Origin of the sequence: Aeribacillus sp. FSL K6-3256 (assembly GCF_037965805.1) — a bacterium.
GTDB lineage: Bacteria > Bacillota > Bacilli > Bacillales > Aeribacillaceae > Aeribacillus > Aeribacillus composti.
Genome location: NZ_CP150188.1, coordinates 3,387,405 through 3,445,075 on the forward strand (window position 1 = coordinate 3,387,405; position 57,671 = coordinate 3,445,075).

The following is a 57,671-nucleotide window of genomic DNA, read 5'->3' on the forward strand; positions in this document are numbered from 1 at the left end:
AGACTCGTCGACAAGATCGGAGACGGAAATTTCTTTTCGGTGCAGCATTTGTTTTAATTCAGATATTTTATGATCAAACAGAGCCATGTTCGCTTCGTCCTCCTTACTCAAGAATGGCTGGTACGCGGAATTGTCCGTCTTTTTGGTCAGGAGCATTTTTCAACGCAACTTCCCGTGGAAGACCCGGCTCAGGTTGATCTTCGCGCATGACATTTTTCATATCCAAAACGTGGGAAGTTGGTTGAACGTTCTCCGTATCCAATTCATTTAACTGCTCAGCAAACGTTATAATCGCGTCAAGCTGATTGGTAAACATCTCTGCTTCCTCTTCCGTAATTGCCAAGCGGGCAAGATGCGCAACATGTTTTACTTGTTCTTTCGAAATGCGTGACATTCCAATTCACCTCCACTTTTTCGAACACACTGCAATACTCTGATAATATCAAATTTTAGCCAGATAAAGCAACACCCCCGAAATGTTGAAACAATATTGCACGAAGGCAGGCTGAAAAAAGCCCCTCTTACAGATGATTTTCTTTTCATATGTAATTTTCAAAACGTCGAAGGACTTCAACCAAAAATTCAAATATAGGTACATTCGTCCAAACGTTTTATTCATTCGTGAATATAAAAATATTGTACGGTACATTATTCGGAGGTGAAAAACATGAGTTTTGGATTCGGTTCTTGTCAAGGCTACGGTTACGGAGGATATGACGGCGGATTCGGGTACGGTGGTGGATTCGGACACGGCGGCGGATTTGCCCTTATAGTAGTATTGTTCATTTTGTTGATCATTGTCGGTACTGCTTTTGTAAAGTGGTAAACACCGTTTAACCAAATGCCCGCCAAAAAACGATCAATATAAAGGTGATTTCAAAATCCCCCCTTTTTGAAATCACCTGTTTTTTTATTGAAAAACATGAACTGTCGGTTTGTCCTGCCCTGGCTCTCTAACGATGAGCGCTTCCGGACCTCTTGAAGAGTTGATGGTCACTTCCAGAGAAATATAGTTTTTGTAATATTCCACAACTTTTCCAGTTAAAAATTGCGTAAAGGCTATGACCTCTGTTTTTCCGTAAAACTGAACCGGTATTTCTATTTTCATTTGCTTCATTTCACCGTCTTGATAAAAAGCCTTCCCAATGACGCCTGTGTAGTTAGGGAAAAAGTCTTCAATATCTCCTTTTAAACGTTTAAATGTGTTGGCATCATCCGGTTTTTTCTTTGTTCCCTCTTCAGATGGGAAAAAGTAATACTCTTCGTTAATATTTTCCCACTTTCCGATATTTTCGCTTCCGCCATCAACGATTGTTCTTGCAAAAAAGTGCCCTGGAACAATCGAAGATTTAGGCGCTTGTTCGTAAAGGGAAACGACAATCGGCACTTTTTCTAATCCTTCTATATCTCGAAGCCTCTTCACAACCACTTGTGCGATTTCCTTCCCTTTCTTTTCAATGGTGGCCTTGTCTATTTTATTTTCTTTTTGGATGCCGTCTTCCGTGCGGTAATAATAAACAGAATTCAAGGCCAAACCGATCGACACTCCGCCAAGCTCAAGTGTTTTTTCATCTTTTTTTACAAGGTAATTATGTTCAAGTATATGCGTTACATAAATGGGGCTTTTTTCGGAGCTTTCTGGCGGATTTAAACCTTCATTTTTGAAAGATTTATCCTTTTTTTTCGCTTCTTCCAAATCTTTTCCTTCCAGCTTGCGGCTAAGCCAGTTTTGGACAGTTTTTTTGTCTAAATATTGTCCTTCTTGAAACACATATTTATCCGTTGGAAACTTGTCGCTGGCCATCCGCATAAGACCAGTTTCAAATTCATCAACATCAAATCTTGTATTGAGATTGCTTGCCACAAGCCCTCGCGCTTCACTCGTTTTAAAAGGCACGAGCATCTTATAATAATCTTCCGAAATTCTGTATTTCGGAATAATTGCTTTTTCTTCCGTTGATTCTTCCGTCTCTTGTACAATTTGCTCCGGTTCTCCAATGTCCTGCGAGCATGCACTGAGCACAGCCATGCACGCTGCCGCTATGATCAAAAGTTTTTTCAAGGTACCTTCCCTCTCCTATTTCCTTAGTTCTTCAAGTAAACGAGACTCATCCCAAACCTCTATGTTTAATTCGCGAGCTTTTGCAAGCTTGCTGCCGGCATCTTCACCAGCGATTACAAGATCTGTTTTTTTGCTCACACTGCCAGTAACTTTTCCGCCTCTTGCTTCAATTTGTTCTTTTGCTTCATTGCGGGACATTTCAGCAAGCTTCCCTGTTAAAACGATTGTCTTACCGGCAAAATACGAATCCCCTTCATCTGAATTTGTCCGTTTCGGACCTTTATACGTCATATTGACGCCGAACGACTTTAATTCTTCAATCAATTCTTTTACTTCAGGCTGTTCAAAAAAAGTAGCGATGGAATCAGCCATTTTTTCTCCGATTTCCGGTATGTTGATTAATTGTTCTCTTGTCGCGCTTTGCAGCCGCTCCATTGTTTCAAAATGCTCTGCTAAAATCTTGGCGGCTTTTTCGCCGACATAGCGAATGCCTAAACCGAATAAAAGGCGCTCCAGCGAATTTTCCTTCGACCGTTCAATCGCGTGCAACAAATTATCCGTTGATTTTTCACCCATCCGTTCAAGCTGAAGCAATTGGGGTTTTGTTAATTTGTATAAATCCGCTACATCTTGAATCAAGCCTTCTTTAAACAATTGGGTGATGACGCGCTCCCCTAGTCCTTCAATATTCATCGCATTTCGGGAAACAAAATGGATGAGACCTTCGCGAATTTGCGCCGGACATTTTGGATTAATGCATCTAAGCGCAACTTCTCCTTCCAACCGGACCAGCTCGCTATTGCATTCTGGACAGTGCGAAGGCATCCGAAAATCCTGTTCATTGCCTGTTCTTCTGTCAACAAGAACATTTACAATTTCAGGAATGATGTCCCCGGCTTTTTTCACGACGACGAAGTCCCCAAGCTTAATATCTTTTTCCCGAATCAAATCTTCATTATGAAGGGAAGCTCGTTTGACGGTTGTCCCGGCAACCTTTACAGGCTCTAAGATCGCTGTTGGGGTAATGACGCCGGTGCGTCCGACAGCGAGTTCAATATCCAGCAGCTTCGTCACCACCTCTTCTGCCGGAAACTTATAGGCAATCGCCCATCTCGGGCTTTTCGCAGTTGCCCCAAGCGCTTCCTGCTGACGCAAACTATCAACCTTAATTACAACTCCGTCAATATCATACGGAAGCTGAGAGCGCTTTTCCAACAATTGATCAAGCAGCTCGATCACTTCGTCGATGTTTTTGCATTTTCTGCGTTCACGATTTGTTTTAAAGCCGAGTTCATCAAGCAAGTCCAATGCTTCACTATGAGAAGACACTCCGGTATCGCCAAGCTCTGCTATGTTATAGACGAAAATATCTAAATTTCGTTTCGCGGCAATTTTTGGGTCTAGCTGGCGCAAGGAACCAGCGGCAGCGTTTCTCGGATTGGCAAACGGAACTTCCCCTTTTGCAATGCGCTCCTCATTTAATTTCTCAAATGATGCTTTCGGCATAAATGCTTCTCCGCGCACTTCCATCGATAAATTTTTCTTTAGTCTCAAAGGGATCGAGCGGATCGTTTTTAAATTTTCCGTGATATCTTCCCCCGTCGTGCCGTCTCCTCGTGTTGATCCTTGTACAAACAGGCCGTTTTCATATCGAAGGGAAACCGCAAGCCCGTCAATTTTCAGCTCCACTACATATTCGACATCCCCAACTGCTTGGCGGACTCGCCTGTCAAAGTCACGCAAGTCCTGCTCATTAAAAGCATTTGCCAAACTTAGCATCGGCACGCGGTGCGCCACTTTTCGGAAAGCATCTAAAACAGCGCCCCCCACCCGCTGGGAGGGAGAATCAGGGGTTTTCAGCTCTGGATATTTTTCTTCAAGTTCTATTAGTTCTCTCATGAGGCGGTCATACTCTGCGTCAGGAACAGACGGATTGTCAAGAACGTGATATTCATAATTATATTGATTCAAAAGCTTGTGCAATTCTTTTACACGGTTTTCTGCCGTACGTTTGTCCATATGTGTCAATTCCTTCCTTCAAATAGTTACTGTACTTTTTCAATTGGTGCAAATTTAGCAAGCAACCGTTTTATGCCGACAGGACTTGGAAATGCCACGTCAAGTTCTTGATCCTCCCCATCGCCTTTCACTCGGACGACAACACCGACACCCCATTTTCCGTGCACGGCTTTATCACCTACTGACCAAGCCTTTACATCTCCTCCCGTTGATTTCGCTCCGATTGTTCTATTTGGTTTCGGCTTTGGAGATTTCTTTTCATTTAAGTCTTCTAAAACCTCTTTCGGCATCTCTTCAATAAAACGAGATTCCGGGTTCATGTTTGTTCTTCCAAAAAGGGTCCTCATTTTCGCATTTGTTACATACAATTCTTCCTCTGCCCGCGTTATCCCCACGTATGCCAGCCGGCGCTCTTCCTCCATTTCCGCCTCTTCCATCAAAGCTCGGCTGTGAGGAAATACACCTTCTTCCATCCCGATCATAAATACAACCGGAAACTCTAAACCTTTTGCCGAATGGATCGTCATCAATAACACGGAATCTTTCTGCTCCGATTGCTCTTCATCAATGCGGTCAATGTCCGCAATCAAGGCCAAATCCGTTAAAAAGGCGACAAGGCTTTTGTCCTCATTTTGTTTTTCAAAGTTTTGAGTTACAGATAAAAATTCATCAATGTTCTCTAAACGACCTTGGGCTTCCAATGTTTTTTCCTGCTTAAGCATCTCCCTGTAGCTGGTTCTGTCAAGAATCTCTTCCACAAGCTCAGTAACGGACACATAGTCTTGCATTTGTGACAGCTGCTGGATCAATTCACGGAATTCCGTCAACACTTTCATAGCACGAGTGCTGACCCCGATATGTTCCATTTCTTCTAAAGCAGCAAACATCGAGATGCCTTGCTGGGCTGCATAATTCATTATTTTTTCAACGGTTGATGCCCCGATGCCCCGTTTCGGAACATTGATGATTCGCACCAAACTAATATCATCATTCTGGTTTGCCACTAGACGCATGTATGCAAGAATATCCTTGATTTCTTTCCGGTCATAGAACTTTATGCCGCCGACAATTTTATAATCAATATTCGATTTTAACAGCACTTCCTCTATGACACGGGACTGTGCATTTGTACGGTACAATACAGCAATATCGGAAAGTTTTCTTTTGCCCGATTGGACGAGCTCTTGAATTTGCTTGGCGACAAACTGGGCCTCCCCAATTTCGTGATCAGCCCGGTAGTAAATAATTTTTTTCCCCTCAGGGTTTTCCGTCCATAAATTTTTCGGCTTTCTGTTCATATTATTTTTAATGACTTCATTGGCCGCATGCAAAATACGCTTGGTAGAACGATAATTTTGTTCAAGCAAAATCACTTTAGCGTTCGGATAATCTTTTTCAAACGATAAAATGTTTCCGATGTCCGCCCCTCGCCAGCGATAAATCGATTGATCCGAATCGCCGACAACACAAATATTTTGAAAACGGGATGCCAGCATCTTTACAAGCGTGTATTGTGCGCGGTTTGTATCTTGATATTCATCAACATGAATGTATTGAAATTTCCGCTGATAATATTCGAGTACTTCTGGAACACGTTGAAAAAGCAGTATCGTTGACATAATGAGGTCATCAAAATCAAGAGCTTGGTTTTTCAACAATTTTTTTTGGTAGTCGATATAGATATCGCTGACAATTTGCTCCCACACATCTCCTGCTTGACGAGCAAATTCCTCCGGGGAAATGAGATCGTTTTTCGCGCTGCTGATAGTGCCGAGAATAGCTCGAGGATCATATTTTTTAGGATCAATGTTTCGTTCTTTTAAAATCCCTTTGATGACAGACAATTGGTCTGATGTATCCAATATCGTAAAATTGCGATTGACGCCGATCCGGTCAATATCTCGGCGAAGGATTCGCACGCACATCGAGTGAAAAGTGGAAATCCATATTTCCTCAGCACCAGGGCCAAGCAGTTGTTCAATCCGGTCTTTCATTTCCCTCGCTGCTTTATTTGTGAAGGTAATAGCAAGAATATTCCAAGGTGCTACTCCTTTTTCTGCCATTAAATAAGCGATCCGGTGGGTGAGAACCCTTGTCTTGCCGCTGCCTGCACCCGCCATGATTAAAAGAGGACCTTCCGTATGCTTCGTCGCTTTTTGCTGCTGTTCATTCAAACCTGAGAGGAGCTGCTCAGTCAAAAAATGCATTCAACACTCACCTCATTTTCACTTTCTTTACCCTTTGACAGCGCGGACGGTTTCAAGCGCTGATTGTAAATTTTCATAAATGGCATTCCCGACAACGATGATGTCAGCGTGCTCGGCCATTTCTTTTGCTTGCGCAGCATTTTGAATGCCGCCCCCATAAATAAGCCTAGTATTCGTTAAAACCGATTTCGCTGCTTTTACTGCTTCAACATTGCCGTACGTTCCGCTATATTCTAAATAAAAGAGCGGAAGATGAAACATGTTCTCCGCCATTCTCGCATACGCTTTAATATCATCCAAATTAAGCTCCGTCTTTGCTTCGGTCAATTTTGCCGCTTTGCACTCTCCATTTAAAATGCAATAACCTTCCATTAAAATATCATTCCAGTTCATAATGTCACCAAACTCTTTCATTGCTTGGTGATGCAGCTCCGTAATCCATGTAGTATTTCGGCTGTTTAAAACCGTCGGAATAAAATACAAATCAAATCCTGGAACAATCGATTCTAAATTCGATACTTCCAGCACGCATGGAACGAGAAAACGCCGCACCCGCGAAAGCAAAGAAAGAACATTATCTTCCGTTACATTGTCGCTTCCTCCAATGATAACAGCGTCCGTTTTTGATTCACAAATTTTTTCAAGCTGTTCATCGGAAATGGCTTTATCCGGATCGAGCTTAAACACATGTCTCCACTCGTTCACATCATACATACATAATCCTCCATTTCATATACCATTTCATTATTATATCAAATTATAATAGGACAAAAAAATGGGGAATCAATGAAAGTCTGTAGATGTTTAGAAAGAGTTTTTTTAATATGAGAGGGGGTTTTTTTAAGCTATGTTGAAGAAGCCTTTCAGAGTTTTAAAAGTTCTAAACTAAAAAAGAGCTGCTGATTTCACCCAGCAGCCCAAATTTATGACGAAGCGTTGTCATCTTTAATTCTTTCAAGCGCCATTGCATAAGCATCATTTCCGTAATTCAAGCACCGCTTTACCCGGGAGATTGTCGCTGTCGATGCACCTGTTTCTGTTTCAATTTTATGATACGTATAGCCTTCCTGAAGCATTCTTGCAACTTCAAACCGTTGGGCAAGCGATTGGATTTCATTGACAGTGCAAAGGTCATCAAAAAAACGGTAGCATTCCTCCAAATCTCTTAAAGAAAGGATAGCCCGGAACAATTGGTCTAACTCTCTCCCCCGCAGCTTGTCAATTTGCATGCATCATTCTCCTTTCTCAGCTGAATTTTGAAAAGCCTTATCCAAATCTGGCACGATATTGATCCAAGTATGGCCGGGAACTAATTTTACTTGTTCTTCATTTTCATAAGGAAGGATGCGTCCGTTCACATTTTTCCAATCGACCCTTTTCATCATACCTTTTTGCAAAAGAATTCCCTCGCCCCCAGAGTTTAAATCAATCGTTCTGCGACCGTAATCATCAAGAAAACGATGATCCGTTTGGACAATAAAAATATTGTCTAAAAGAACAGGTTCTTCCGTTTCGCGATCGACTGTCAGTTCGTCCCCGGAATACCGCTTATACCGGCCTAGCTGCTGATCGAATACATATTTAATGCGCCATTCCGGTTTAGAACCATAGGAAACAACAGCTTCTAACATTTCTTCTCCAGAAATGCCGCTTATTTCTTCATCTGAAAGAAAAGGCAACGGGGCAACTTCCTTTGTCATTGAATACCCGTTTTCTTTTGCTCCTTTTACGACATTTTCAAAAGAAATATACGAGTTATGAGGAGCTTTCCGGGTTGAATCCCGCCAAAACAGCGTACCATCATAAAACAGACCGTTTAAATAGTCTAGGTGCTCTGACTCCAGCATTTCTTTAGCAGTGGGACTCCAGCCGTGACTGATATAAATTGCTTCATACCCTTTACTCAAATCGACAAAATATTCCCGCGCACTTCTGACTGGACCGATAATTTTTGGTTTCTCGCTTTGATAAATGGCTAAAAAGCGCGTGATCGTGCCTTCAGCTAAAGCCTCGTAAACAATATCCGCTTTATTTAATCCTGATTGAGGCCTCGCTTTCGGATGGTTGTTAATCGTGACAGCAATTGGGCGGCTGTCAATGCTTCCGGTCGCAGCATTTCCTGTCAAAGGGCTTACGGCTGTTTCTTTTTCAACTGGCTGATTTTCAGATGATGACGGTTCGTCATTTGTTTTCTCTTTTTCTTTTTCATTTGTGCAAGCTGTTATAAAGACAAAGAAAAGCATCGTAAATAAAATCAATGTTCTTTTCATTCATTCACAACCTTAACTAATTTATCCCTTTTATATTTTAACGTATTATTGTCGGAAAGAGTATTGTTTTTTTCATAACATCATAAATTCCTTCCTGTGTAACCCGGATATATGGTAAATGTGTGCAGGATAAAAAGAGCAGGCTGTGAATCGGGTCTAAAAATTTATAGCCCTTTTCTCGCATAATTTGGACTAAACCATTTTCCTCCTTAATGAGATCTTTAAATTTTTTCGATGACGCAGCGCCGTTAATGTTAAGAGGCATTTCATAAATCACTTGGCCATTTTCCGTTATTACTATTCCCCCGCCGATTTCTTTCAATCTGGAAAATGCATGCATCATATCTTGTTTGTTTTTCCCTATCAACACCACATCTCCAGTCGTTGAATAAGTGCTTGCAAAGCCTTTTATCCCCTTTGCGAAGCCTTTTAACATTGTATTGATCCGCCATTTCCCTTTTTTATCGATGACAGCTAGGAAGCTTTCGTCATGATCTAGCGGAAGTTCATCAACGAAGTTGTCAATAGTGATGGAATACGGCTCAATAATAACCGTGTTTCTCATTTTTAATCCCATCGGCATAGAAAATTGAAGATCATCCATTGTCAAATCCCAATCAAGTTCAAGCGGTGCAACTTCATATTTGTTCCAGTCTGCTTGAGGGAAATGATCAAACACCTGACCGTCCTTATGAATCCATTTCCCTTTCGCCAAAACAGCCACTGGGTTCGGGTTATTTTTCGCTTCCAGAAAATTTATGGAGGCTAACCTACCAGGACCGATTACTCCCAATTTTGAATCAAGCATATAATATCTAGCAACATTGTACGTTGCCATTTTATAAGCCTCAAACTCTGGAATTCCGGCCTCCAGCGCTATTTGAATGGTCTGATTAATCATTCCATTTTCATAAAAAGCAGGCGTTGAACCATCCGTTGTAAAAAACATTTCGTCAAAACGATTAACTCCAAATGCAAGCAGCTCTTCCAACAATTTCGGCAAATCCGGCCGTATTGAAGAATAGCGGAGCGGCACGCTGTATCCGCATAACAATCGATTATATACTTCTTCTCCGCTAATAGATTCGTGATCGGAATCGACACCAAATAATTTCATTTTTGTCAATGTTTTTCGAGAAGCCCCTGGAAAATGGCCTTCTACACGCTTCCCGACCTTTTTTGTCTCATGAATCCAGTGTAAAAACAAGTCATCCCCTAAAAGAAGCTTTGGCCAGCCTGTCAATTCTCCTCCTTGAATAACGGCTGGATGCTCGATCCATTGTTTCACGACATCTGGCGGAATAAGTTGATCTTCTTCTCTGCATTCCGTTTGCAAGTCATAGCGGGCCCACCAAAAAAACTGAACTGGAGAAGATTGCATATCTTCAACAAAAGAAAACGCTTTCTTTTTTGGGAATTGTAATAGCAAAAATAGGTTATCGCATATTAGTGTTGTAGTTCCCGTTTGCGATACATGTTGTGCAAGCGAATGAGGATTATATAATTGAAACGGATGGGCGTGCGGTTCAATATAGCCAGGAACTAAATAAAGTCCTTTGCAATCAAATATTTCCGTATTTGCTGTTTTTTCTGGCTCCTCATTGCCGACATAAATAATGCGGTCTTTATAAATCCAAATATTTGACTTCACCCACTGGTTTAAATATGGATGTAAAAATACTGCATTTTTCAACCACAAGGTTGGTGCTAATCTATTTGAAACGACATCTATATGTTCACGAATTTCATGGGCTTTCCAAAAAGCACCAGATCGCATGATCTGCTCAGTCCTCCTCAATTAAAAGTAATTACTCAAAATAGTGACTCTGTTACTTTATATATTAACATATGAAAAATATTAAAGCACTAAAGTTTCTTACAAAATTTTGAACTTGGGATAACGGTGCAGAGGCTTTCTTGATTGATCGTTTCCTAATAGAAGAAACGCTGGTTTATTTTTAATAATGAGCGGTCAAAATAGGAAGTTGTTTAAGAAGAAGCTATGTCAAAAATGCCGATTACATTCCTTTATAAAATGAAAAGGACAGGAACAACCTCCTGTCCCATTGGAAAGGTTTATAAAATATGTGGTAGATATGTCTTTTATTTATTAGTATTCATCGGTTCGGAATATTGAAAGCCAAATTCGTTATAGTGCGCGATAGCCGATGTCTTTACGATAAAACAAACCTTCCGTCTCAAGCTCTTTTAATTGCTTGTACACTTTTTCTTGCGCATTTTTTAAATTATCTCCAAATGACGCCACAAGGTATACACGACCCCCGTCTGTTACAAATTGGCCGCCTTCCTCTTTTGTTCCGGCATGGAATAAAAGGGCATCCGCACCAACCTTTAACAAACCGATCGGTGTTCCTTTCTTATAGCTGCCCGGATAGCCTTCCGCCACCACAACGACTCCCAACACCGCTTGATCTGTCCATTCAAGTTCAACCGGTTCTCCTTTTAACACTTTCAACATCACATCGATAAGGTCTGATTTTAGCCGAGGAAGAACTACTTGTGTTTCTGGATCTCCAAAACGCGCATTGAATTCAATCACCTTCGGGCCGTCTTTTGTCAGCATGAGACCGGCATAAAGAATACCGGTAAATGCCGCTCCTTCATTTTTCAAAGCTTTCGCTACCGGCTTTAAAATTTTCTCTACAGACTCATGAACAACATCATCAGAAATTTGCGGGACAGGAGAATAAGCCCCCATTCCACCTGTATTCGGTCCTTTGTCTCCGTCAAAGGCCCGCTTATGATCCTGCGCAATCACCATCGGGTAAATGTTTTCCCCGTTTACGAAAGCCATAAGGGAAAACTCTTCACCTGTCAAAAATTCTTCAATTACAACGGATTTTCCTGCTTCTCCCAGCTTATTTTCCTTTAAATAGCCGGACAGCGTGTCAATTGCTTCTTCATTTGTCATCGCAACAACGACACCTTTTCCCGCCGCAAGCCCATCCGCTTTAATCACAATCGGGGCGCCTTTTTCTTCTACATATTGCTTCGCTTTGGCAAAATCAGAGAACGTTTCATAATTGGCAGTCGGAATGTTATATTTTTTCATTAAATTTTTTGCAAATGATTTGCTTCCTTCAATAATTGCCGCTTCTTTCCTCGGTCCGAATACAGTTAATCCAGCGTCTTCAAATTCGTTGACAATACCGTTCATTAAAGGAATTTCAGGACCGACAATGGTTAAATCAATGTTGTTTGTTTTGGCAAATTGGATCAATTCGTCTGTTTGTTCTTCTGAAATCGGAACTCTTATTGCAACGTCTTTCATACCATCATTGCCAGGCGCGACATACACTTTTTCAACGAGAGGGCTTTTGGCCGCCTTCCAAGCGATCGCATGCTCACGGCCCCCTTTTCCAATAACAAGTACTTTCATCATCAGTCATCCCCTTTCTTAATGTTTGAAATGACGGACTCCAGTAAAGACCATTGCAATTCCGTATTCATCCGCTTTTTTTATCGAATCTTCATCGCGAATGGATCCGCCTGGTTGTATGATTGCTGTAACCCCTGCTTTCGCTGCTTCTTCAACGGTGTCAGGCATTGGGAAGAACGCATCTGATGCAAGTGCACTGCCTTTCGCTTTTTCGCCAGCCTGTGCAATCGCAATTTTTGCAGCACCAACCCGGTTCATTTGGCCTGCACCAACACCAACGGTCATTTCATCTTTTGCCAAAACAATCGCATTTGACTTGACGTGCTTCACGACTTTCCAGCCAAGCTTTAAGTCCTTCCATTCTTGTTCAGTCGGCTGTCTTTTTGTTGGGATTGAAATGTTCGCGTCATCGAGCGTATAAATATCTTGATCTTGAACAAGAAGGCCGCCGTAAACAGATGTCAGCTGCTTCTCCGGTTGGAATTTTTTCGAAAAGTCGATCGTTAACAATCGAATATTTTTCTTTTTCGTTAATATTTCAAGAGCTTCTTGGCTAAACGAAGGGGCAATGATAATTTCCAAAAAAATTTCGCTCATTTTTTCAGCCGTTTTCTGATCAACTTCACGATTCAGTGCAACAATGCCGCCGAAAATTGAAGTCGGGTCCGCCTCATATGCCCGATTATAAGCTTCAAAAATGGTTTCACCTGCGCCGACGCCGCACGGATTCATATGCTTAACAGCGACCGCTGCCGGTCCATCAAATTCTTTGACAATGCTAAGTGCCGCATCCGCATCTTTAATGTTGTTATACGACAATTCCTTTCCATGGAGCTGGATGGCTTCGGCAATAGATGATGGAGGCGTGATCGGCTTTTTATAGAACGTTGCCTGTTGGTGAGGATTTTCCCCATAACGAAGGGATTGCTTCCTTTCAAATGTCACAGTAATCGATTCAGGCTCTTCTTCTCCTGCCTGCTCTGTTAAATATTCCGCAATCAGTGCATCGTATGCAGCAGTATGCCGGAATACTTTGGCAGCCAGCTTCCGTTTTGTTTCTATGCTTACTTCTCCGTTCTCTTTCAGTTCGGCTAAAATGACGGGATAATCTTCAGGATCAACGACAACTACTACATCTTGGTGATTTTTTGCAGCAGCCCGAAGCATCGTCGGCCCGCCGATGTCAATGTTCTCGATCGCTTCCTCAAAAGTCACGCCATCTTTGGCAATTGTCTCTTTAAACGGATATAAATTCACAACGACTAAGTCAATCGGTTGAATACCGTTTTCCTCCATCTGCTTCATATGGTTATCATTGCTGCGAACCGCAAGCAGCCCCCCGTGAATAGCAGGATGCAGCGTTTTAACTCTTCCGTCCATAATTTCCGGAAAACCGGTTACTTCCTGAATTCCAATGACATCTATTCCATTTTCCTCAAGAAGCTTTTTCGTTCCGCCAGTGGAGATTACTTCAATCCCAAGATTGACAAGCTCTTGCACAAACGGAATGATGTTTGCTTTATTAGATACACTGACAATTGCCCGTCTGATTGTCATGCTTTCACCTCTAATTTTTCTAAAATTTTTCCTATTGTTTCAGGATAAAATGAATGCTCGATTTTATGGATTTTCTCTGCAAGTGTATTAGCATCATCATCTTCGCTGATTTCAACCGCACGCTGAGCGATGATCGGGCCTGTATCCATTCCTTCATCAACATAATGGATGGTGACACCCGTAATTTTTACGCCGGCACGGAGCGCTTGTTCAATTGCATGTTTTCCCGGAAATGCAGGAAGCAAGGAAGGATGTATATTCACAATTCTCCCCGCAAAAGCGTCAAGAAGAGTGTGGCCGATTAAACGCATGTAGCCGGCCAGCACGATAAAGTCCACTTGATAGTGCCTCAATTGCTGTAAAATATCTTCTTCAAACTGTTCCTTCGACTCATATTGCTTCGGATCAAAAACAAAAGCAGGAATCTGCTCTTTTTCTGCCCGCTCCACTACTTTAGCACCGGGTTTATCACAGACTAAAAGCATCACATTTGCTTTTAGCTTCCCGCTCTTTACATGGTCTACAATCGCTTGGAAATTAGAGCCGCTCCCGGATGCAAACACCGCGATCCGCTTCATGAAAAAGGCCCTCCTTTCAGCCGAATTCCGCTTCCTTCTTTTACCCGGCCGATGAGAAAAGCCTTTTCTCCCAGCTTTTCAAGCTCATTGAGGCACTGCTGAACAACATCTTCTTCGACCGCCAGAACAAAGCCGATTCCCATATTGAACACTTCAAACATTTCAGACAAATCGATATTTCCTTGCTGTTGAATAAAGGAAAAAATTGGATGAATCGACCATGAACCGAAATCGATTTCTGCTCCAAGCCCTTCCGGAAGCATTCTCGGGATGTTTTCAATAAACCCTCCTCCGGTAATATGGGCCATGCCGTCAACTTTATATGCTTTCACAAGCGGCAGGACGGAAGAAACATAAATTTTTGTCGGCTTTAGCAATTCTTCTCCGAGCGTTTCGGTTAGAGGTTCGTATATTTCATGTAAATCAAGCTTATTTTCTTCCAAAAGCACTTTGCGAACGAGTGAATAACCGTTTGAATGGATGCCGTTTGATGAAAGGCCGATGAGAAAGTGCCCAGGCTTGATCCGTTCGCCTGTGACAATGTTTTCTTTCTCGACAACACCGACAGCAAAGCCGGCAATGTCGTATTCATCTTCATCATATACGCCGGGCATTTCCGCTGTTTCTCCACCGATGAGCGCACAACCCGCCTGCAGGCAGCCATCGGCAACACCTTTAACAATTTTTTCAATTTTTTCAGGGTCTGCTTTCCCGAGCCCCAAATAGTCCAGGAAAAAAAGCGGCTCCGCACCTTGTGCCAAAATGTCGTTTACACACATAGCCACAGCGTCTATTCCAATCGTATCGTGTTTATCCGCCATAAAGGCAAGCTTCAGCTTCGTTCCCACTCCGTCTGTTCCAGAAACAAGCACCGGCTCTTTATATCCTAAGCTTGCCAGATCAAACATTCCGCCAAAACTGCCGATCCCTCCTAAAACACCGGGACGCTTCGTTTTTTCCACATGCTTTTTCATGCGGCGAACTGCTTCATAGCCCGCATGAATGTCCACACCTGCTTCTCTATACGCTTTGGACATGAATTATCCTCCTTCGGTCTGTCATATTAGCCTTTCTCATGAGGAAGAATCGTATCTTCATAAATGTCTGTCGGATATTTTCCTGTAAAACATGCCATACATTGCCCGCGAAATTCACCTTCATATTTCCTTCCGATCGCATCCAGCATCCCTTCTGTGCTTAAGAAAGCAAGACTATCGGCGCCAATGATGCTGCGAATTTCTTCTACAGTATGAGAAGAAGCGATCAGCTCCTCATGAGTGGAGGTGTCAATACCGTAATAGCAAGGGTTGGCAATCGGCGGTGAACTGATGCGGACATGCACTTCCGTTGCCCCTGCTTCCCGCAGCATCTTGACAATACGCTTCGATGTCGTTCCTCTTACGATTGAGTCATCCACCATGACAACCCGTTTGCCTTCCACTACCCCACGGACAGGGGAAAGCTTCATTTTCACTCCTTGCTCCCGCAATGATTGGGACGGCTGAATAAACGTACGGCCGACATATCGGTTTTTAATTAAACCGAGCTCGTACGGTATACCGGATGCCTCGGCATAGCCGATCGCCGCAGATATGCTGGAATCCGGAACTCCAGTCACTACGTCCGCCTCTACAGGCGCTTCTATCGCAAGCCGTTTGCCGAGATTTTTTCTTGCAGTATGAACATTTATTCCTTCCACATTGCTGTCAGGGCGTGAAAAATAAACGTATTCCATCGTACAAATCGCACGGTTAATCGTTTTGGAAAAACGTTCGCTTTTCAGTCCTTCACCATTGATGATGATAAGCTCGCCAGGCTCAACGTCCCTTTCGAGCTGAGCTCCAACAGCATCAAAAGCGCAGGTTTCCGAAGCGACAACATATGCATCACCGAGACGTCCGATAGATAAAGGACGGAGTCCGTTCGGATCAAGGGCAATCATCAGCTCTGTTTCCGTCATGATTAAAAAGGCGTATGCCCCTTTAATCATCGTAAGCGCGTTTTTCACTTTATCTTTTAGCTCTAAATAGCCGCTTCTTTTAATTAAATGAGCAAGAACTTCTGTATCTGACGTTGTTTGAAAGATGCTTCCTTGATTTTCAAGCTGATGCTTCAATCCGGAAGCATTCACTAAATTTCCGTTGTGAGCTAATGCGAGACCGCCTTGCTCCGATCGAAAAAGGAACGGCTGGACGTTTTCATAACCGCCTCCTCCAGCCGTCGCATAGCGAACATGGCCAATAGCTCCTGTTCCTTTTAAATTGTCTACCCCATTGGCAAACACTTCTGTGACAAGTCCTTCCCCTTTAAACCCTGTCAGTTTCTCGCCGTCTGTTACGACAATCCCTGCCCCCTCTTGTCCGCGATGCTGAAGGCTGTGCAGACCGTAATAAGTGATTTGAGCAGCGTCCTTATGACCCCATATGCCGAATACACCGCATTCTTCATTTAGCCCCTTTATTTCAGCAAGCATGGGATAGCTCCTTTCCAAGCTTGTTCTAACTCTTCCACTGATGCTTGAATCAATGTTTCTCCATTGCCGTTGACAATTTTAAGAATTCCGCTGTTTGTGACCGTTCCGATAGCTTCAGCTTGAACAATCTTTTCAAACGCCTCTTTGTTTTCCGGTTTTACGGAAACGACGATGCGGGACTGGGATTCGCTGAACAGCCCTGCCAATGCATCACCGTTGATCGTAATTTCCGCTCCAAGACCCGTTCCGATTAAGCATTCACTTAGCGCAACGGCCAGGCCTCCTTCGGCAACGTCATGAGCCGACTGGACAAGCCCTTCGCGAATTGCAGCTAACAGCTGATCTAAACGTTGCTTCTCTTCTTCCAGATCAATTTCCGGCGCTTTGCCAAAGATCTTGCCTTCAAGCATTTTTTGCAATTCACTTCCGGAAAATTCTAGTTTTGTCTCACCAAGCAAATAAACGATGCTGCCCGCCTCTTTAAATGATTGCGTTGTAATATGATCTGTATCTTCAATAAGTCCGACCATCCCGACAACCGGAGTTGGATAAATAGCTGTTCCGTTCGTTTCATTGTACAAGGAAACATTTCCGCCAATGACAGGTGTATTTAAAGCTAAGCACGCTTCGCTCATGCCGTCCACCGCTTTTTCAAGCTGCCAAAAAATCTCCGGTTTTTCCGGACTGCCGAAGTTTAAACAGTCTGTAATAGCGAGCGGCACCGCTCCTGAACATACGATGTTTCTTGCTGCTTCACTAACTGCAATTTTTCCGCCGACTTCTGGATCTAAATATAAATAGCGTGAGTTGCAATCGGTTGTCATCGCCAAAGCTTTTTTCGTCCCTCTGATTCTTAGGACAGCCGCATCAGAACCGGGCGCCACGACAGTGTTCGTCCGCACCATATAATCGTATTGGTCATATACCCACTCCTTGCTGGCTATCGTTGGCTGTTTCAGCAATGCAAGAAGCGTTTCTTTGTAATCGTCAACTTTTGGAACATAGGGCGGCATGCTTTGAAACTGGCGATAATATTCTGGTTCTTTAGACGGTTTATAGTAAACAGGCGCATCTTCCGCAAGCGCATCAACAGGAATTTCCGCAACGATTTCTCCTTTATGAATAAGGCGCAGCATCTTGTCATCTGTAACTTTACCAATCGGTGCAGCCTCCAGATCATATTTTTTAAACAGATCAATGATTTCCTGCTCCCGCCCTTTTTTAATTACGAGAAGCATTCTTTCCTGTGATTCGGATAACATCATCTCATAAGGAGTCATTCCTGCTTCCCGCTGAGGAACAAGATCCAAGTTCATTTCAATTCCTGATCCCGCCTTGCTCGCCATTTCTGCCGATGAGCTTGTAAGCCCCGCTGCTCCCATATCTTGAATGCCGACAAGTGCATCAGATTTGATTACTTCAAGGCAAGCTTCCAAAAGCAGTTTTTCCATGAAAGGATCTCCAACTTGAACAGCCGGACGCTTTTCTTCGGAAGCTTCCGACAATTCTTCGGAAGCAAATGTAGCTCCGTGAATGCCGTCTCTTCCGGTTTTGGCTCCGACGTACATCACTGTATTGCCGACACCAGTTGCTTGCCCTTTTTTGATATCTTCATGGTTTATGAGTCCGACACACATCGCATTGACCAGCGGATTTCCTTCATAGGAAGCGTCAAACTGTACTTCTCCTCCAACGGTTGGAATTCCGATACAGTTACCGTATCCGGCAATGCCAGCGACAACTTCTTCAAACAAATATTTGACACGCGGGCTTGTAAGTTCCCCAAAGCGAAGAGAGTTAAGGAGAGCGATTGGTCTGGCTCCCATCGAGAAAACATCGCGAATAATGCCTCCGACTCCTGTTGCTGCACCTTGATACGGTTCAATTGCAGAAGGGTGGTTATGGCTTTCTATTTTAAAGACGACGGCTTGATTGTCGCCGATATCAACAATCCCTGCTCCTTCACCAGGTCCTTGCAGCACACGTTCTCCTTTTGTTGGAAACTTTTTTAATACTGGTTTTGAATTTTTGTAGCTGCAATGCTCTGACCACATAACAGAAAAAATTCCAATTTCCGTGTAATTCGGCAATCGTCCTAATATTTTTTCAATGAGGGCAAACTCCTCATCACTAACTCCCATTTGCTTATAAATTTTGTCGTTTTTTATCATTTCTGGACTTGGTTCAAGAATTTGTGACATGAGCTTCCCTCCAACTTCTTACAATCGATTGAAACAATTTCAACCCGTCTGTGTTTCCTAAAAGTTCGCTGACTGCCCGTTCCGGATGCGGCATCATTCCAAGGACATTGCCGCGTTTATTTACGATGCCTGCAATGTTATTTAAGCTTCCGTTCGGATTATCTTGATACGTAAAAACAATTTGCTTGTTTGCGATTAACTCTTCAAGAGTTTTTTCATCACAATAATAATTTCCTTCCCCATGTGCGATCGGAATGGTGATAATTTCGCCCTTATCATATTTGTTCGAAAACATCGTTTCGTTGTTTTCCACCTTTAATTTCACAGGGCGGCAAATAAATTTCAGCTTCTCGTTCCGTCTCATGGCACCCGGAAGAAGACCAGCCTCAAGCAAAATCTGAAACCCATTGCAAACGCCAAGTACAGGCTTCCCTTCATCTGCAGCTTTCACAACTTCCTTCATGACATTGGCAAAACGGGCAATGGCTCCGCTGCGCAAATAATCGCCGTATGAGAAGCCGCCGGGAAGGAGAATGCCATCGAAGCCACTTAAATCTTGAGCGTCATGCCAAACGTATTCGACTTCCTCTCCCAGTTCATCTTTAATGGCATGGTACATGTCAACGTCACAATTGGAACCCGGAAAAACGATCACGGCAAATTTCACTTGACGGCTACCTCCTCTATTTCATAACGGTAGTCTTCAATCACAGGATTTGCTAAAAGCTTTTTACACATTTCGTCGACAATCTCTTCGACATTTCGATCCGTTTTTCCGATTGCTAGCTCCATGTACTTCCCGATCCGAACATCTTCCACTTCGTTGAAATTCATTGAATGTAAAGCATTTTTCACCGCATTTCCTTGAGGATCAAGCACACTTTCACGCAATGTAACATATACTTTTACTCTGTACATGGAACTGTACCTCCTAAACGTTTTAAAATTTCTTTATAAGCATCCGTCAAATTGCCGATATCCCGGCGGAACACATCTTTATCAAGCTTTTCATTTGTATGTTTGTCCCAAAGTCGGCACGTATCAGGGGAAATTTCATCTGCAACAACAAGCGTTCCGTCGTTTAGCAAGCCAAATTCAAGCTTAAAATCTACTAGTCTCACGTTTCTTTCATGAAAATGCTTCAATAAAATATCGTTTACTTTGAAAGCTAATGTTTTTATTTCATCCAGCTGCTCTTTATCCGCAAGCTCTAGTAGTTCAATATGGAAACTGTTAATTAAAGGGTCTCCCAGGTCATCATTTTTATAGTAGAACTCAATGATCGGCTTTTTAATCTCAGTTCCTTCGGCAATGCCCAATCTTTTGGACAAGCTTCCTGCCACAATATTTCGTACAACTACTTCAATCGGAATGATTGTCACCCGTTTGACAAGCTGTTCATTTGACGAAATTTTTTGAACAAAGTGGGTCGGAATGCCGTGTTCATTTAACTTTTCAAACAGCAAACTTGAAATTTCATTGTTTAGCTGTCCTTTGCCCACAATCTCAGCTTTTTTCTCCCCATTAAACGCGGTAGCGGAATCTTTATAATAAACAAGAAAAATGTTGGGATCGTCTGTTTCATAAATTTTTTTCGCTTTTCCTTCGTACAGCAATGAGCCCTTTTGAACGGTCATGATCATGCCTCCTAATGCGGAATATTGGCCTTTCATTTTATGTCAAGGGGCAGGGCAGTTTTTGCGATTTGCCGAGCCCCATTTGGACATCTATTGTTCTAATCCGCAGCGTTTAAAAATGTAATCCACATTTTTCAAATGGTAATTGTAATCGAAGCAGTCATCGATTTCTTCTTTCGAAAGCTTTGTTGTAATTTGTTTTTCCGCTTCGATCAGCTCTCTAAACGGAACTTGGCGCTCCCACGCTTCCATCGCTTTCGGCTGAACTAAATCGTATGCTTCTTCACGTGTCATACCTTTATTGATCAGCGCAAGCAAAACCCGCTGTGAGTAGATCAATCCCAGCGTTTTCTCCATATTGCGCTTCATATTTTCCGGGAAGACCGTCAAGTTTTTCACAATATTGCCAAATCGATTTAACATGTAGTTCAACGCGATCGTAGCATCTGGCAAAATGATGCGCTCTGCCGAAGAATGAGATATGTCGCGCTCATGCCACAATGGAACATTTTCGTAAGCCGTCAGCATCATTCCGCGAATGACCCTTGCCATTCCTGTCATGTTTTCCGATCCGATCGGATTGCGCTTATGCGGCATTGCAGATGAACCTTTCTGTCCTTTGGCAAAAAACTCCTCCACCTCGCGAGTTTCGCTCTTTTGCAAGCCGCGAATCTCAACTGCAAACTTTTCAATCGATGTAGCAATTAAAGCAAGCGTAGCCATGTACTCGGCATGTCGATCACGCTGCAATGTTTGCGTCGAAATCGGCGCCGGCTTTAAACCGAGTTTTTCACACACATACTGCTCCACGAACGGATCAATGTTGGCATAAGTGCCGACTGCTCCGGAAATTTTGCCGACTTCAATCTCTTCTCTTGCGCGTTTAAACCGCTCTAGATTTCGCTTCATTTCTTCATACCATAGCGCCAATTTCAAACCAAACGTTGTCGGTTCTGCATGCACCCCGTGCGTACGCCCCATCATGACGGTGTATTTATGCTCCAACGCTTTATCTCTTAAAATAGCGATGAAATTTTCCAAGTCTTTTTGTAAAATTTCGTTCGCTTGCTTTAGCAAATAAGATAAAGCGGTATCCACGACATCAGTGGAGGTCAATCCGTAATGCACCCATTTTCGTTCGTCGCCAAGCGTTTCTGATACAGCACGGGTAAACGCCACTACGTCGTGCCTTGTTTCCTCTTCAATTTGCTTAATTCGGTTCACATCAAATGAAGCACGTTCACGCAGTTTTTTTACATCTTCCTTCGGGATCACACCAAGCTCCGCCCACGCTTCACATGCTAAAATCTCCACTTCAAGCCAAGCTTTAAAGCGGTTTTCTTCCGTCCAAATCGCGCCCATTTCAGGACGTGTGTATCGTTCAATCATTCCTGCAACCTCCTATTGATCTCTCCGTCTTGTTTATGAATAGCTTGTCAAACATTCCAAATTTGAGTCGATTCGATATATGTCAATAGTTCCTCAATTTCATCACTGAAGAACGTAATATGTCCCATTTTTCTGTTGATTTTTGCCTCCGCTTTTCCATATAAAAATAATTTCCCTTTTTTCAGCAGCTCTTCGTTTTTCAACACAGGCTCTAGATGCTGGCCCAGTATATTCACCATAATTCCTTGATGAATGAGCTTCGTGTTTCCGAGAGGCAATCCGCAAATCGCGCGAATATGCTGTTCAAACTGCGATGTTTCACATAAATTTAATGAATAATGACCTGAATTATGAGGCCGGGGGGCGAGCTCATTTATATAAATTTCATCGTTTGCCACAAACATTTCAACTGCCAGCGTTCCAATCAGCCCAAGCTTCGCCGCCAATGTTTTTGCTGTTTCCTCCGCCTGTTCCTTCAACGAATCAGAAATTCTTGCAGGTACAATGCTTTCGTGCAAAATATTGTTAACATGAATGTTTTCGGCAACAGGCAATGTGCTGACTTCACCTGTCACGCTTCTAGTGACAATAACCGAAATTTCTTTGTCGAACGCGATCCATTTTTCCAATACACAGCGTCCGTTCTTCAACAAAGCTTTTGCTTCTTCTATATCTTCTTCTTGCTTTAGTACAAATTGGCCTTTCCCATCATATCCTCCGCGGCATGTCTTTAAAACACTCGGGATGCCTATGTTGGATACGGCTTGATAAAAATCATCTTCTGATTCAACGACTTCATACGGCGCAACTTTCACACCAGCGTTCGCCACAGCTTCCTTTTCCGTCTGGCGATCTTGTGTAATGGCGAGCAGTCTGCTTCCTTGAGGCAAGTAGGCGTTTTGCTCAAGCCAAGTTAACGCCTCGTAATCAATATTTTCAAATTCATACGTTATACAATCGCTCACCTTCGCAAGCTCTTTGATTGCATCCAAATCATCGTAACGGGCTGTGATTTCAATGTCGCTCACTTGGCCGCATGGAGAATTCGGTGTTGGATCAAGCACCGCCACACGATATCCCATATTTTTGGCAGCGATAGCCATAAATTTGCCTAGTTGACCGCCTCCAATGATTCCAATTGTACTTTGAGGCAAAAGTTTTTTATACAAGCTGATCACTGCTTTCCATGACGTTTTTTCTTATATATTCTCGCCGTTGTTCAAGCTTTTGCTGAACATCAGCATCATTGATTGACAAAATTTGCGCCGCTAACAGACCAGCGTTCACCGCGCCCGCTTTTCCTATCGCCATTGTTGCAACAGGCACGCCGCCGGGCATTTGCACGATCGAGAGCAGCGAATCCAGTCCGTTTAACGCGTTTGTTTTAACCGGAACTCCGATGACAGGGAGAGTTGTTTTCGCTGCAACCATTCCCGGCAAGTGTGCTGCTCCGCCTGCGCCTGCAATGATCACTTGAATTCCGCGATCCCTGGCAGTGCTTGCATATTGAAACATCCAATCAGGTGTGCGATGGGCAGAAACAACCTTTTTTTCATAAGGAATATTCAGCTCATCTAATATTTCACAGGCATGCTTCATCGTTTCCCAATCTGAAGTGCTTCCCATTATCACTCCAACGACAGGATTCATGGCGATGCTCCCCTCTTTATTTTTAATTATAGGTTGCCACCTTCGTTAAAAATCTTGACAATAATTGAAAGGCATAAAAAAAGCCCGCTTCTGCATTTTCCCTATCAATAAGGGAAAGTAACACAAACCGGGCATAAGCAATATGTATGCTCAGTTGAAAAATCTTGCCGATTACTTTCCCTCATAGTCCAACAATTTACGGTTGTTGGGTAGAAACTTTTGGGCCATATTCCCAAGATTATATGAGGTTTTAGTTTTCATATGCTGTTTTCGACTCCATCTTAACAATGAAAAATCATTATGTCAACGATAAAATCGAACATTATTTTTCTTTAAACACCGAATGTTCGGATTTTGATGAACCTTGATCATGATCTGTGCCGTTTTGCTGCCTTTTGAAACAAAAGAAAAGGGGCTGTCCAAAAAGTCAGGGTAACTGACTTTTTGGAGCCCCTCATTTTTCACTTTTTAAAAAAAATGCACAAAAAAATCGTCCTTTCTAGTAAAATGAAGTTACCACACAACATTACAGAAAGGACGATTTTTTATGAGCAATCATATGATTACTCGTGAAAATTATAACACACAAATGACACTTCCTCTAGATGGAAAAGAAGAAAAAACTCCTGCCAAAAGAAATTTAGCCCCTACTTTCAAACCATATAACAACCGTCAAGTTCAAATGATTTATGATATTGAATCTCTCATACCCGAACATCACGTGGCACGTGTCGTGGACGAAATGGTGGAGGCGATACCAGATAAACAATTGTTTTCTCATTATAAAGGCGGCGGCAGAAGTTCCTATCATCCCAAAATGATGCTGAAAATCATTCTGTATGCTTATTCTCAAAAGGTTTATTCCTGCCGAGGAATCGAAAAACTCGTTAAAGAAAATATTCCTGCCATGTGGCTTTCAGCGATGCAACAACCAGATTTTCGCACCATTAATGAGTTCCGAGGGGAACGGATGAAAGCTTTCATGGATGAGCTCTTTGAAGTCATGATTCTCAAATTGATAAAAGAACATTACATCACGATGGAAAACTACTTTTTGGATGGCACTAAGATCGAAGCCAATGCCAATAAGTATTCTTTTGTGTGGAAAAAATCCACTTTGAAATTCGAAGAGAAATTAAAAGAAAAAATCCAAGAAACACTAAAGCACATTCATGAATTAACCCAATTAGAAGCCGGAACAGGGCAAAAGGAAAGCGATCAACATACAGAGATCACCGAACAAAACCTGGAGGAAACCGCAAAAGAAATAGAAGAAAAAGTTGAAACGCTAACGGAAGAAATCGAAAAGGAGACCGATACATCCATTCGGAAAGAGAAGCGAAAAAAACGCAGTCAATTAAAGAAATCGGTGAAACAAATTCGTGAAGATTTCCTGCCCCGAATGGCAAGATACAAGGAACAAAAGGAAATGTTCGGTGACCGTAACAGCTACTCGAAAACAGACAAAGACGCAACCTTCATGCGCATGAAAGAAGACCATATGAAAAACGGTCAGCTCAAGCCCGGATACAACGTGCAAATGGGGACAGAGAATCAGTTTATCTTGTTTTATACTATTCATCAACGACCGACCGATACACGTTGCTTTATCCCACATATGGAGAAGCTAGCCTCCACTTCATTACCGATGCCCCAAACAGTTATTGCGGATGCAGGCTATGGTAGTGAAGAAAACTATGTATATGCAGTTGGTGATGAGAAAGAGCCCCGGTTTGAGTTTCTAATTCCTTATGGGAGCTATGTAAAAGAACAAACACGTACATACAAAAAAGACATTAAAAATGCCAAAAACTGGACCTATTGTGAAGAGGATGATTGTTTTATTTGCCCGAATGGAAGGAGAGTAACGTTTAAAAAATACCAAAACAAAAAGAATCCATCTGGCTATGAACAAAGCTTCAAAATATACGAATGTGAAGATTGTACCGATTGCCCATTGAAAGCGAAATGCACAAAAGCGAAAGGCAACCGACAAGTTCACTGGAATCCCATCTTCGAAGAAATGAAAGCAAAGGCCAAAACAGCCCTTGAATGTGAAGAGAAAGCCGCTATCTACGCTCGACGCAAAGTCGAGGCAGAAAGTGTGTTCGGTCACATCAAGGGCAATCGGTCGTTCCGCAGATTTTCTTTGCGGGGCCTCGACAAGGTACATGTCGAGTTTGGGATTGTGGCATTAGCCCACAACTTCCTGAAAGTAGCCGGCATCCGCCAGCTACTTTCAGATAAAAATCGAAAAAATATAAAAGCAAGTGGAGAGAAACGAATTGTTTTTCTCCACTTGCTTCATTTTAGGGACTTATCGGACAGCCCCTTCGACTTCTTATTAATTGACAAGAAAGATGAAATAAAGCAGAAATACAATAGATAAACCATACAAAATCGGATGAATCTCTTTTCCTCTTCCTTTCAGAAGCATCGTGATCGGGTAGAAAATAAAGCCGATAGCAATACCGGTTGCGATGCTGTACGTTAATGGCATTGTAATCAAGATTAAAAACGCCGGAACAGCAATTTCAAACTGATCCCATTTTATATGCCCTAAAGATGATACCATTAAAACTCCGACAATAATGAGCGCTGGAGCCGTAACTGAAGATGTAATAACGCTCAATAGCGGCGAGAAAAATAAAGCTAATAGGAAACATCCTGCTGTTATAATGGAAGCAAAACCTGTCCGCGCGCCTGCCGCAACCCCTGCTGATGATTCTACATAAGAAGTGGTTGAAGATGTTCCTAAAATCGCTCCGACAACTGTTCCCATTGAATCAGATACTAAAGCTCTGCCGATTCGCGGAAGTTTATTGTTTTTCAATAACCCTGCTTGATTGGCAACCGCAACCAGCGTTCCTGCCGTATCAAAAAAGTCAACAAACATAAACGTTAAGATTACGACAAGCATTTGTAAAGAAAAAATATCTCCTAAATGTCCTAAAGCTACTCCAAACGTCGGAGCCAAGCTCGGAATTTCCCCAATAATTTTATCCGGTTTTGGTACAAGGCCAAAAATCATTCCGACAACGGCCGTAATCACCATGCCGTAAAACACGCCGCCTTTCACTTGCCGAACCATTAAAATAATCGTAATAGTTAATCCAAAAATAGATAGAAGAGTATTTCCATTCCGCAAGTCTCCCAAGCCGACAAGAACAGCGTCATCATTAACAATTATGCCTGCATTTTGAAAACCGATAAATGTGATAAACAATCCGATTCCCGCACCGACTGCATGCTTCAGCTCCGGCGGAATGGAATCAATAATTTTTTCCCGCAATCCGCTAAGCGTCAGCAAGACAAGAAAGAGACCTGAAACAAGAACACCTGAAAGGGCTGTTTGCCAAGGGATGCCGTACGTCAAAACGACAGTAAAAGCAAAGAACGCGTTCAATCCCATACCGGGAGCAAGAGCTACCGGATACCGTGCCACAATACCCATGATGAGTGTCCCGATGGCTGCAGCCAACGCGGTCGCAGTGAAGACAGCTCCTTGATCCATTCTCAATTCATTGGGAAAATCAGCAACAGAGCTTAATGAAAGCGTTGCTGGATTGACAAACAAAATATAGGCCATTGAAAGAAATGTTGTAATTCCGCCAATAATTTCCCTGCGGTAATTAGTGCCAAGTTCATCAAATTGAAAATATTTTTTCATTATAAAGTCCTCCTACAATTGGCTGTATAAAAAACTTTAAGCAAAAAAATAAGCGCTCCATTCCAAGGATGCGCTTGACCATGAGGTTGCTGAAAGCCCAATGTGAGAAAGGAAAAGGATCCTCTCCTCCTTCAGCCATCGAACCGTCAACACCTCGTAGTCAAGCTATTTACGGTAGCTTGGTAGAAACTTTCGGGCCATATTCCCGAAATTATACGAGAATGTTTATATTTATTATATAAAAATGATAATTCCGATTTATACAAGTTGGTCAGATTTATTCCCATTCAATTGTTGCCGGCGGCTTGCTTGTAATATCGTAGACAACTCGGTTCACGTGCGGCACTTCATTGACAATCCGCGTAGAGATCACTTCCAGCACTTCCCACGGAATACGAGCCCAATCTGAAGTCATGCCGTCAATTGAAGTGACAGCACGGATTCCAATTGTATGATCGTACGTGCGGGCATCGCCCATCACACCTACGCTGCGGATGTTAGGCAAAACGGTGAAATATTGCCAAATGTCCCGCTCTAATCCGGCTTTTTTAATTTCTTCTCGTAAAATAGCATCGGATTCCCGAACAATCTCTAGCTTTTCTTCCGTTACTTCTCCTAAAACCCGAATGGCTAATCCTGGTCCCGGGAACGGCTGCCGCCAAACGATTTCATCTGGAATACCAAGCTCTGTTCCAAGTGCGCGAACTTCGTCTTTAAAGAGTGTATTCAATGGTTCAATCAGTTGAAATTTCATATCCTCCGGAAGTCCGCCGACATTGTGATGCGATTTGATCGTTTGCGCCGTCTGCGTACCGCTTTCGATAATGTCTGTATAAAGTGTTCCTTGAGCAAGAAACTCAATGCCCTCCAATTTTGCCGCTTCATCATCAAAAACATAGATAAACTCGTTGCCGATGATTTTTCTTTTCTTTTCCGGGTCAGTAACACCCTTCAATTTTTCTAAAAAGCGGTCTTTTGCATCTACTTTAATGACATTCATGTTAAACCCTTCGCTAAACGTCTTCATGACGCTTTCCGCTTCCCCTTTGCGAAGGAGTCCGTGGTCAACAAAAATGCACGTTAATTGATTGCCGATCGCTTTATGGATTAAAACGGCTACAACAGATGAGTCCACCCCGCCGCTTAGCGCGCACAGCACTTTCTTATTTCCGACAGTTTTGCGGATGTTCTCTATTTGCATTTCAATAAAGTTTTCCATCGTCCACGAATTTGTGCACCCGCAAATGCGGAAAACGAAATTTTTCAATAGGTCGTTTCCAAATTCTGTATGGCGCACTTCGGGATGAAATTGAACCCCGTACATGTTCCGCTCATCATTGCTGATTGCGGCAAATGGACATGATGGGCTAGTGGCGTCTACTTTAAAGCCGTTCGGAATATCGGCCACAAGATCCCCGTGACTCATCCAAACGATTTGATCATCAGGCAGGCCTTCAAACAACGGCGATTTTTCCTTTACTTGTAAAGCTGCTTTCCCATATTCCCGGTGCTTCGCCTTCTCCACTTTTCCCCCGAGCAAATAGGTCATTAATTGCATGCCATAGCAAATTCCGAGCACTGGAACCCCGAGTTCAAAAATCCGCTCGTCGCAGCGAAAAGACTTTTCGTCATATACGCTGTTTGGACCCCCTGACAAAATAATTCCTTTCGGATTCATTTTTTTGATATCTTCTATCGACAGCGTATGCGGATGAAGCTCGCTGTAAACACCAAATTCGCGAATTCTGCGCGTAATTAATTGATTGTATTGGCTGCCGAAATCTAACACTAAGATCATGTCTTGGATGTTCTCCAACGTGTTCACCTCATTATTTTGATGGATCAATATATTGTTTCACATCTGACTTCAAAAAAATAGAATTCTACCGAAAAAAAGGCAGAATTCTAGTACATCTACTAACTTCTGCCTTCATAGTCGGGTTATTTACGGTAACCCGGTAGAGACTCTCGAACCATATTATCGAGGATATACGAAGGAGCTTCCCGCTATGAATTTTTTCTTATCATACCAAGTGATCAAGACCCGGTCAAGAAGTTGTTTTTTTGATTAAATCTTCCCATAATTCTTTCGATTGCTCCCATTCCTTGCTTGGATCATCGCCCCGATACAGCGCCCGCTCATAAATGTAAGTTAATTGCGACATACTATTTGTTCCAAACATTTGATCAATCTGTTTTGCATATTCTCTTAACGTTTGCCCGTTTTCCCGTTTGTAGCCACATCTTTCCAGAGATTTAAGCAAAAGCCTGTATGCTTTCAAAAAATCTTTCTCATCATGATTCCGTTTATAGAAGCTAGTCATCCAACTGGTCATCCATTTATTTCTCGTTTTGAAAAGTATTAACACACATGCCGCTATAAACAAGATGAAACCGATGGAGACAATAACAGCTGGTGATAGCGAAAAAGGGAATTCCTTTGGCTGCTTAGCATCATCCGTATCGATTTGTTCTTGACTTTCTTCCTCAAGCGGCTGACTTTGTTCCTGTTCGGCAGCGGATGAATCTTGTTGATTTTCATTTGATTGATGTGCAAATTCCTGCGGATTGGAAAAACCGATCGTCGGTTCAAAAGGGACCCAGCCAATTCCAGAAAAATAAACCTCTACCCACGAATGGGCATTGTTGCTAGTTACTTCATACACTTCCAATCCTTCGCTTGTCGTTTCCACAAACTGCCCTGGGGTATATCCCTTTACCCAGCGCGCCGGAATTCCGACAGACCGAAGAAGAACAACCATAGATGTTGAAAAATTGTCGCAATATCCTTTCTTCGTTTCAAATAAAAACTGATCGACATAATCTTCATCCAATTCCGGGACAGCCACATCATTCGTTTCATATACAAACGGTTCTTTCAAAAAATACTGTTCAACCGCCTTGGCTTTATCATAAAAGTTGTTTTTATCTTTTGTAATCTCCACAGCGAGATTTTTCACGCGTTCCGGAAGGCTTGCGGGAAGCTGCGTATATCGTTCAACCAATTCTTTTGGAGCACCTTCATTCGAGTGAACAGCCTGCAATTTTTCAATTTCAAACAAGGGATAAGAATATTTCAAAGAATAACTGGAAAGCCGTTCCCCCGATTCATTAAACATTGGGAATATATTCTCCGTAACATGATCGATGCGGTATTGATCAGCATCACTTGAAATTTCCTGCAATCCAAGCGGATAAATAATATGCTGATATGGATATTCGCGCTCAATTTCTACAGTCGAAACAAGCTGTTCCGTTTGAACCTGACTACTCGCCAAGTTTAAATACGGACCGATAAATCCATTTGCAATGGAAAATTGTCTGTCGCTTGTAATCCAGCCTTTTCCTGTATAAACATCTTTTGTTTCAACTCGCCAATAATGCTGTCTTTCTACATACGCCCGAAAAGCAGGTGCATCGTTTGGAATGAACGGACCGCCCAATTGCTCATCATTAGTACCATAACCGATTTTTTTGACAACCGAATTTGACAAATGCTCCCCTTCTCCGTCCTGTTTATACTTCGAAAAATACGGTAAAGGGTCTGGCCATTGGGGGGCCGCTTTCGGAGCGAGCCACCCGATCGCAGCGGAAACAACAATCATTGCCAAAAGCGGCACAATCCATTTCCAATACAAAATAGACCTAAACGGAATTTTCTCCGAAAAAATCATCCTTTCAAAATACAGAAGACCTAAAAGGAAAAATCCAACCACCGCTAACCGTATAATCGCATAAGTTGCATCATATGGCGAAAACGTATCTAATACTGCCACATACGTAATAGTTAAAATTAAAAATAATAAAATTCTTTTTCTCTGAATAATCCAATAGTTTAATAAATAGACAAGCAGCCACAATAATACAAAGAAAAGAAACGTCCGGAATGGAGGAGTCATTCCGCCGAAATACCTTTCGGTGATCAAGTTTAAGTTATAGCGAAGATCATGAATAAATTCTAATATCCATCCTATTTCAAAAACAGAGCCGTTGTAAAACAGCTGATGAATAAAAAAGAAAATATAACATAATTTAACTGGATACGAGATATACCATTTTAGCTGCATAAAAGTAAAAAAGAGAGAAATTCCGATAAATATAACGAAAATAACGGTATAGATAGAATCAGTCGAATATTCAAGCGGCCGCAGCCATTCCCACAGCAAAATAAACGATAGCAAATATAAACAAAAGTTAACGATTTGCTGTTTCATTATCGGCTTCCCACCCTTTGCGCTGCATCTCGGAACATGCCGGCGTCAACAGTGCGGACAGTTATCGAATGCCGCCGCAATTTATCTATTAGTTCTTGATCTCTTCTCGGCTTTTCAACCGCTTTTGTCACATGCCAAATGGTGACATGACGCGGCTTCGGAAACGCTAGAAGCTTGTCAATCAAGGAAGGGTGTAAATGACTTGTCATAATCATGATAGATGAATGCTGTCCCCATTTGTTCAATTCCTCTAAAAGCTGGTTGATAAACTCGTCCTCACCGTCGCAATCCGCCACTGCCAAATGATACAGGATATGCTTCCAATGATGCTCATGATTTGATATAGGAAAAACTTTCTTCGTTTTCCCAACCGAAACTACCCCGAGCTTGGAACCGTTTTTGAGCACTGCTTTAGAGAACGAAGCTGTAAATGAGATAAGCTCTTCAAATGACGATGACTTTGTTCGATCGATGAAACAAACAATTTGTTGGCTATTCAGCTGCTCAAATTCCTTTGTCATGATCGAATGGCGTCTCGCTGTCGCCTTCCAGTCTATCCAAGATAATTTGTCTCCTGGTTCATATTCCCTTACCCCAGCAACAATCGAAACATCTTTTATATATCGTGTTCTTGCAAAACCTGCATCCTTTTCAAGTGAAAGTTGTTGGGGACGGTACTGAAACTCAAAAAATGGCGGATAGACCACAATGTTATTTTTTGCCGAATAAATGCCTTCTCTTTCAATGATTCCAAACAAATCTCCTGTTTTAAATCGCACTGTTTCAAAATGATGGGATCCCCTCGGAAGATTAGATAACGAATATTGGAATGAAAAACGTTTTTTCCACCAAGGAAACAATACAATCTTCGCTGATCCCGAATTTTTCAGCTTTTCAGGAAGGACATCCTCAACGATTCCAAAGAAAAAAGGGAAGGGAAACGGCTGTTCAATTTCGATAGTACAAACAAGCGGTTCGCCTGCTTGAAATTCCGTTTTATTTAATTTGCGCCGAACTCGCAGCTTCTTCAGCGGATAAAGAGCCAACGCAACAGAATAAACAACAAACGGCAGCAATGAATACAATAAAAACCAGCTGACAAATCCTCCTTGAAACATGGCATATGCAAAAGAAGCCGCCACGAGCAATATTAAAAAAGCAAGGTTCCACGCCAGCCGTGTGCCTTTTAGCAAGCCTTTCATTGATTTCACAGCGACCTCACTACAGGCACAGGGATTTCGGCAAGAATATCTTCAATGATTTGTTCAGCTGTTTTCCCTTCATAACGCGCTTCAGATGTCAAAATAATGCGATGGGGCAGGACATGCACGGATAAATATTGAACATCATCGGGGATCACATAATCTCGGGCATGAATAAACGCATACGCCTGAGATGCCTTCATAAGTGCAACAGAACCACGGGGACTGACTCCTAAATAGACAGAATCATGGTTCCGCGTCTTATTTACGATGTCTACAATATAATGTTTAATCGTATCATCTACATATACTTGTTTGATTTCTTCCTGAAGTGTCGTTAATTCGTCTTTGGTGATGACTGACGTTAGTTCATCAAGCGGCTGTCCTTTTTCAGCTCTTGTCAACACTTCTACTTCTTCTGTAACGGAAGGATAGCCCATTTTCAGTTTTAGCAAAAATCGGTCCAATTGAGCCTCCGGCAACGGATAAGTTCCTTCATACTCAACCGGATTTTGTGTCGCCATAACGAAAAAAGGTTTTTCAAGCGGCATTGTCACGCCATCAATGGTGACACTCCCTTCCTCCATGCCTTCAAGCAAGGCGGATTGGGTCTTTGGTGAGCTTCGATTTATTTCATCGGCCAAAATAATATTAGCCATAATCGGTCCTGGTCGGTATTCAAATTCAATCGTTTTCGGATTATATATCGATACTCCAGTAACGTCTGAAGGCAGTAAATCAGGTGTAAACTGAATTCTTTTAAAATCAGCCCCAACAGACTTTGCCAATGCCTTCACCATCATCGTTTTTCCAACTCCGGGTACATCTTCGAGAAGCACATGCCCTCCAGCAAGCATTGCCGACAAACTTAAAATGACCAGTTCACTCTTTCCTACAATAACTTTTTCAACATTTTCGACAATTTTTTCTAATTTTGGATGCATCGTCTCCCCTTGCATTTATAGGCCTCCCAATCATCATATCTGCACTTCTAACTCTATTATACAATTGCCTAATAGCAGAAAAAAACGATTCGTTTTCAAACTGTTTAAAATTTATTGTACATTGTTCCGTTTTCTTCTGAGAAAATAATAAGAGATAGAAAATTGAGAATTTTCACAAACTTTATGCGGAGTATTCCTAGTTTTCCTGCTTCTAAATAAATGGGATGACGTCATGCTAAATAAAGTAAATGCAAGGGAATGATCGTTAAGAACGCTTGTATAGCATTGCCCAAATTTCTTTTAAAACAGGCATTTGTTCTTTCTCTTCTTCACTTACTTGTTCCCAAATGATTCCTTCCGGCTTTGAATAAGGAGTGTTCGTTTTGATCAATTCTTTTTCTGTAGCAATCCAATCAACCGTCAAATCATACGGATCAATAGGAAAATCGTCTTCTACCAGCTGAATGCTATGAACAGTCGTGACGACAGGAACAGAAGGCTGCCCAAGCTCCCGAATAATGGCATATTCGCGATCAGCATATCCTTCGCCTTTTCCAATTCTGCGCCCGTCCCTATGGACTGCAACCGATCCAACCACGATGAAATCAATAGTTGGCAGCTGATCGAGAGAGATCTCCCTTCCGAACGTATTCATATGTTTCAAGCTGGCGGCTTTTCTCTCTTCTCCTTTTGGCACCCATTCAGGCTTCACCATGATAAAACCGGATTTTAATCTTGGAGTTGGCATAAGAAGAGTCTTTCCATCAATTAGCACTTTCGTCCGAATTGGAAGCTGCGGAGCATCAGGGTTCACCTTTACGACGTTTGCCGATTTATATTCAGGCATCGAAGCAACAATTTTTGCAGCTTGTTCAGCTCCTTTGAAATTTGGAATTCTATTTTTCAGAGGAAACGGAAAGCGTCCAAGCTTCTCTTTTTCAAGCTGAGTCCATATTTTTTCCCTGACGGCCTGTTTATCCATCTTCTAAACCTTCTTCCTGCGCCGTGATTTAACCTTTACAAATAAAAAAGCAGTGGTGAAACTTTGTAAAAACAGCCAATTGACAAACGAAAAGATGATGTTTTCATATTCTATCTTGGGGCTCATAGAACAAGAACAGCGGTATACTCCGGGAATCTAAAATATGTGTCGGAAAATCAAAAGAGCTGCCATTCTTACGATTGCCCAATTTGAAAGCTGAAAGGTAGATACCATTTTGATTCAAGATGGGAGATCATTTTATCAATATACTGCCAAGTTCACTTCGTTTTTTTTAAGAGCTCGATTTGGTATTGATGAATCAGCTTATCAAGTTCCTGGCTGATTTTTAACACAACCTCAGATGTATATCCATATTTCTCAGCCAATGAAATCATATATGCTCGTTCATTTTCTATTTTAATAGATAGAATATTCATTTTATTCATTTTTCAGTAACCCCATTTTTTACGAGTTTTTGTAGTATTAATAGTACCATACTCTTACGAATAATGTAAAGATTTGTAATTTATTGAAGAAATTTGCGGAAGAAGGGGGTAAATTCCCCCATTTAAAAAGTATTGGGGTTTATTTTCTCCACCGTGCAGAAAAAAACGTTCCTAGCACAATAAACCCATTGTAAAATTTTTAAAATAGCGTTCACTTAAAAAATCGGATAATCATTTTTGCAAATTTCCTGAATGGATTGTATTTTCTGATGAAAATCCTCTGAAGCAGCCTGAGCGTGCAAGAGGGAGTAGAGTTTATTGGACAAATTGTCATGATTATAAAACTTGCGCTTTATTTCATTTTGACTTCAATGAGCCCTAAGAAAAGATAAATATTGACCGCAGCATGTACATCAAAGAAGCCTTGGCTCGACGATAAATCAAACCCGCCAATTTCTTGCATCCTCTTCAGTCGGTAACGAACAGACCTTAATGAAACATGCATTCTTTCGGTTGTTTTATATAGATGTCCGTTATTTTCAACATACCAATAAAGCGTTTCTAATAAATCTGAGCATGCTTGTCATCGTAGTTTTTTATTTTTTGAAGCATTGTATGTGAAAGGGCTTCCATTTCCGGTAAATTTTCAGAGCATATTAACTTCGCAACCGCTAAAAGCTCCTTAAATGCTTTGACTTTCGCATTGCTTTTAGAAAACTTCATAATCTTAATTGTTTTTTCTGCTTCTTTTAATCCTTTTTTCAAATCTGATGCTTGCTGACATAAACTGCTGATCCCCAATTTCATTTCAAAAGGTTTAATCTTGGAGAAAATCTGATCAATTAGCCATTGCCCGCATGAAACTTCAGATGAAAATTGACGGATAAAATCTTCAGGAATAACAGCAATCAGCTGATTGACTTTTGTTGTCATTATACATGCAAAACCTTGCTGCTTGAACAATTTATTTAAGTTTTCAGCTGCTGCAGTTTTATAATGATTAAGCGAATCTTCAAGCTCTTTTCGATTAAACTCTTGGCTGTGTCCAGATGAAACAAAAACACATATTGCGGTTGATTAAGATTGTATCCCATTAATTTTAATCGGTAAGTAAGCTCCTCTTCTGAAAATTCCCCCCCTAAAAACGGCGTTTAGCAATTCTCCTTTAATTCGCTGTTCGTTTTCAAACGCAGAAGTTTCATTTATTATTTGCATAGCACAAATGGATGCCGCCTTTTCAATGACGATATAGTCCAATTCCGAAAAGCCTTCTGATTCACGAATTAGTGAAACATAACCAAAAATGTTGTTTCTTACAAAAACAGGAGATATTAATTTTTCAAATGTATAGCCTTTTGCTGAAGAAACTTTTACCCGATTCGTATTACATTTTTCTTTTATATCTACTGTTTCCACTTTCTCCCTCACATAATCAGCGCTGTTTAAATAAATTTTTCGAAGCGAATCGCTCGCTTCAATCAACTGACGGTGAGAGTTTTCCAGCAGAAGAGCACAATTCATCTCAACCGCTAAAGTGTTCAATATCCCCTTTAGTCCACACCCATTTAATAGCGAATTTGTCAACTTTTCAATAATCATAAGAGCTTTCTTAAACATTTCTTTCTGCCTTTCTATCCTTATAAAAGCTTTGTCTAGCTCTTGTCCTAAATTTTCCTCTTCATAATAAGGCAGCTCTTTTTCGATTTCTTCTCCCCAATCCTAAAACCGGTTTGGCAATCCAATGACAATGCGGATCACCCTTTCCTTCACACTCAACTTCTTTAAAAATTACTTTTCTACCCAAATGATTGCTCACATATCCGCCTGCAAATCCTATTAGTGTAAAACATACTGGATCAGAAGATAATCCAAAGGTGGCAATATGGTGTTCAGCTTCTTGTGAATGCTTCCAATAGCCTTCTGAATAATAATCTTTTGTTACAGGGTCGATATGCAGCTCTTTAACTGAAATGCCTAAATCAGCCGTTATGCCGTGCATATGCGAACCAGCGATAAACAGTTCTTTCAATGTCAGCGTATGATAAGCATCTTTCCTTCTTAAATGATTTGAAAAATTATTGCCGCAATCCCAGCCATACCGTAATAAAAAACCTTTAGCTCTGTCGAGACCTAAAGCTGAAATTAAATGATTTCGCAAAGTATTTAAGATTGCCCAGATTCAGGCAAAAATTTCATCATTTCGTTGGAGTCTAAAACTTCCCCCATTTCCGTCCCCCTCACCACAAACTATTAGCATTTTTTATCAAAATTATCATAATATTTAATAAATTTTCAGGAAATTTTATATAAGATATCAGTAATGAACAGAATTGATTCTGTTAAAAATGTAAGCGTTAACAAAAAAGAGGGGGAGAATAATATGAATAAATTTGAAGAACAAATTTATAATTGCATGAAACCCGTTGAAGAATTGCTGGCTAAAACAACCAATCCACTGCATATTGCGATTCTTGAAAACTTCCGCCGACACGTTCATCTGGAAGGCGCCGGCATGTTCAATGAAATTGTTTCTTCCGATATGATGGTCGATCACCCCGTTTATCGTGTTACTTGGGGAAGCGAGCCTGCTGTTATTGAAGGAAAAGAAGGAGTCCTCAACTTCTATCATATTGCATCAAAATCAGTACTTTGGCATTCTGATGACTTGCTAGCTGTGGCTGATTGGGGAATTGCAGATGAACTGACTTTCCACCAATTAATTAAAGGCCAAGGATTGCTTGATTTAGGATTTGAAGTAGATGATCCGGACAAAATTTATCATTACTCAAGCCGTCAAGTATTTTTATGGCCGTATGATGAAACGGGGAGACTTAAGGGAGAGCATCTTTACGAAGATAAAAGTACAGTAAAAATTGTAGAAGTGGATCCTGCTGACATCATCACACCAGAACGAGTTGCCGAAATCCACCGGGAATGCTTGGCAAAATTAGAAGCAGAAAAACCGCCGAAATATTGGACGCTGGAAGTTATAAAACAACAGCTGGAAGGCAAATGATAAAATGAGCTTTCATGAAGACGAACACACGATCATTCATTTTTGAGTCTAGTACATCATGAATGAATGCCCGACGCGAGGGAGCTAATATAACTCTCTCGCGTTTTATGCATCTAAACATGGCAAGCTGGCAAATTTATGCCCAATGTAATCAAAGCAAAAAAAGCCGTTAAACATTTCGAATCATAAACTAAACGATTGGAATATCAGCAAATCTATCATTTCCTTTAAGCTATTTCCGCCTTTACAGAAAATATAGAAGCTTCATAAATCCTTTCCAATCATTTTCTTCTTCAAGCAGCAAACAGCCTAAATATGTTGATAATTCGGGAAATGGGCAAAAAAAATATATTGGCACATACACGTTTTTTATAAAAACATACTAACATTCATGACTGATAATACGGACTGATCTGGATACACAGTTCGTTTTGCTATTTTCCATTTTCCATTCACTTTTCGAATAATATCTTCTCTTTCTCCGAACAATTCCTCGGTTTTTGCTTCTGAACTTCGGCTGCGCTTAAATAGAAAATAACTTCTAACCTTATAATCATTAGAGCTAAAGCCAGGCTCAACGACCACATTGCTTATAAAATGCCTCTGCCTTGTAGGCGGGTTTTCAACCCAGGCTGATTTCGTATAAAGTCTTTCGACCTTTATCTCTATGTCCTTTTTCGAATCTGCAAAATAAGTCATTTCAGTATTCAAATTGCTTCCCATTTTGTTATCAACAGTTACCCGCAGGGGCATCGTGTATTGAATATCATCATCAAGCAATTCAAGCCATTCCCGATATTTTCGGTGGTCAAGCAAATAGGCCTCATAATATAAAAATTGAGAAATTTCATATTGAATATCACTATTCATGAGATTTCACCTCTGGCTCTTTCGTAATCAGCTCCAGCCAGTATTTATGCATACTTCTTGCAATATGATCTGTATAGCAAGTTGGGTACGCTTTTCCCGGTCCCGGAAAATTCTCATCCGGATCTAAGTGATCTAATCCCATTAAGTAGTTGAGCATATTGTTGTAGCTGAGATTTCGATCTCTTGCCATTAACCCTTGGCTGGCCTCAACAATGCGAGCCCAATTTTCCGTATCATCCTGCTCAAGAGTACCTGCCGCACCAAACGTTGCAATAAAACCTTTGTACGATTTTTCCTTATAATCTTCCGGCAGCGCCTTATCAATCATATACCAAACCCAAATTTCAACTTGATCGGGCCCTAACGGCCGCCATACTCTAAATTGAAGATGATTATACTTTGTTCCTTCTGTTCCGCTGCAAGAGCTTAAGAATGATAGATTTGGAAAAACTCCGCCAACAAAATTTTGAACTCTAGAAAAAATGTCCAATTGTTCTTTATTTAAATTTTTCTCAAACATCGACCACATCGATTCAGGCATACCTTGGTATATGTTATTCGATCTTCCAGTAGCAGATGTAATTACATTAATTCCATGTCCGTTTGACAAAACAACTTGATGTCCATATGATGCATACAAAGGATCGCTCGGTGTAAGCTTCAATTCCACGGCGGATCTATGAGTCGTTTGAACATGGTAAGGATCTGCCGCGAAATTTTCACTTGTCATTTTCCAATTTGCTTTTGCCACCCATCGTTGAGGGACTCCCCTCACTTCCATCCCTCCGTCGCTCCGGCCAAGCATTATATCAAAATACCATTTCATTTCGCCTAAATAATCTTCTAAAGACATAGCGTCAGGATCAAGATTTCCAAAAATCATTCCTTGATAGCTTTCAACACGAGGAACTGGGCGCAGTCCCCACTCGCTTTTATCCATCGATTCCCCAAATACTTTATTCCCTGCAACAACCCCGATCAGTTCACCGTTTAAATTATAAGTCCAGCCATGATAAGGGCATGAAAATGCTTTTTTATTTCCATAATCTTCTGTACATAAACGAACACCCCTATGAGAACAAGAGTTCAAAAATGCGTTGATTTCTCCATTTTTATTTTTCACTAAAATAATCGGGTCATCGACCATCATCCTCGTAACAAAGCTTCCTGGTTCTTTTAATTCCGATTCGTGCGCCAGAAACTGCCATGTTCTGCCGAAAATTCTTTCTTTTTCTAGTTCGTATATTTCCGGATCTGTAACTAACCATTGAGGAAATCGGCCGTTTTCTATATTTTTCTCAACTTCCTTCCAATCTATCGTTCTCATATCCGTTCCCTTCCTCCTTTGGTTATTGGAATATTCGGAATACTATGCCGCCAAACTCCCGGCTTTTGGGCAAGTTAGGTTAGTACAGACCTGTTGTTTATACTAAAGCTTTAGTCTTTCTTTTTTGCTTATACCTAAATACGTATCTTTTATTTTTTCATCTTCCAGCAAATCGCTCGCTTTTCCTTGAATGACAATTTCTCCGCGATCCAATACACAAGCGTGATCTGCAATTTGCAAAGCTGCTTTGACGTTTTGTTCAATTAACAAAATGGTCGTTCCAAATGTTTTTTTCATTTGCTTTAAAATATTCATAATGTCTTTGACAATAAGCGGAGCCAATCCTAAAGACGGTTCATCCAGCATCATTAGTTTTGGCTTCGCCATCAGCCCGCGGCCTATGGCAACCATTTGCTGCTCGCCGCCGCTCAACAATCCGCCCGGTCGATCCAACATTGTTTTTAATTTAGGGAAAAAGTCTAGAACTTGCTCGAAATCCTCCATAACACTTTTTTTGTCATTTTTATATCGGTGATAAGATCCTAACAGCAAATTATCCTTAACAGAAAGATCATCAAAAATTTGTCTTCTTTCCGGGACAAGACAAATGCCTTTTTCAACGATCTTTTCTACTTTACCATAAGAAATTTCTTCATTTTCAAATACAATGGTTCCTGATCTCGGTTTATAAATGCCTGCTATTGTTCCAAGAAGGGTGCTTTTCCCGGCGCCATTTGACCCTACCATCGCAAAGATTTCGCCTTGTTTTATTTCAAAGTGAATCCCTTTCAAAACGTGCAAATATCCGTGGTACGTATGAAGGTTGTCTACTACTAACATTAGATTGCTTCCTCCTCTCCCAAATAGGCTGCAATAACTTTAGGATTGCTGGCAATTTCTTCAGGCGTTCCTTCTGCAATTTTTTTCCCATAGTCAAGAACTACAATTTTATCTGCAATCGACATCACCGTTTCCATATCATGTTCAACAAATAAAAATGTCATCCCTTGTTTTCTCATATTTTTCAGTACATTCACTAGATTGCGGGATTCCTGCGGATTCAGCCCGGCCATCGGTTCATCCAGTAAAATAAATGAAGGCTCTGCAGCTACTGCCCTGGCAATCTCTAATAATCTTTGATTTCCATAAGGCAATGTTTCAGCTCGTTCAAAAGCTAAATCAGCAATACCGACCTGTTCAAGGCATTGCAATGCTTTTTGCATTACCTCTTTTTCTTCTTTATAAACGTTCGGCAATCGCAGGCCTGAGCTTAAAATTCCAGTTTTTAATCTTATATGACTTCCTGTCATCACATTTTCGATGACGGTCATATTATTAAATACTTGCAAGTTTTGAAATGTTCTTGTCATCCCTAGACTTGCAATTTGATAAGGTCTTTTCCCGATGATGGAAACGCCTTTAAAGGTTATTTTTCCGCTTGTTGCAGGGATGACACCTGTCACTAAATTAAAAAGGGTTGTTTTGCCGGCGCCATTTGGACCTATTACAGCAACAATTTCCCCTTTTTTCACTTCAAACGAAACATTTTCAACGGCATTTACACCGCCGAATGATTTTGAAAGATTTTCGACTTTTAATAATGTTTCCTCAGTCATGAATATCACTTCCCGTTGACTTCTTTGAAAATGCTGAAACTGGTTTATTTTTAAAGCTTGAAGTGATTCTTTTGATAAAATGAAAGATCGCTTTTGAAATTCCATTTGGCATGTATATTAAAATAACTACAAGCAGCACGCCGAAAAATACAATTTCGAATTCCCCGCTAGCATTGGGAATAATTTTCGGTACAATATCTTTCAACAATTCTCCTAAAAATACATATATCGCTGCTCCGATCAATCCGCCCCAAATATTCCCTATCCCACCGATGACAACCATTATTAAAAAGTAGATAGATGTCATCATTTCAAACAATTGAGGATTTATAAAGGTGACATAGTGTGCGTATAAGCTTCCAGCAATTGAAGCATAAACGGCGCTTAATACAAAAATTTGCAATTTATATTTATTAATATTTATACCAATTGCTTCCGAAGCAATTTCGCTGCCATGGATAGACATTAAAGCTCTTCCGACTCTTGATTGAACAATATTGCGCGCAAAGAAAATTCCTAAAAAGACAAAGATCCAAATTAAGAAGTAAAATTGAAAATCTGTTGAAAATGAAATGCCGAATAAGCTTAAAGGAGGTATGCCAAAAAACCCGTTTAATCCTCCAGTTATTGTTTTCCACTCTTTAAAAAATGTAAATATGATCACTCCAAATCCAAGAGTGGCTAAGGCTAAATAATGCCCTTTTAGTTTAAACACTGGAATACCGATGATTAAAGAAACGAGTGATGCAATAATCGCCCCAACTAAAATTCCTATCCAGGAAGGCATCTGCAATGTAGCCGTAAAATATGCAGAGGTATAGGCACCAATACCGTAAAAAGCTGCATGCCCGAGGGAAATTTGCCCTGCATATCCGATTAATAGCGTCAGTCCAGTCGTGACCAATGAGTAAAAACCGATCATAATGAAAGTACTTAAAATATAATTATTTGATTGAAAAATAAAAGGAAGAAGCATAATAACGACAAAAAAGATAAGAGGACCTTTCAAACTCCTGTTGTATATTTTCGTTAAATTGTTATCCATTTTTTCCTCTCCTCTAAACACGTTTTCCTGATACTTTCGAGAACAATCCATTTGGCATGAAGAATAATACGATTAAAAGAAGAGTGAAGCTAATGGCATCTTTATATCCTGAAGATAAATATCCTTCCGTAAAAGATTCTAATATTCCGATTAAAAATGCTCCGGCAATAGCAGCAGGTGCATTTGACAACCCTCCAATTACTGCAGCAATAAATGCTTTTAAGCCAATCATGATTCCCATATCATACGAAGCACCCGAAATGGGGGCAATCACTATTCCTGCGAGCGCTCCAAGACCAGCACTAATGGATACTGCCCAAAACGACATTTTTTGGGGGCTGATTCCCATTAGCCTTGCTGCAAAACGATTGACAACACAAGCTGTTACCGCTTTTCCTAAGTAGGTTTTATTAAAAAAGTAGTAAAGGACAGCTAAACTTAATAAGGAAATGCCGATAGCCCATAAGCTTTGCGGCTGAATGGTAGCATCCAAAAAATTGATATTCTGATTTCCAGAGAAAGGACGCAGCGCCAAAGGCTGAGTTCCCCAAATTAAAATGCTAATTCCCCGAAATACAAAAGCTGCACCTATCGTAATAATAAGAAGTGTTGCGGTTGATGAATTTCTTGCAGGATAAATTGCCAACCTTTCGAACAAACCACCGATAATCGTGACTATGACAACACTTACTGCTATTGCAATAATTAATGGAAAGCCCATATTGACAAACGAAATACAAGTAAGTGCACCCAGCATGGCAAAATCGCCTTGTGCTAAATTTAAAAGGCCGGTTATGTTGTAAATAATGACAAATCCGATAGCAATCAGTGCATAGATGCTTCCAATGGTCAGTCCAGAAAAAATTAACTGGATAAATTGGCTGGTCAGTTCCATTCCCACACTTCCCTTCTATTTTTGGTCTTTAGGGATCTTCCCCGTACTTTTAATCGTTGAAGATCCCTTTACAGCATTATTCTGCAATGACAAATTTGCCGTCTTTGATTTGAACCATAACTAAGCTGCTTTCATCAAGGCCAGTATGATTATCTTTCGAAAAATTGAATATTCCGGAAATTCCAACAAAATTTTTCGTATTTTCGAGCTGTTCTCTAATTTTTTCTTTGTCAGTTCCGGCTTTTTCAATTGCATTCACTAATAAATAGAATGCGTCCCAAGTATGGCCTCCAAACGTATTTGCGTCGTAGTTGAATTTTGCTTTAAAATCCTCTTTATACTTAATAAGTGTTTCTTTTTGCGGATCATTATCCGGCAATTGTTCAGCGACAATTAAACGCCCTGCAGGAAAAATAACTCCTTCCGCTGCTTCTCCGGTTAACTCAATAAACTCCTTAGTACCAATTCCCTGACTTTCAATAATGGGAAGTTTCATTCCTAATTGATGGAGATTTTTCGTAATAACTGAAGACTCCTGAGCAGTTCCCCAAACGATAATTGCCTGTGGATTTGATTTCTTTACGCGAGTCAGCATCGCTTTCGCATCATCAACAGTTGCTTCAAATTCCTCTTCAATAACAGCTTCAATGCCGTATTCACCTTTCAGGCGATTAAATTCTTCATGAGCACTTGTGCCGTATTGGTTGGCAACATTCAGCCAGGCAATTTTCGTTAAATTTTTTTCTTTCAAATAGGCTAAAATTTTAGGAATTACTACATCATCACTTTGTGTCGTTTTGAAGATCCAGTCCCGTGAAGAATTATCATCAGGTTTTACAATTTGTTTACTTGTAGCTGATGCAATGAATGGAGTTTTTGACTTTTCCGCAAGCGGCACCATTGCTAAAGCATTTCCGCTTAGCGTACCCCCAACAACAGCCAATACTTTATCCTGCTCAATTAATTTTTTCATAGACAGCACGGCTTCATTTTGATCGGACTTATCATCATAGGCAATCAGCTCTATTTTCTTTCCATCTATTCCATCGTTTTCATTTACTTGCTCCACCAGCATTTTTACCGTTTCCATCTGTGATTTTCCTAGAGGAGCACCGCCGCCCGAAGCTGAATAAATAGCACCAATTTTAATGACATCGGAACCACCGGAATCATTATTTTTTCCACCGGCGCTTTCAGAATTTCCGCATGCTGCCAGCATAGAGAGAAATAACATCAAAATGATCAACGAAACAAATTTTTTCAACGTAACCCCCTCCTTTATTTTTGGCAAAATTCCTTAAAAGCTTTATCTTTCTTAGTGACAACGCTTTCATATTAGTGAAATCAGAGGACCACCCCTTTCCTTCGACCAATAAATCATCAATAATATTATATATGATTTAAAATATGGTTTCAAATATTTAAAAAATTCTATCTTTTCTTCCTCCTAGCATTTTCTACTCATTCAAAATCCACTTGTAGAGAAAGAAGCTTCATCTATTGATTTTCTTCACAACAAGGGTTTAGAATTTGATCTTGTTATCTATTAATATATATAAAATAATATATGATATTAGCCGAAAAAATTTCCTTGAACAAATCCAACTGAGTACGATCAGTTGAATTTGTTCGAAATTGTTTTATTATGAAAATTTTTGCCGATTTCTGAATGCTTCTGCTGTATTTAATTTGTGTTGGCGGACAAATTCCTCAATTTGGTTGGGCGGAGCCTTTTCTCGAAGCAATCGAATAATTTCTTCGTGCTCTTTAATGGACTCTTTAGAGCGCTTCGGAACGAGTGTGAAGCCATAAGTCCGTATCCGCTTCATCCTCTGCCAAATTTGCTTAATCTGTTCCTCTAAAAAGTTATTGCCGCAGTTTTCATATATTAAGGTGTGGAACTGATAATTTAATTCACTGAATTGCTCTAATTCAAAATCTTGCAGCGACTGTTTCATCTTTTCGTTTAATTCTTCTAATTTTTTGATCGTCTCCTCCTTTATAATATTAGAACTTAAAACAGTCGCGTAGCCTTCTAGCACCGCCAAAACCGAAATGGTTTGCAAATACTCTTTTTCGTTGATATTGCTTACAACTGCTCCGCTATACGGCTTATATTGAATTAAGCCTTCTGCTTCCAATTGGCGGATCGCTTCTCTGACAGGGATGCTGCTTAAATTCAGCTCTTTTGCAATTTGATCGATTACTATTCGATATCCAGGCCCGTAAGCACCATTTTCAATTCGTGAAAGAATATAATCATATGCAATTTGTGTTTTATTTTTTACCTTCTGTTCCATACTTATATCATATATTAAAGAATATATACTAACAAGCAAAACGAGTTAGCTTTCTATTATTGCTGAGCCGAAATCGTTTCGGCTTTTTTTGATTTACCAAACTGAGGAATGTGATGATCTCCAATCGCCACATGAATTACTTGAACCTCTGTATAAAAATCAAAACTATAATGTCCGCCCTCTCGGCCAATACCGCTATATTTCGTTCCGCCAAACGGGATTCTTAAATCCCTGACGTTTTGCGAGTTTACCCAAGCCATTCCGCTTTCAATCGATTGGACAATTCGGTGTCCGCGCTTCAAATTGTTCGTCCATACATAAGCAGCCAGCCCATATTTTACATCATTAGCCATTTTTATGACTTCTTCTTCAGTCTCAAATGGTATAACTGCCATGACAGGTCCGAATATTTCCTCTTGAGCAACTTTCATACCGTTATGGCAATTCAGAAGAAGTGTCGGTGGAACAAAGTTGCCATTTTTCAATGATTGCGGAACGTTTCCTGAAAACACTTCTGCCCCTTCTTTTTTGGCTATTTCAATGTAATTTAAAACGGTTTCCCAATGTTTTTTGTGAATTAGCGGCCCTAGTTCTGTCGAAGAATCCAATGGATCCCCTACCGAGATATTTTGCACACGCTCTTTCAGCCGTTCAACAAAGGAATCATAAATCGATTTTTCCAAAAACAACCGCGAATTGGCTGTACAGCGCTCCCCGTTAAGAGAAAATACTCCCCAAACGACAGCATCCAAGGCTTTTTCCAAATCAGCATCGGCAAAGATAATTGCAGGAGATTTTCCTCCTAGCTCCATAGAGGTTTTTTTCAACGTATCTGCGCTATTTTTTATTATTTCGGCACCTGTTGTCGTCTCGCCCGTAAAGGAAATAAGCCGGACATCAGAATGTCTCACGAGGGACGCGCCAGCTGTTTCCCCAAAGCCGTGAACGATATTAAAAACTCCCTCTGGCAGTCCCGCTTCATGAATAATTTCAGCCAGCTTGTTAGCAGTCAGCGGCGACCATTCAGCAGGTTTTAAGACAACCGTATTACCTGTTGCCAACGCCGGAGCCACTTTCCATGTTTCCAGCATGAACGGAGTGTTCCATGGCGTAATTAAACCTGCCACCCCAATTGGCTTGTAAATAGTATAATTAATAAAATCTCCGTCTACTTTATACGCTTCTCCTACCATGCGGCTTTTAACCATTTGTGCATAAAATCGAAAGTTTTCAGCTGCACGGGATGCTTGCTTTTTCGTTTGACTGATTGGCAATCCTGTATCTAGAGATTCCAAATAAGCAATTTCTCCCGCATTTTCTTCAATTAATGCAGCAATTCGTAAAATATACTTCATTCTTTCATCTACCGACATTGTTCCCCAAGGGCCGTCAGCAAAAGCTTTTTTGGCAGCTTTTACTGCTAAGTCAATATCTTCTGCAAATCCTTCCGCTACCTCATTGATTACTTCATTATTAAAGGGATTAATATTCTCAAAGCTTTTCCCTGCAACTCCCTCTACAAACTTGCCATTGATATAATGAAGAACTTTCCCAACTTTATATGTGGTCATTTCGATTCCTCCAAGTATGCAATTAATTTTTGTAGCGCTGATGAATGTTATTATATTTGTACGTTCCAAATTCACTAAATTCATATAGTTCTAAAGACAATGCAAGATATCTCCTTTTGAAAAGGATCGAAAAATGATCTTTCATCACTGCAAAGATCTCATCACAAACTGCTTTTTTATCCTCTTCAGTACGCCCAGCGCCAATCTTTAGCGTACCGTGGACAAAGGCATCATCCTCAGAGCCGTCAGCCACACAATAATCTTTCAATTCAATGGCTCTAGATCTCACGCCTCCAATTGGAAATATATCGCTTTTGGAAATCAGCACATCATTAACTTTTTTCAGCAGCTCTGGAATTTTTGCCTCTTTTTTGATATTGTCGGTATATTCTAAAATAAAATGCGGCATAACGTCAGCTCTCCTTTAAAGTGTTGGTGACGGAGAAAAGATTCTGAATGACAGCTTCATATAATTCGATTAATTAAACGTCCAATCCCTTCTATTTCTGTAATCACTTCATCGCCAACATTAACATTGACCGCTCCTTTAGGTGTTCCTGTGAGAATTATGTCCCCGTAATTTAAGGTCATAAAGCTAGTTAAATACTCGATTAACATAGGGATTGTAAAAATCATATCTTTTGTATTTCCTTCCTGCACTAACGCTCCATTAACGTAAGTCCGAAGGACCAAGTTCATCGGATCTGGTATATCTTCTTTATCGACAAGCCAAGGGCCTATCGGGGTAAATGCATCGCGATTTTTCACGCGCAAATTCGGCCGGTAATAGTTCTCTAAATAATCCCTGACAGCGTAGTCATTTGCAACCGTATATCCTAAGACGTATTCATACGCTTCACTAGCCTTGACATTACGCGCCATTTTTCCGATTACCACTGCCAGTTCACATTCATAGTGCATAAAATCTACATCAGGAGGACGTTTCGTTTCAGATCGATGCCCAACAATCGTATTCGGTCCCTTTAGAAACACAAGCGGTTCAGTTGGTGCATGAAATGACAGCTCTTTAGCATGATCTGCATAATTCAAACCTAATGCAAAAACAGTCCGCGGGCTTACAGGCGGAAGCCAGACTACGTCCTTTTCTGTCACTTTACGATGATCATTCAGTTGAAGGAAGCCGTTATCTTCAATTGCTTCATAAATAGTGCCGTTCATAGCAACTCTAGCTCGTTTCATCGCACAGCCCCCTTCACATAATCCGCTTCATGAACAATTGTATTTTCTAGACTGCCTACACCTTCAATTTCAATACGAACATGGTCTCCTGCCTTTACTAAAGGCGCTTGCTCAGGAACACCTGTCAGTAGCACATCTCCTGGATAAAGCGTCATAAATTCTGTTATATCAGCCAGCAGCCGAGCAACTGGCCGGATGAAATTTTTCGTGTTATTTTTTTGTGCAAGCTTTCCATTGACAAAAACGCGAATGTCCAATGAATCAGGATCAACTATCGATTCCTTTTTGATGATCCACGGACCAACCGGATTAAATCCATCTCTTGCCCGCTCCCTAATCGCCGGACGATAAATGTTTTCGTGCGGAATTGCTACATCATTCACAACTGTATATCCAGCAACATATTGAAAGGCTTCTTCTTCCTTTACTTTAGTGGCAGTACGCCCAATGACCACGCCGAGTGCTGCCCCTACTTCTAATTCGTCTGCATCCTTAGGCAATGGTATGGGGCTCCTGTAGCCACTTAATGTGTTAATCGGTTTTATATATAAAATTGGCGCTTTCGGTGGTTCGTTATATGGTGAATGTGTCATTTGCTCACGATATCGATGAAAGGCGCCCTGATAATTCAAAAGGACACCGTAAATCGTACCTGAAACCGGAGGCTCCCAAGAAAGCTGATTGACGTGATATTGAGTTCCATTTAAAAAAATTGAATTGTTTTCTGGATCCACTTCGGCTTCCGTTATATTTGGCATTCCAAAAATTTTCACTACTGCATTGCCCATCCAATTCACTCCTTAGCAGGCGCAATACATCAGCCCTTTTTAGCTTGCCTTAATTTTTTACTTTCTCTAAAAGACCATATTTTTGCAGCGTTTGCCGAATTCTATCTTGAAGCTCCTCCGCAGGCAAATCAAGAGGCAATCTTAATTTCGGCGTGATTTTTCCCATCATTCCAAGCGCCGCCTTTACAGGTCCCGGATTTGTCTCGGCAAATAAAATATCGTTTAATTCCATTAACTCGAAATGGAGGTCCTGAGCTCTCTTTATATCGCCTTCAAACCAAGCGTCATGCAATTCCGCAACTTTTGCCGGTTCCACATTAGCCGTTGCACTAATGGAACCTGCCCCCCCGATTGCTAGCATTGGATAGCATAAAAGCTCGATTCCTGAAAATAGTAAAAAATCTCTTCCGCAATGAAGCAGCACCCGATTCACATGCTCAAAATCTTTATTGGATTCTTTTGCACCGATAATGTTCGGGCAATCCTCCACTAAACGAGCCATTGTTTTGACCTCTAAATTTACAGCTGTTCTCCCTGGGATGTTGTAGATAATGATCGGAATATCTACAGAATCAGCTACTGCTTTAAAATGCTTATACAACGCATGCTGGGACGGCCTATTATAATACGGAACAATGACCATCGCAGCATCTGCGCCAATTTCTTGTGCAAATTTCGTTAGTTCAAGTGTTTCATCATGATTAGTCGATCCTGTTGCCGGAACAAACGGGACTCGGCCATTCACTGTTTTTTTCGCCAGCTCCATTACCTGCTTGCGTTCCTCCGTTGTTAATGAACTGGGTTCGCCAGAAGTTCCTGTCACTGAGATCCCATGGCTGCCGCTTTCAATTTGCCAGTTGATTAAATTTTTCATCGTTTCAAAATGAATATTGCCTTCCGCATCAAATGGAGTAACAACAGGAGCAATCGATCCTCTTAATCTTTGCTTTATTTCGTTATAAGACATATATAAGCAACCTCCTGAACAAAATGATTATTATCTGAATATTTCAAATCTCATTAATTTATTTTTATTATATATATAATCATATATGATTTCAACTATAAATTATTATATGACTGTTCGGCTAAAAAGATCATAAGCAGCAGCAACTGGTCGATCAAGCAATTGTTCTATGAACCTCAATTGGACATTATTTTTTTCTGCTATTCTATCCAATCCGTCAATAACACCCTCAAATAAGTAAGGTTTTAATGTTTTGTTCGTTATATGGCATAAACCGTTGTAAAATGTCTCATTGAGATTTATTTGGATTTTATAAATTCCCGGTTTAGGCAGGAAATAATCATGATCGATTTGCGCTTTAAAAATAAAATTGTTGTCAGCATCGCCTCGTTCCATCGATTTGACTAAACATGAAACACGATAATAATCCCCAAGATAATGAGGTATTTCATTTACAAGGCCTGACTCTAGCAGCTTCCGAATCATGGAGGAGCTTATTTTTTCTTGTTTATATTGGATTTTCGGTATAGTCGTCACATCAAAAAATCCCGTTCCAACGTTTTTCAGCTTCTCCATATTCCCTTTTCCTTTAAAACCATACGTAAAGTCGAAGCCGGCAACGACATGTTTGCACATCAAGCCTTTTAAGTATTGATTCACAAAGTCTTGATCGGATAATTCAGAAAAATTTTTATCGAATTTTACAATATACAGTTTCTCTACCCCTAATTGTGAAAAGATTTCCATTTTGGAAGGAAGCGGCGACAGATAGGAGATAACTTTTCTATCCGTTTCAATGACTTGACTTGGATGTGGAAAAAATGTCATCACGGCAAATGTTAGTTTTTTTACTTGCGCGATTTCTTTCGCTTTTTCAATGATTTTCTTATGTCCTAAATGCACTCCATCAAAGAAGCCGACTGCCATGACACACGGCTCGGGCTTGCATTCCGCTAATACTTTGGAATTGTTAATATAAACGACTTCCATCCATTCACCCCGCGTTGGCATGACTAGCCAAATTTCTATATTTTCCTTCAAAAAATAACAATGGGTCACCATCCTTCATATAAATGTCAGTCACCTTTCCAATGTATAAAGTGTGGTCGCCGGCAACATGTGTATTGTATACGTCACATAAAATATTTGCTAACGAATTGGGCAGCACTGGTTGATCACCGACCCAATCAAAAGTAACATTTTGTTTCTCTTTTAATTGGCCGGCAAAAAGCATCGATAAATCTTGTTGTTCTTCAGACAAAATATTTACTGTAAATTTTCCTGTCTGCTTAATGATTTCATTCATTTTTGCTTTTTCTCCAATTGAAATGAGAATTAGTTTAGGATCTAAAGAGACAGACATAAATGCATTTGCCGTCATTCCGCGTACTTCCCCATTTAGGGCAGTCGTAATAACAGTGACTCCTGTCGCAAACTTCCCCATTGCATTTCGAAACGTGCGATCATCCATGTTACACACCTCTTTTTACGCTTTTTTATACTTGCCGATTTATCACGACTAATTTTAGCTCCGTCATTTCTTCAATCGCATATTTAATTCCTTCTCTCCCCATTCCGCTCTCTTTCACTCCGCCGTATGGCATATGATCGACTCGGAACGTTGGGATATCATTAATCATTACACCGCCTACTTTTAGCTCTTCAGCCGCATATAGAGCATGGTGGATATTTTTTGTATAAATCCCTGCCTGCAGTCCATACCGAGAATCATTTACATACTCAACAGCCTGTTCAATCGATGAAACCTTTTCGATTAACACTACAGGGCCGAAAATTTCTTGACAGGAAACTTTCATATCAGGTTTTGTGTTGAGTAAAACCGTCGGTTCGACAATATTTCCCTTCGCATTTCCCCCTGTTGCAACTATTGCACCTGTTTTTTTAGCTTCTTCGATCCAGCTGATGACACGGATTACATCATGTTCGGAAATCAGCGCTGAAACATCTGTTTGAAAATCCAGCGGATCTCCTGTTGTCAGCTTTTCCGTTTCTTTCACAAATGCATTGACAAACTCATCATATACATGTTCATGTACGTAAATTCTTTGCAGCGAGATGCATACTTGCCCTTGGTTAGAAAAAGCCCCTTTAACACATCTTGGAATGATGCTTTTAACATCAATTCCTTCATCTACGATCAAAGCCGAGTTGGAACCTAACTCAAGCGTGACGCGTTTCAAGCCTGCTTTATTTCTGATCTCTTTTCCGACTTGCGGGCTTCCTGTAAACGTAATCATTTTAACCCGCTCATCTTCTACGATTTTTTTGCCAACGATGCTGCCGCTTCCTGTTACAACATTTAATGCACCATCAGGCAGTCCTGCTTCCTGCAATAATTCAGCTATAAAGAAAGCAGATAACGGTGTTTGGGAGGCCGGCTTTAAGACAATCGTATTTCCGGAGGCAATGGCCGGTCCTACTTTATGCGCAACTAGATTCATTGGAAAATTAAACGGAGTGATAGCTCCTATTACACCGATCGGTTCACGAACCGTATAAGCAGTCCGATTTTCCCCGCCGGGCGCCGCATCTAATGATAGTGCCTCACCATGAATTCTTTTTGCCTCTTCAGCCGAAAATTTGTATGTTTGAATGGTTCTTTGCACTTCCTCTAATGCTGTTTTGATTGGCTTCGCCGCCTCTTTTGCAATAATTTCTGCCGCTTCCTCTTTCCTCTTATCTAAAAGCATCACCAGTTTTTCCAAAATATGTCCGCGTTCATGCTTTGGCATTTTCGCCATTTTCAGAAAGGCGTTATGTGCGGCTTCGATCGCTTTTTCAACGTCAGCTTCTGAAGCAATTGGAATTTCTGCAATTACTTTTTTATCATATGGAGAGGAAAGAGGAGCATAATGTTCTGCTCCTACCCAACTTCCATTAATAAACAATTTTCTTTTCATCGTTACCTCTCTTTTCTTACTTAAAATTAAATGACAAAATCAGGTTTTAGCTTTTGCACACTTGGCTCTTTTAGTTCAACTAACTCTCCGCTATGAATATCAAATACTTGTGATGCTTCATTAAACCAGCAGTCCGGTGCTTCATGCCCCCAAAATGTTTGGCGTCTTGGATCATTTATATCCCAGCGAATCGGCAGAAAATCCGGATCGCTTGTCAAGTAATCTCCATTGTATAATTCAATTCGATGTCCATCTGGATCACGCAAATAGAGGAAAAATGCGTTTGAAAGTCCATGGCGTCCAGGGCCTCTTTCTATATTTTTCGCATATCCCATAGCCGCTAACACATCACAGGCATGAATGAGACTAAGTTGATCCGACAGCCAAAAGCCGATATGGTGAAGACGAGGGCCGTTTCCATTCATAAACGCCAAATCATGCACATTAGGTTTTCGATGCAGCCATGCAGCCCATAATTCATTATTCTCTGTTTCGGTATACTCAGAGCACGCAAACCCCAGCTCTTTTACGTAAAAGTCATATGCTTTTTGTACATCCGGCACCATGCAATTAAAGTGGTCAATTCGCTGTATTCTTGCTCCTTTATATAAGTCATATCTTTGCAGCAGCCTTTCGACCGTGTCCATTCTGGCAAAAAACTCAACTGGAAGACCTGAAATATCCTGCACACGGAAAGCCCTTTCAACTGCATGCTGATTTTCTATCCATTTTGGATTCATATTTTTTTGTTGAAAATAGTCATATAATTTGTTTAAATCCTCATCGGAATAAACCTTGTAACTGATCGCTTCCACACCAGGCTGCTCTGCTTTTTTCAACACCAGGCTGTGATGATTATGTTCCTCATACCCTCTGAGATATAAATGGTTTTCATCAGCCTCTGTCACAACGAACCCTAAAGCGTTTTCATAAAAATCGCGTGAAGCCTCCAAATTTGTCACCAACAGTACCGCCCTTGCACAACGAATAATATTAAAATCTACCATCTTGAAAGTCCCTCCCTATTAAATTCCCCCGAGAATAGAAAATTTTCAGAAAAATATAGTTTGCTAGAATCATATATGATATTGTATATTAAGTCAAGTTCAACTCGCTATGCTGTCATGATCACTTTCACAATTAACGTGTGGCACCTTCATTTATTATTTGTTAAACAGTTGTTACTTTTGTAGTTCCTAAAAATTCACGAACCAAGTCTTTGAAATAATCTTTTTCGTACCCGTCAAAATAAACCATACCCATGCGGACCGGATCTCCAAAGAAATAATATTCATAATGAGTTTGACGGCTTCCAAATGCACTCATTGTAATATCCCAAGCTAAACGGAACAACTGAACGCGCTCATATCCATCAATATTTGCTCCTTGCATCGCTCTTCTGACAATATCGCCGATTTCTTCATTATTAAAATCAGCTTCTGTCGGAATGGCCATTAATCCAGAAGCGCCAAGAATCCTTAAGATTTCCACTAAACGAGGGTAAATTCTTGGGTACCAATTTCGAGCAGCATCAAGCGCAGCAAAATCCGGCGTCATTGTTCCCCATTTATCAAGCTTTGCATTATGCTCTGCACGATATAAATGACTGCGCATTGTCTCAAGAGTCAGCATAATTTCTGTTCCTTTATCTTTTACATGCTGAAACTGTTCAATTCCAATAGCCTCCATAATTAAAAGGACAACTCCAAGTATAAATTCAGTTTTCACTACATTTTTGGCAACTACTTGATGCGACATGTGGACAACGGCATTCGTCTCACGGAAGGTTCGGTTGCAAATGGAAGAATTGCCGCAGACAAATACCCGTTCCCAAGGAACGAAAACGTTTTCAAATGAAACAATAGCATCTCCTTCTTCAAATCGCGACCCGAGCGGATGATCCCAATGACTTTTTCCATAGTCAAAGGCTTCGCGGCAAATAAATTTTACGCCTGGAGTATTATTTGGAATTGCAAAAGCTAATGAATACGGGTCATCCCCTTCACTTGATTTTTTAACTGTTGAAGGAAAAACTAATATTTCATCCGTTATGCCGCCTTGCGTAGCCAACAAACGAATCCCATCAACAATAATTCCATCTTTATTTTTCTCGACTAAATGCAAGGAAACATTTGCATCCTTTTGCTCATGCTGAGCTTTAGAGCGATTAATCTGCGGATGTATAAGGGTATGTGTTAAAGAAATATCGTTTTCTCTCGCATATTCATAATATTTTCTTGCGTTCTCCGCATACATTGGATCATCTTCTGCGAACAGATCATTCGCTATTCCCATTGCCATCACTTCAGCATTTAAATAATCCGGAGACCGCCCCATCATTCCGGCGGAAGTTCGAGCCCATTCCTGTATTGCTTTGCGTCTTGCAATCAGTTCTTCTTTTGTAGTAGGCTGCATAAATGTTATACCGACTTTTTCTCCTGTTGTTGGTGAAGTATACAGCATCTTATCAGCTTTTTCATATTGAAGATCGTAAAGTTTTGCCATTGATTGAATCACATTTTTCAATGCAGGATGCTCCGTTACGTCATCTACTTTCTCCCCATGAATGTAAACGCTGCTTTTCGCTTTCTTCAAACGCTCAATATACTCTTTGCCAGTTTTTGCAGGCATCTTCATTCCCCCTTAAATAGATTTTTTCATCCACAATTCGATTTACTTTTTTGAATCTTCAAAAATAATATAACATATGATATCATATATGAAAAATATGAAAAAAATTGGTTTTGTATATAAAAAAAATATACACCTTCACATGAGGTGATCAGATTGATTGACATTAAACAGCTGAAATATTTTGCAGCGATTGTCGAGGAAGGACAAATTACACGCGCGGCGAAAAAGCTGCATATGGCGCAGCCGCCTTTAAGTCATCAGTTGAAGCAATTGGAGGAAACGCTTGGAGTCATTTTATTAGAACGGAACGGAAAAAAACTTGAATTAACGGAATCCGGGAAAATTTTCTACAAAAAAACGAAACAGCTCCTTCATCAATTGAATGATATGATTTTGGAAGTCCAAGAAATAAACGATGGAACGAAAGGCACATTATCAATAGGATGTGTGAAATCATGCTTTTCCTATTTACCCAAAACAATGCGGAAGCTTCTTGAGAAATTCCCCAATGTCAAATTCCATTTAAGAGAAGGAGATACATTCTTAATCAGTGAATTTTTAAAAAGCAGAGAAATAGAGGTAGGGATTATACGATTGCCCATTGATACCGATGAATATCAAACAATAAAACTGCCAAGCGATCCATATGTGGCCGTCATTCCGCAGCATTGGAATTATAAACATCATTCTATTCAAATGAAAGATATAAAAGAAATGCCTTTGCTTCTTTTACACCGAATCAGCGGGAAAGGCCAGTATGAAATGGTTGTGAATGAATGCGCACGGCATGGATTTGAACCAAAAATTTTATGCGAGTGTCCTGATGTAACGATTCTTTTATCATTAGTTGCAGAAGGTGTAGGTGCAACGATTGTCCCAAAATCTGCCGTTTCCAATTTTCAAATTCCAAACATTCAAATGCTGGAAATTGAGGATTCATCCATTACAGCTGAAGCATCGATAATTTTCGAAAAAAATCGGTACCTGTCTAAAAGTGCAGCGAATTTTATTAAGATACTAAAAACTGAATATCCGATTGATGATCAGCTTGGCAGACCGCAGCCAAATAAATAAATGCACACCGAAGAGAATCTTTGTTTGGAATTTATGTCTATTATAGTGGCACAAGGACTTAAAATTGAAATCGAGAGAAGACCTCGACTTAACTAGATTAAAAGGCTGGCTTCTTTTCTCAATATTCTACGGTTGTGTTCGTAACATATTGGGCGGCGGATAGTTTTCATCAACTAAAAAGTGATGAAGAAATATATTTCCTCATCACTTCTTAAATCCTGTTGTTGCCCATGTCAATTTATATGTAACTTTCTTTTTGGTTCCTTCGTTAACGAGCTTGAATCTGTACCGATCTTTTGGTGAAAATTTCGGTGAATCGAAACGGGTTGTGCCGTTTTTGTTGGCATTGATCGTTTTGATCGTTTTCCAGCTTCCTTTATTATTTTGTTTAATTTGTATATACAGCTTAAATGTTCCTTTTGCTGCACTTGAAGCTTCAATGCGTCCGTATGAGATGGAGACATTTTTTGTGCTGCTCGTCCACTTTTCTTGATAGCTTGGCGTTTCGACATAATTGGTAAAATAGCCGCTTTTGTATTGAAAAAG

Annotated in this window: 54 protein-coding genes and 3 riboswitches (2 of these 57 cut by a window edge); of the genes, 4 read left to right on the forward strand and 50 right to left on the reverse strand. The window is 40.7% G+C overall.

From position 1 onward, the window contains the following. Positions 1-87 carry the 5' end (the start) of an Asp-tRNA(Asn)/Glu-tRNA(Gln) amidotransferase subunit GatA gene (gene gatA / locus NSQ84_RS16320; RefSeq protein ID WP_066250781.1) on the reverse strand. 1,371 nt of this gene lie to the left of the window's left edge, so 87 of the gene's 1,458 nt are visible here — the first part of the coding sequence; its start codon is at positions 85-87; its stop codon lies off the left edge, out of view. A 16-nt stretch (positions 88-103) separates the two neighbouring features. Beyond that, positions 104-394 (reverse strand): Asp-tRNA(Asn)/Glu-tRNA(Gln) amidotransferase subunit GatC, encoded by a 291-nt coding sequence (gatC, locus tag NSQ84_RS16325; protein ID WP_063388808.1) that lies wholly within the window; start codon positions 392-394, stop codon positions 104-106. A 273-nt stretch (positions 395-667) separates the two neighbouring features. On the opposite strand from gatC, the gene NSQ84_RS16330 reads away from it, so the two are divergent. Then, positions 668-826 carry a YjcZ family sporulation protein gene (locus tag NSQ84_RS16330; RefSeq protein ID WP_082829587.1) on the forward strand — a complete coding sequence of 53 codons (159 nt, stop codon included), beginning with the start codon at positions 668-670 and terminating at the stop codon, positions 824-826. Between the two features lie 84 nt (positions 827-910). Here NSQ84_RS16330 and NSQ84_RS16335 read toward each other — a convergent pair whose 3' ends face one another. The 19 genes from NSQ84_RS16335 to purE form a co-directional block, all read right to left on the reverse strand. Further along, entirely contained in the window at positions 911-2,062 is a 1,152-nt protein-coding gene (locus NSQ84_RS16335) for a CamS family sex pheromone protein (protein WP_066250778.1), read from the reverse strand. Positions 2,063-2,077: 15 nt separating this feature from the next. Next, on the reverse strand, positions 2,078-4,081 hold the full coding sequence (ligA, locus tag NSQ84_RS16340) for an NAD-dependent DNA ligase LigA (protein ID WP_066250775.1): 2,004 nt from the start codon (positions 4,079-4,081) through the stop codon (positions 2,078-2,080). Between the two features lie 26 nt (positions 4,082-4,107). Beyond that, positions 4,108-6,288 carry a DNA helicase PcrA gene (pcrA, locus tag NSQ84_RS16345; RefSeq protein ID WP_066250773.1) on the reverse strand — a complete coding sequence of 727 codons (2,181 nt, stop codon included), beginning with the start codon at positions 6,286-6,288 and terminating at the stop codon, positions 4,108-4,110. Between the two features lie 27 nt (positions 6,289-6,315). Beyond that, the gene (locus tag NSQ84_RS16350; protein ID WP_066250770.1) at positions 6,316-7,002 is read right to left on the reverse strand and encodes a heptaprenylglyceryl phosphate synthase; all 687 of its coding nucleotides are present in this window, start codon (positions 7,000-7,002) and stop codon (positions 6,316-6,318) included. 209 nt (positions 7,003-7,211) lie between these two features. After that, the gene (locus NSQ84_RS16355) at positions 7,212-7,517 is read right to left on the reverse strand and encodes a YerC/YecD family TrpR-related protein (protein ID WP_063388817.1); all 306 of its coding nucleotides are present in this window, start codon (positions 7,515-7,517) and stop codon (positions 7,212-7,214) included. 3 nt (positions 7,518-7,520) lie between these two features. Next, positions 7,521-8,558 (reverse strand): DUF3048 domain-containing protein, encoded by a 1,038-nt coding sequence (locus tag NSQ84_RS16360; RefSeq protein ID WP_066250766.1) that lies wholly within the window; start codon positions 8,556-8,558, stop codon positions 7,521-7,523. Between the two features lie 37 nt (positions 8,559-8,595). Continuing rightward, a complete protein-coding gene (locus NSQ84_RS16365) occupies positions 8,596-10,335 on the reverse strand; it encodes an adenine deaminase C-terminal domain-containing protein (protein ID WP_066250763.1) in 1,740 nt (579 codons plus the stop codon). Between the two features lie 372 nt (positions 10,336-10,707). After that, complete coding sequence (gene purD / locus NSQ84_RS16370) at positions 10,708-11,958, reverse strand: phosphoribosylamine--glycine ligase (protein WP_066252176.1); 1,251 nt, start codon at positions 11,956-11,958, stop codon at positions 10,708-10,710. Between the two features lie 18 nt (positions 11,959-11,976). After that, complete coding sequence (purH, locus tag NSQ84_RS16375) at positions 11,977-13,515, reverse strand: bifunctional phosphoribosylaminoimidazolecarboxamide formyltransferase/IMP cyclohydrolase (protein WP_066252084.1); 1,539 nt, start codon at positions 13,513-13,515, stop codon at positions 11,977-11,979. After that, positions 13,512-14,093, reverse strand: a complete 582-nt coding sequence (gene purN, locus NSQ84_RS16380; RefSeq protein ID WP_066252087.1) for a phosphoribosylglycinamide formyltransferase — start codon at positions 14,091-14,093, stop codon at positions 13,512-13,514. The genes purH and purN overlap by 4 nt, the downstream gene beginning before the upstream one ends. After that, positions 14,090-15,130, reverse strand: a complete 1,041-nt coding sequence (purM, locus tag NSQ84_RS16385; RefSeq protein ID WP_066252090.1) for a phosphoribosylformylglycinamidine cyclo-ligase — start codon at positions 15,128-15,130, stop codon at positions 14,090-14,092. Before purM ends, purN begins: the two co-directional genes overlap by 4 nt. 26 nt (positions 15,131-15,156) lie before the next feature. Then, entirely contained in the window at positions 15,157-16,566 is a 1,410-nt protein-coding gene (purF, locus tag NSQ84_RS16390; protein WP_063388823.1) for an amidophosphoribosyltransferase, read from the reverse strand. Then, the gene (gene purL, locus NSQ84_RS16395) at positions 16,551-18,767 is read right to left on the reverse strand and encodes a phosphoribosylformylglycinamidine synthase subunit PurL (RefSeq protein ID WP_066252092.1); all 2,217 of its coding nucleotides are present in this window, start codon (positions 18,765-18,767) and stop codon (positions 16,551-16,553) included. Before purL ends, purF begins: the two co-directional genes overlap by 16 nt. Further along, complete coding sequence (gene purQ, locus NSQ84_RS16400; protein WP_063388825.1) at positions 18,751-19,434, reverse strand: phosphoribosylformylglycinamidine synthase subunit PurQ; 684 nt, start codon at positions 19,432-19,434, stop codon at positions 18,751-18,753. Before purQ ends, purL begins: the two co-directional genes overlap by 17 nt. Then, the gene (gene purS / locus NSQ84_RS16405) at positions 19,431-19,685 is read right to left on the reverse strand and encodes a phosphoribosylformylglycinamidine synthase subunit PurS (protein ID WP_063388826.1); all 255 of its coding nucleotides are present in this window, start codon (positions 19,683-19,685) and stop codon (positions 19,431-19,433) included. The genes purQ and purS overlap by 4 nt, the downstream gene beginning before the upstream one ends. Further along, positions 19,673-20,404, reverse strand: a complete 732-nt coding sequence (gene purC, locus NSQ84_RS16410) for a phosphoribosylaminoimidazolesuccinocarboxamide synthase (protein ID WP_063388827.1) — start codon at positions 20,402-20,404, stop codon at positions 19,673-19,675. Before purC ends, purS begins: the two co-directional genes overlap by 13 nt. A gap of 90 nt (positions 20,405-20,494) precedes the next feature. Then, positions 20,495-21,793 carry an adenylosuccinate lyase gene (purB, locus tag NSQ84_RS16415; protein WP_063388828.1) on the reverse strand — a complete coding sequence of 433 codons (1,299 nt, stop codon included), beginning with the start codon at positions 21,791-21,793 and terminating at the stop codon, positions 20,495-20,497. Positions 21,794-21,840: 47 nt separating this feature from the next. After that, entirely contained in the window at positions 21,841-22,968 is a 1,128-nt protein-coding gene (purK, locus tag NSQ84_RS16420) for a 5-(carboxyamino)imidazole ribonucleotide synthase (protein WP_198318573.1), read from the reverse strand. Further along, entirely contained in the window at positions 22,955-23,443 is a 489-nt protein-coding gene (gene purE, locus NSQ84_RS16425) for a 5-(carboxyamino)imidazole ribonucleotide mutase (RefSeq protein WP_339212120.1), read from the reverse strand. Before purE ends, purK begins: the two co-directional genes overlap by 14 nt. Before the next feature lie 164 nt (positions 23,444-23,607). Further along, positions 23,608-23,709, reverse strand: a riboswitch (purine riboswitch). Positions 23,710-23,990: 281 nt separating this feature from the next. Between purE and NSQ84_RS16430 the strand changes: the two genes are divergently transcribed. Further along, positions 23,991-25,832: an IS1182 family transposase gene (locus tag NSQ84_RS16430; protein WP_339212122.1), complete on the forward strand. Its 1,842-nt coding sequence runs from the start codon at positions 23,991-23,993 to the stop codon at positions 25,830-25,832. Here the strand turns inward: NSQ84_RS16430 and NSQ84_RS16435 are convergent. From NSQ84_RS16435 to NSQ84_RS16480, 10 genes are all read right to left on the reverse strand, one after another. Next, a complete protein-coding gene (locus NSQ84_RS16435; protein ID WP_063388831.1) occupies positions 25,788-27,113 on the reverse strand; it encodes an NCS2 family permease in 1,326 nt (441 codons plus the stop codon). The two genes, NSQ84_RS16430 and NSQ84_RS16435, sit on opposite strands and share 45 nt — an antisense overlap. A 137-nt stretch (positions 27,114-27,250) precedes the next feature. After that, a riboswitch (purine riboswitch) is annotated at positions 27,251-27,352 on the reverse strand. 38 nt (positions 27,353-27,390) lie between these two features. Then, complete coding sequence (guaA, locus tag NSQ84_RS16440; protein ID WP_063388832.1) at positions 27,391-28,911, reverse strand: glutamine-hydrolyzing GMP synthase; 1,521 nt, start codon at positions 28,909-28,911, stop codon at positions 27,391-27,393. 115 nt (positions 28,912-29,026) lie between these two features. Continuing rightward, positions 29,027-29,128: riboswitch (purine riboswitch) on the reverse strand. Between the two features lie 33 nt (positions 29,129-29,161). Continuing rightward, positions 29,162-31,327, reverse strand: coding sequence for a DUF4129 domain-containing transglutaminase family protein (locus NSQ84_RS16445; RefSeq protein WP_339212124.1), 2,166 nt, complete (start codon positions 31,325-31,327; stop codon positions 29,162-29,164). After that, positions 31,327-32,529 (reverse strand): DUF58 domain-containing protein, encoded by a 1,203-nt coding sequence (locus NSQ84_RS16450; RefSeq protein WP_339212803.1) that lies wholly within the window; start codon positions 32,527-32,529, stop codon positions 31,327-31,329. The genes NSQ84_RS16445 and NSQ84_RS16450 overlap by 1 nt, the downstream gene beginning before the upstream one ends. Before the next feature lie 5 nt (positions 32,530-32,534). Beyond that, positions 32,535-33,488, reverse strand: a complete 954-nt coding sequence (locus NSQ84_RS16455; protein ID WP_339212125.1) for a MoxR family ATPase — start codon at positions 33,486-33,488, stop codon at positions 32,535-32,537. A 250-nt stretch (positions 33,489-33,738) separates the two neighbouring features. Further along, positions 33,739-34,455 carry a 5-formyltetrahydrofolate cyclo-ligase gene (locus tag NSQ84_RS16460; RefSeq protein ID WP_144597442.1) on the reverse strand — a complete coding sequence of 239 codons (717 nt, stop codon included), beginning with the start codon at positions 34,453-34,455 and terminating at the stop codon, positions 33,739-33,741. A gap of 278 nt (positions 34,456-34,733) precedes the next feature. After that, entirely contained in the window at positions 34,734-34,901 is a 168-nt protein-coding gene (locus NSQ84_RS16465; protein ID WP_082829641.1) for an aspartyl-phosphate phosphatase Spo0E family protein, read from the reverse strand. Positions 34,902-35,462: 561 nt separating this feature from the next. Continuing rightward, complete coding sequence (locus tag NSQ84_RS16470) at positions 35,463-35,834, reverse strand: hypothetical protein (protein WP_339212127.1); 372 nt, start codon at positions 35,832-35,834, stop codon at positions 35,463-35,465. A gap of 144 nt (positions 35,835-35,978) precedes the next feature. Continuing rightward, positions 35,979-36,518 carry a hypothetical protein gene (locus tag NSQ84_RS16475; RefSeq protein ID WP_130156658.1) on the reverse strand — a complete coding sequence of 180 codons (540 nt, stop codon included), beginning with the start codon at positions 36,516-36,518 and terminating at the stop codon, positions 35,979-35,981. A gap of 61 nt (positions 36,519-36,579) precedes the next feature. Further along, positions 36,580-37,059 carry a V4R domain-containing protein gene (locus NSQ84_RS16480; protein ID WP_094244353.1) on the reverse strand — a complete coding sequence of 160 codons (480 nt, stop codon included), beginning with the start codon at positions 37,057-37,059 and terminating at the stop codon, positions 36,580-36,582. A gap of 222 nt (positions 37,060-37,281) precedes the next feature. Between NSQ84_RS16480 and NSQ84_RS16485 the strand changes: the two genes are divergently transcribed. Continuing rightward, positions 37,282-37,917: a hypothetical protein gene (locus tag NSQ84_RS16485; protein WP_094244352.1), complete on the forward strand. Its 636-nt coding sequence runs from the start codon at positions 37,282-37,284 to the stop codon at positions 37,915-37,917. 369 nt (positions 37,918-38,286) lie between these two features. Here the strand turns inward: NSQ84_RS16485 and NSQ84_RS16490 are convergent, their stop codons facing one another. From NSQ84_RS16490 to hpaB, 18 genes are all read right to left on the reverse strand, one after another. Next, positions 38,287-38,787 (reverse strand): 3-phenylpropionate/cinnamic acid dioxygenase subunit beta, encoded by a 501-nt coding sequence (locus NSQ84_RS16490; RefSeq protein WP_094244351.1) that lies wholly within the window; start codon positions 38,785-38,787, stop codon positions 38,287-38,289. Next, complete coding sequence (locus NSQ84_RS16495; RefSeq protein WP_117017176.1) at positions 38,780-40,114, reverse strand: aromatic ring-hydroxylating dioxygenase subunit alpha; 1,335 nt, start codon at positions 40,112-40,114, stop codon at positions 38,780-38,782. Before NSQ84_RS16495 ends, NSQ84_RS16490 begins: the two co-directional genes overlap by 8 nt. A gap of 102 nt (positions 40,115-40,216) precedes the next feature. Beyond that, the gene (locus tag NSQ84_RS16500; protein ID WP_066252126.1) at positions 40,217-40,954 is read right to left on the reverse strand and encodes an ABC transporter ATP-binding protein; all 738 of its coding nucleotides are present in this window, start codon (positions 40,952-40,954) and stop codon (positions 40,217-40,219) included. Beyond that, positions 40,954-41,730 carry an ABC transporter ATP-binding protein gene (locus NSQ84_RS16505; protein ID WP_094244349.1) on the reverse strand — a complete coding sequence of 259 codons (777 nt, stop codon included), beginning with the start codon at positions 41,728-41,730 and terminating at the stop codon, positions 40,954-40,956. The genes NSQ84_RS16500 and NSQ84_RS16505 overlap by 1 nt, the downstream gene beginning before the upstream one ends. Continuing rightward, the gene (locus NSQ84_RS16510) at positions 41,723-42,775 is read right to left on the reverse strand and encodes a branched-chain amino acid ABC transporter permease (protein ID WP_066252130.1); all 1,053 of its coding nucleotides are present in this window, start codon (positions 42,773-42,775) and stop codon (positions 41,723-41,725) included. The genes NSQ84_RS16505 and NSQ84_RS16510 overlap by 8 nt, the downstream gene beginning before the upstream one ends. A 13-nt stretch (positions 42,776-42,788) precedes the next feature. Beyond that, positions 42,789-43,670, reverse strand: a complete 882-nt coding sequence (locus NSQ84_RS16515; RefSeq protein WP_063388844.1) for a branched-chain amino acid ABC transporter permease — start codon at positions 43,668-43,670, stop codon at positions 42,789-42,791. A gap of 76 nt (positions 43,671-43,746) precedes the next feature. After that, complete coding sequence (locus NSQ84_RS16520; protein WP_066252139.1) at positions 43,747-44,934, reverse strand: ABC transporter substrate-binding protein; 1,188 nt, start codon at positions 44,932-44,934, stop codon at positions 43,747-43,749. Positions 44,935-45,313: 379 nt separating this feature from the next. Beyond that, positions 45,314-45,970, reverse strand: a complete 657-nt coding sequence (locus NSQ84_RS16525; RefSeq protein WP_063388846.1) for a GntR family transcriptional regulator — start codon at positions 45,968-45,970, stop codon at positions 45,314-45,316. 56 nt (positions 45,971-46,026) lie between these two features. After that, positions 46,027-47,541 (reverse strand): 5-carboxymethyl-2-hydroxymuconate semialdehyde dehydrogenase, encoded by a 1,515-nt coding sequence (hpaE, locus tag NSQ84_RS16530; protein WP_066252141.1) that lies wholly within the window; start codon positions 47,539-47,541, stop codon positions 46,027-46,029. A gap of 22 nt (positions 47,542-47,563) precedes the next feature. Then, on the reverse strand, positions 47,564-47,950 hold the full coding sequence (locus tag NSQ84_RS16535) for a 5-carboxymethyl-2-hydroxymuconate Delta-isomerase (protein ID WP_063388848.1): 387 nt from the start codon (positions 47,948-47,950) through the stop codon (positions 47,564-47,566). Positions 47,951-48,006: 56 nt separating this feature from the next. Further along, positions 48,007-48,741 carry a fumarylacetoacetate hydrolase family protein gene (locus NSQ84_RS16540; protein ID WP_066252144.1) on the reverse strand — a complete coding sequence of 245 codons (735 nt, stop codon included), beginning with the start codon at positions 48,739-48,741 and terminating at the stop codon, positions 48,007-48,009. Further along, entirely contained in the window at positions 48,738-49,529 is a 792-nt protein-coding gene (locus NSQ84_RS16545; RefSeq protein WP_327873368.1) for a fumarylacetoacetate hydrolase family protein, read from the reverse strand. The genes NSQ84_RS16540 and NSQ84_RS16545 overlap by 4 nt, the downstream gene beginning before the upstream one ends. Before the next feature lie 49 nt (positions 49,530-49,578). Continuing rightward, positions 49,579-50,496 (reverse strand): 2,4-dihydroxyhept-2-ene-1,7-dioic acid aldolase, encoded by a 918-nt coding sequence (gene hpaI / locus NSQ84_RS16550; protein WP_066252149.1) that lies wholly within the window; start codon positions 50,494-50,496, stop codon positions 49,579-49,581. Positions 50,497-50,601: 105 nt separating this feature from the next. Continuing rightward, positions 50,602-51,486 (reverse strand): FAD synthetase family protein, encoded by an 885-nt coding sequence (locus NSQ84_RS16555; protein ID WP_066252152.1) that lies wholly within the window; start codon positions 51,484-51,486, stop codon positions 50,602-50,604. A 4-nt stretch (positions 51,487-51,490) separates the two neighbouring features. Further along, entirely contained in the window at positions 51,491-51,967 is a 477-nt protein-coding gene (locus NSQ84_RS16560) for a flavin reductase family protein (protein WP_063388853.1), read from the reverse strand. 25 nt (positions 51,968-51,992) lie between these two features. Further along, positions 51,993-53,417 carry an aldehyde dehydrogenase family protein gene (locus tag NSQ84_RS16565; protein ID WP_063388854.1) on the reverse strand — a complete coding sequence of 475 codons (1,425 nt, stop codon included), beginning with the start codon at positions 53,415-53,417 and terminating at the stop codon, positions 51,993-51,995. A 26-nt stretch (positions 53,418-53,443) separates the two neighbouring features. Beyond that, positions 53,444-54,424, reverse strand: coding sequence for a 3,4-dihydroxyphenylacetate 2,3-dioxygenase (gene hpaD / locus NSQ84_RS16570; RefSeq protein WP_063388855.1), 981 nt, complete (start codon positions 54,422-54,424; stop codon positions 53,444-53,446). A 163-nt stretch (positions 54,425-54,587) separates the two neighbouring features. Further along, complete coding sequence (gene hpaB, locus NSQ84_RS16575; protein ID WP_327873367.1) at positions 54,588-56,048, reverse strand: 4-hydroxyphenylacetate 3-monooxygenase, oxygenase component; 1,461 nt, start codon at positions 56,046-56,048, stop codon at positions 54,588-54,590. Positions 56,049-56,204: 156 nt separating this feature from the next. On the opposite strand from hpaB, the gene NSQ84_RS16580 reads away from it, so the two are divergent. Next, positions 56,205-57,125, forward strand: coding sequence for a LysR family transcriptional regulator (locus tag NSQ84_RS16580; protein ID WP_063388857.1), 921 nt, complete (start codon positions 56,205-56,207; stop codon positions 57,123-57,125). A gap of 204 nt (positions 57,126-57,329) precedes the next feature. Here the strand turns inward: NSQ84_RS16580 and NSQ84_RS16585 are convergent, their stop codons facing one another. Then, positions 57,330-57,671, reverse strand: the 3' portion of a protein-coding gene (locus NSQ84_RS16585) for a hypothetical protein (protein ID WP_327848107.1). The gene runs 99 nt beyond the window's last position; the window shows 342 of its 441 coding nt (coding positions 100-441); its start codon lies beyond the right edge, outside the window; it ends in the stop codon at positions 57,330-57,332.

Excerpts from the sequence above, each read along its gene's own strand:
- NSQ84_RS16510 (WP_066252130.1), bottom strand. The coding sequence starts at position 42,775 with ATGGATAACAATTTAACGAAAATATACAACAGGAGTTTGAAAGGTCCT.
- hpaE (WP_066252141.1), bottom strand. The coding sequence starts at position 47,541 with ATGACCACATATAAAGTTGGGAAAGTTCTTCATTATATCAATGGCAAG.
- NSQ84_RS16495 (WP_117017176.1), bottom strand. The coding sequence starts at position 40,114 with ATGAGAACGATAGATTGGAAGGAAGTTGAGAAAAATATAGAAAACGGC.
- NSQ84_RS16490 (WP_094244351.1), bottom strand. The coding sequence starts at position 38,787 with ATGAATAGTGATATTCAATATGAAATTTCTCAATTTTTATATTATGAG.
- NSQ84_RS16535 (WP_063388848.1), bottom strand. The coding sequence starts at position 47,950 with ATGCCGCATTTTATTTTAGAATATACCGACAATATCAAAAAAGAGGCA.
- NSQ84_RS16525 (WP_063388846.1), bottom strand. The coding sequence starts at position 45,970 with ATGGAACAGAAGGTAAAAAATAAAACACAAATTGCATATGATTATATT.
- NSQ84_RS16485 (WP_094244352.1), top strand. The coding sequence starts at position 37,282 with ATGAATAAATTTGAAGAACAAATTTATAATTGCATGAAACCCGTTGAA.
- hpaB (WP_327873367.1), bottom strand. The coding sequence starts at position 56,048 with ATGCCTGCAAAAACTGGCAAAGAGTATATTGAGCGTTTGAAGAAAGCG.
- NSQ84_RS16470 (WP_339212127.1), bottom strand. The coding sequence starts at position 35,834 with ATGACAACAAAAGTCAATCAGCTGATTGCTGTTATTCCTGAAGATTTT.
- NSQ84_RS16540 (WP_066252144.1), bottom strand. The coding sequence starts at position 48,741 with ATGAAACGAGCTAGAGTTGCTATGAACGGCACTATTTATGAAGCAATT.
- hpaI (WP_066252149.1), bottom strand. The coding sequence starts at position 50,496 with ATGTCTTATAACGAAATAAAGCAAAGATTAAGAGGATCGATTGCTCCT.
- NSQ84_RS16460 (WP_144597442.1), bottom strand. The coding sequence starts at position 34,455 with ATGGATAAACAGGCCGTCAGGGAAAAAATATGGACTCAGCTTGAAAAA.
- gatC (WP_063388808.1), bottom strand. The coding sequence starts at position 394 with ATGTCACGCATTTCGAAAGAACAAGTAAAACATGTTGCGCATCTTGCC.
- NSQ84_RS16435 (WP_063388831.1), bottom strand. The coding sequence starts at position 27,113 with ATGAAAAAATATTTTCAATTTGATGAACTTGGCACTAATTACCGCAGG.
- pcrA (WP_066250773.1), bottom strand. The coding sequence starts at position 6,288 with ATGCATTTTTTGACTGAGCAGCTCCTCTCAGGTTTGAATGAACAGCAG.
- purN (WP_066252087.1), bottom strand. The coding sequence starts at position 14,093 with ATGAAGCGGATCGCGGTGTTTGCATCCGGGAGCGGCTCTAATTTCCAA.
- purM (WP_066252090.1), bottom strand. The coding sequence starts at position 15,130 with ATGTCCAAAGCGTATAGAGAAGCAGGTGTGGACATTCATGCGGGCTAT.
- NSQ84_RS16465 (WP_082829641.1), bottom strand. The coding sequence starts at position 34,901 with ATGAATAAAATGAATATTCTATCTATTAAAATAGAAAATGAACGAGCA.
- NSQ84_RS16450 (WP_339212803.1), bottom strand. The coding sequence starts at position 32,529 with ATGAAAGGCTTGCTAAAAGGCACACGGCTGGCGTGGAACCTTGCTTTT.
- NSQ84_RS16515 (WP_063388844.1), bottom strand. The coding sequence starts at position 43,670 with ATGGAACTGACCAGCCAATTTATCCAGTTAATTTTTTCTGGACTGACC.
- purL (WP_066252092.1), bottom strand. The coding sequence starts at position 18,767 with ATGTCACAAATTCTTGAACCAAGTCCAGAAATGATAAAAAACGACAAA.
- NSQ84_RS16560 (WP_063388853.1), bottom strand. The coding sequence starts at position 51,967 with ATGGATGATCGCACGTTTCGAAATGCAATGGGGAAGTTTGCGACAGGA.
- NSQ84_RS16330 (WP_082829587.1), top strand. The coding sequence starts at position 668 with ATGAGTTTTGGATTCGGTTCTTGTCAAGGCTACGGTTACGGAGGATAT.
- purB (WP_063388828.1), bottom strand. The coding sequence starts at position 21,793 with ATGATTGAACGATACACACGTCCTGAAATGGGCGCGATTTGGACGGAA.
- purH (WP_066252084.1), bottom strand. The coding sequence starts at position 13,515 with ATGACAATCAGACGGGCAATTGTCAGTGTATCTAATAAAGCAAACATC.
- guaA (WP_063388832.1), bottom strand. The coding sequence starts at position 28,911 with ATGATCTTAGTGTTAGATTTCGGCAGCCAATACAATCAATTAATTACG.
- NSQ84_RS16565 (WP_063388854.1), bottom strand. The coding sequence starts at position 53,417 with ATGAAAAGAAAATTGTTTATTAATGGAAGTTGGGTAGGAGCAGAACAT.
- purS (WP_063388826.1), bottom strand. The coding sequence starts at position 19,685 with ATGTACAGAGTAAAAGTATATGTTACATTGCGTGAAAGTGTGCTTGAT.
- NSQ84_RS16445 (WP_339212124.1), bottom strand. The coding sequence starts at position 31,327 with ATGAAACAGCAAATCGTTAACTTTTGTTTATATTTGCTATCGTTTATT.
- ligA (WP_066250775.1), bottom strand. The coding sequence starts at position 4,081 with ATGGACAAACGTACGGCAGAAAACCGTGTAAAAGAATTGCACAAGCTT.
- purF (WP_063388823.1), bottom strand. The coding sequence starts at position 16,566 with ATGCTTGCTGAAATAAAGGGGCTAAATGAAGAATGCGGTGTATTCGGC.
- NSQ84_RS16360 (WP_066250766.1), bottom strand. The coding sequence starts at position 8,558 with ATGAAAAGAACATTGATTTTATTTACGATGCTTTTCTTTGTCTTTATA.
- purD (WP_066252176.1), bottom strand. The coding sequence starts at position 11,958 with ATGAAAGTACTTGTTATTGGAAAAGGGGGCCGTGAGCATGCGATCGCT.
- NSQ84_RS16350 (WP_066250770.1), bottom strand. The coding sequence starts at position 7,002 with ATGTATGATGTGAACGAGTGGAGACATGTGTTTAAGCTCGATCCGGAT.
- NSQ84_RS16365 (WP_066250763.1), bottom strand. The coding sequence starts at position 10,335 with ATGCGATCTGGTGCTTTTTGGAAAGCCCATGAAATTCGTGAACATATA.
- NSQ84_RS16555 (WP_066252152.1), bottom strand. The coding sequence starts at position 51,486 with ATGGAAGTCGTTTATATTAACAATTCCAAAGTATTAGCGGAATGCAAG.
- hpaD (WP_063388855.1), bottom strand. The coding sequence starts at position 54,424 with ATGGTAGATTTTAATATTATTCGTTGTGCAAGGGCGGTACTGTTGGTG.
- NSQ84_RS16545 (WP_327873368.1), bottom strand. The coding sequence starts at position 49,529 with ATGGGCAATGCAGTAGTGAAAATTTTTGGAATGCCAAATATAACGGAA.
- NSQ84_RS16355 (WP_063388817.1), bottom strand. The coding sequence starts at position 7,517 with ATGCAAATTGACAAGCTGCGGGGGAGAGAGTTAGACCAATTGTTCCGG.
- purE (WP_339212120.1), bottom strand. The coding sequence starts at position 23,443 with ATGAATCCTGTCGTTGGAGTGATAATGGGAAGCACTTCAGATTGGGAA.
- NSQ84_RS16505 (WP_094244349.1), bottom strand. The coding sequence starts at position 41,730 with ATGACTGAGGAAACATTATTAAAAGTCGAAAATCTTTCAAAATCATTC.
- NSQ84_RS16455 (WP_339212125.1), bottom strand. The coding sequence starts at position 33,488 with ATGCAAGGGGAGACGATGCATCCAAAATTAGAAAAAATTGTCGAAAAT.
- purC (WP_063388827.1), bottom strand. The coding sequence starts at position 20,404 with ATGACCGTTCAAAAGGGCTCATTGCTGTACGAAGGAAAAGCGAAAAAA.
- NSQ84_RS16430 (WP_339212122.1), top strand. The coding sequence starts at position 23,991 with ATGAGCAATCATATGATTACTCGTGAAAATTATAACACACAAATGACA.
- NSQ84_RS16500 (WP_066252126.1), bottom strand. The coding sequence starts at position 40,954 with ATGTTAGTAGTAGACAACCTTCATACGTACCACGGATATTTGCACGTT.
- NSQ84_RS16475 (WP_130156658.1), bottom strand. The coding sequence starts at position 36,518 with ATGTTTAAGAAAGCTCTTATGATTATTGAAAAGTTGACAAATTCGCTA.